This is a genomic window from Glycomyces paridis (assembly GCF_004912155.1).
In the GTDB taxonomy this organism is placed as follows: domain Bacteria; phylum Actinomycetota; class Actinomycetes; order Mycobacteriales; family Micromonosporaceae; genus Glycomyces; species Glycomyces paridis.
Map to the genome: position 1 here is coordinate 56,380 of NZ_STGX01000006.1, position 57,089 is coordinate 113,468.

Below are 57,089 nucleotides of genomic sequence, written 5' to 3' on the forward strand. Positions count from 1 at the left end.
CGGGATCCTCCTCGTCGCGCTCCTGGTCATGCTGTTCGTGCCCGCTTCAGCCGCCGCCGGACAAGGCGGGGGCGGCACCGCCGTCGGCATCGTCAAACTCGTCCTCGGCGCGCTGTTCCTGCTCATGGCGCTCGGCCAATGGCGCAAGCGCCCCAAGCCCGGTGAGACGCCCGAACTGCCGAAGTGGATGGCCGGCATCGACAGCATGGGCCCGCTCGCGGCGGTCGGGATCGGCGCCGGACTCTCGGCCCTGAACCCCAAGAACCTGCCCCTCGCCCTCGCCGCAGGCCTGTCCCTGACCGGACTCTCCGGGGGTGAGTCCGCCCTCGGCCTTGCCGTGTTCGTGCTCCTGGCCGGATCCAGCGTCCTGGCGCCCGTCGTCGTCTACCTGCTCTTCAGCGCCCGGATGCAGCGCCCGCTGTCGAGGCTCAAAGACTGGCTCACCGCCAACAACGCCACCGTCATGTTCATCGTCCTGCTCGTCCTCGGCACCACCCTGATCGGCAAAGGCCTCGCCAGTCTCTAACCGCATGGCGACCTGCTGGGATTCGAACCCACACGCCTCGCAGAGTCCGCTCAACACCAGAACGAAGACTTCCTCCTCCCCCACCCATCCTCGACAGTGCAGCGCTTTCGCAAGCCAGATGAGGACTCCGACGATGCGGTGGGCGTCGTTGCCCCGCGTCGTTCGCCGATCACTCTGATAGTGCGGTCACAACCTGTCATCGCCCGACGTAGCCCCGGTGTCCTTGCACGTGGCGAAAGTGCCGTGCCGATCCTCAGCCCGCCACCAGGCGGTAGAGGCTTCGGCGGCTGATCCCGTACTCGGCGGCCAGCGCTTTCTTGCAAGCTCCTGCGCGTACTGCGGCCAGTAGTCGCTGGTAGTCATCCGGGTCGAGGCGGTCGCGGATCGCGCGAGGTTCGCCGTTTCGGGAGGCAGCGGCGAGCCCAGAGACTTGCAAACCCGGCTGGTGCCGTTCCGGGAACCCGGCGGCCGAAATGACGTCCCGTACGCAGGCCAGTAGGCGTGTGACCTGCGGTGATGAGTTGTAGTAAGCGGTGCTAAGGTCCACATCATATTCATATTCATATACATGAATATGATTCAGATTCATTGCGTTGCAACACATCTCACCCGATGCCTGATCAGGCCACAAGGTCTTGGAGGCGTTGTGTCGAGTCGCCACGATTCAGCCGGAGCTCGGTCTCACCTCCGTGACCGGACGATCGACCGTTTCCGCTGCCACCGCGAGCGCCACCGCATAGGCCCAATCTGTTCGGTGCCGTGCATGATAGGCGTCCCACTCGGAGTTTCCACGGTTGGCGAGGACGAGGATCTGGTCGACGTGGTCGGTCGTGCCGCTAGGTATGTCGATCTTGGTCGCCATCTCCAGGAAGCGGCGCCAGCGGTTCCGGAGCTGGCCGCTCGGGTACGGCGGGATGACGAGGAGAGTGCGGGGCAGCGCTGAACGGTCGGCGATTTGCTCGAGCTCCCAGCTCAGGCCTTTGGTGACGGCGCCGGGTGCCGCCGCGACGACTATCATCGCGCTGCTGTCGAGGCGGGAGCCGACGGTAGCTTGCCACGCGTCGTGAGCTAGTGATTCGCGCGCTGCCCCAAGCGGTGCCTGCTTAGAATTCGGGTTGTTCACCGCGATGACCGGGCCGTAGGTGGACAGGTACCGGACAAGGATCTCCTCGAAGCGTTCGAACTGATGGCCCCCAAGTTTGTCCATTATCGACTTCCTGGTGAGCGGGCTCGTTCGTATGGTCACTTCGTCGTCAGAGAAGTTCCGAAGGAAAATGATCGGCGCACGGTTGTCTGCCTCGAGTTTCTGCGTAGTGTCCAGAAGGCTCTGACGTCGCGCATAGCGGTACAGAGCTCCGCTTATAGTGAGAAGCATCAGCGCCACCGCGAGCGTGTCGATGATTAGCAATGGAACCGGTATGAGCCGCCAAGCGAACGGTTCATCGGCGAGGACCACCGGATGCCAGCGTCCGTTCGCCGTAACCTCGTCGGTCGCGCTCAGCGCCAGCAGGATTGCCGGAACGAGCAGCGCTACGAGGCCCAGGACGAAGGTCACGCTCGAAAGGAACACTCCGATGCCGGCCCGGCCCTGGTTCCTATGGGTGCGCACCTGCGGCTCTGCATGCCGGCCCCAGATCTGGTTGGTGCCTGGCGCATGCCGCCGTCCGAGGGTGTAGACGACAGGAAGGAGTCCGAGGACCGCCGCCGAGACAGCGGTGGGGAGCGGAAGTGCTTGACTCAGCCCCACCAGTACCAGCATCGTCCAGAATCGCATTCGCGCGCGCCGGGCGAGACGGGTCGACCGTTCCGACACGTCCAACCACCGTACTCCGGGGATCCCGGCTGGGACGCCTGAAGCCGCCCGTACGCCGCGGCAGCGTTCACGTAGCCATCCGAGGAGGTTCAAGGTGGCATAGAGCGTGATGAAGATGAACGCGAGGTTCCAGCCCGTTCGCAACAGCAAGGTCGCTTGAACTGGTGGATGGATAGCGGGCCCCGGGGCGCCAACGAGATGCTCCCACTGCAGTTCGGCGACGGCCAGGGCAAGCGCGGTGTCCTCTGCGAGATGCGCTTGATCGGACATCATTGTCGACTGAAGAACGTAGTTGCCGCGTCGCGCGACCACCACTACTAGCGGCTGCGTCACTTCGTCCGACGGCCGACTGACGACGATCTGGGATCCGAACGGGATATCGTCCGTCGGGATGATCTCCGCGTCGAGTTGACGGGCGTCATCGAGGATGAGGGCCTGTTGATACGCCGCCCACTCGAAGGAGGCGCAGCGCCGGATCCGGAGCACGACTAGACGCTCATCGGCGGTTGTCCATCCTTGGAACACTTGCTCGCAGCTGTGATCGTCGCCCGGCACGCCCTCCACACTCGGCGGGAACTGCTGATCTGCCAGCTGCAGGTCCAGGTGCGGTTCCATTGTCGGAAGCAGCAGGGCGGCGGGTTCTGGACCGGTGGTCCGCTCGATCGGAGGAGCCGACCCTGCGGTCACCGCGGTGACGGCGGCGAGCGCTAGCACGGTCACTCCCAGTAGCGACAGGGCGATGCGACGAGGGGTCACTTGAAACCATCCGTAGAGGGTTTCAGGCATCATCATCCGCCTTCCTTGACATCAGGTAACGGAGCGGAGGCACTATGTACGACCAGTCGTAGCCGCGATACTGAGATGCTGGTAGCAGACATCGTCATTGCGTCTCCTGTCCGTCCGGAGCTTCGATCTCGCGGCCCAGGTATTGCTGCAGGGCGGATTCGATGACGGGAAGATACCGCCACACCTGTTCGCGGTCGCTTTCCTTCTCCTGCTCGGAAAGCTCGGCGAAGGGGGTCGACAGCTGAGTGGTCCAGCGGGCCGCGAGATCCGGTGGGATCGTCAGGGATCCGTCATCGCCTTTTTCGCATCTCGAGTGGAGATACCGCTGCCAATGTGACCAGCGCTCATGCTCGATCGCCGCAAGTGATTCCAACAGGGCGGCGGTTCTCAGCGCGGAAACGATCTCAGCACGCGATGCAGACATGCTAGATGAGTCCTTCCTTGACAAGGCTCCAGTAATGCTGCCCCAGGGAAGTGAGCTGACAGGACTGACTTTCCATGGCGGCGTGCCACATGTGGGGCGCATTCACGGGCCGGACCAGGTTTACCCTCACATACTTCTGCAGCCTCCTGAACACGACGGTATTCACAGGATCAGGAGGTAGCACGGCTGGATCCGCGGCGAACCCGGATGGTCGCTCGGGCTCGTAAGAGGGATCAAGGCGGAGGTCATGGTCGGGAGTCGGAAAGTGCGTCGTCAAGGCACGGAGGTCCTCGAGGGCGATGGGCGGATCAGTCTTCCGAAGCGACACGAACGTCTTCACGTTGGTCTTGAAGACCGGGCGCTGGGCCCAGGGTCCGAGGGACTGGTCAATATGGGCGTACACACTGCCGGGGGTGATCTCCCCGACCAGGTTCGATGCGGCTCCGTTGAGCGCATCGACGAGCAGGCTGGTGAAGACGCCTGCACCTCCACCGGGTGTTTCCATCGCATACTGATTCTCAGTGGAAGCAGTCAGAATGGTGACGCCGCTGGAAATCTCCGCGAGTCCTGTCACCAATGCACTGTTCCCCGCGACACCACCATGGCAGCTGTCGAGGATGATGACCTTGTTTCTCGCTGTCGACTTGTTTACCAACGACATGATGTCGGCGAGGGAAAGCCCGTCGTCTCCGGTCTCACACTCGCTCGTGCAGAGGAATCCGCCGGTGTCTTCAATGTAGCCGTGGCCTGCGAAGTAGAGCAATGCGATCTCGGCGTCATCAGAGAAGAGCTGCCTGACCGCCTCTTTCAAATCCTTCTTTAGTACGCGCCGAGCAGCGCTCGTGCCTGTGAGGAGTTGAGGGGCCTTGAAGTTGAGTGTGCCATCCGCGTGCCGTTCGAGCACTGCTTTCACTGCATGCGCGTCGTTGACGCAACCGCTCAGCGAGCGAATATGGTCATAATGGTCGATTCCGACGATGAGAGCTTTTCTCATGGGACTCAGATGGAATCGATGAAACTACTGATATTGACATCACTCCAGGCGTAAGTCGGAACGCCGTCGATCTGCGTCCGGTCCCCCTGGTAGGCCCAAATCCCCCGGATCGGCCTCGACTCCTCCTTCGCGCAGGCGATTTCCCATTTCTGACCGCTGGAACTCAGGGAGTTCTTGCTCACGAGAACGATGACTCCATGCGATCGCTTGATCCTGGTTCGGACATGCTGCTTCCAGTCACTGTCGTAGGGCTCCTTGACCGACATGTCAACGAATTCGAAGGGCGCGCGAGGATGAAGCGACTGACCTTTCAAGAAGTCCCGTTGGCGCTCGTCTTCAATGGAAAACGCTACAAAAACAACCTTTTTATCCGACATTTGGCCCTTCCCGAATTAGTCTGAATTTTCCCGTCTTCAGCTCTTGCGTCACGACCCCGAGCAGCACGGATTCACTCCCGTCTGCCGACGGTTACGGGCCGTAAATTCATCCTACTGCGCGGTTGCCGCCGTGGGTAGCCACCAATTGGGCGACTTTCCGACGTGCCCCTGCAAGCCAATGCAACTGGTGTTGCCAATGGCAATGAAGCGTATGATAAGGAGTGATTTGCCCGCCCTCGGTATTAGAAAATGCGAGGGCGCATGTATACGCAACCTTGACTGGATCGGGATTCGTAGGTAGCATCGATACCTCGCAATCATGTCGGAGCGGTAGTAGCAATGCGTCTATCCGGCGAAGGGAATCCTGAATCGTGTCCCAGTCCTCAACTGACATCACTTTCGCGCTCACTGACACCGCCGGAAAGCAATATGACACGATTATTCCGGGCGGGCTTGCGGAACTTGGTCCGAACGGACTGCTCCTTAGTTTCGTCGTGCTGAGCCCAGACAATCTTTTCGGGGAGACTTTCGTGCTCAGAGAGCGCTCCAGTAGACCTGAGGACGTCGCCCGGAAGATCGCAGCGATGGCCGGGCCTTCCTTGTTGACCTTGCTAGAATGCCAGGTGTACACTAAAGCGACCGATGAAAAGGTGCACCCGATAATGAGGCTCGCCCTCAACGATCTCAATGCCCCACTCGTGCGCTGGGCGGTTGAGAACCTGCCACGCCTGTCGAAGGACCAGCTCGGGTATTACGATGTCAAGGGTCGCCTCCGTTTCAAAGAACTCATTTACGTCTCATGACTGAACCGCGCGCACTTCGTATCTTTATCTCCTACACCGAATCCGATCTGGAGTGGGCGAAGTGGGTAGGTTCGAGGATACGAGACTCCGGTCATCAACCGATGATGCAGGATTGGGATTCGCCACCTGGGGCAAACTTCGTACTTTGGGTGAACGAGCAGTTGGAGCAAGCTGACATCATTATGCCGTTGTTCTCCAACAACTATTTCGAGTCCGAATGGTGCACGATCGAGTGGACCAACGCAATGAGCGCAGGCAAGTACATGATCCCGCTCAAGATCGGCCCTTGCGATCCTCCAGCCGTCTTGAGTAGCACCACGTACCTGGACGTGACAGGGCGATCGGAGAGGAGTATCAATCGTCTGCTCACCACAGGGCTCGGCTCGCCAGCGACGAAAAAGCGGCAACGGCTCGAGCAGGAGAGCCCGGAGCTGCGGTCGAAGCGGCTCGTCAAGTCCTGGAAACGCGCCGCCCTGGCCGCCACAGTACTCAGCGCGGTCGGAACCGGCGCGGGCTTCGATCCAGGCGACAGCGGTGGCAGCGACGCATTGGCCACCGATCTATTCTCCTGAACAACTGCCCGGATCGAAGTCTCCTTGTCGCGCGCAGCCTGATCGCTATGAGCTGGTGGTTGCTGGAGGATTCGGTAGTTGACTGCCGCAGGCGATGTCGTTCATCCCCCGGTATTCGGTTTGCGGCCAGTCCGAGCTTGGGGGAGGCTGTCGCGGCGATTGATGTTGAGACTTTGGCCGGCTGCCTACTGATCACCTGCACGCCCGAAGCGGACAAGACCACAGTGACGCAGCTGGTGGCCGAGCGGCTGCCGGGCGCGGACCGGCTGGACGCGGACGTGTTCGGCAGGATGCTCGTCAGCGGCTGGGCGAACATGCCCGACCAGGACGGCAAATCGATCACCTCGGCGACCTAAGACGTCACAGTGCTGTACGAGTCCAGGGGAACAAAGGATCACCGCTATTCTGTTGTCGAGTCGGAGAAATCGAGGAAGAAGGTCAGCGTTGACGGACCAAGAACGACGGAAATATCAGGTTGTCGCGAAAACCAACGACTTGGGTTGCCGCACAGCGGGTGGCGTGCGCGCGATGAGCAGTGGGGATGATGACGAGAAGCGGGGCTCCAAGCCGATACGGCCTGGTCTGCCGCGAAAGCCCCCACCAGCTCCAGAGACTCCAAAGCCTCAAATCCCAGGTCCCAAGAAGAAAGAGCTGGACAGGCGGTCGCCAGCCTCCTAACTCCTTCTCGAAGTACTGGACGTACATCTCAACAATAGCTCCTCGCCCGAACGATGCATACTCGCTGGGAAGCTCAACCCACTCCGCTTCCTCACTCGCGCGCCGTAGGATTGGTTGCCGGAGAATGATGTCACGATCTGGGATGTCATGGGAGTCGGGGTTGAAAGTGTCGACGTACCCCTGGACCTGCGTGCCGCTGTCGAGTACGAGGAGGACAAGGGTGAGCACTGAACGCCGGTCTTGGGACTTGAACCATGTCCAGAACTTCCACCACGAAATCGTGGTGCCGTTGTAATTCTTGAGGATCGCCTCCGGCGAGTGATGAAAGAGCCGCCACCAGACCGAGGTGATTGATGGGTGCACGTCCTCTCGATCCTCGATCCTGAACGCGGGCGGAGTAAGCCAATCAAGAATCCTGTTGAGGACGCGTCGGGCATGGGGAAGGCTCGCGAGATAGGCCAGGCAGCTTGCAAGGAAGAGCCCGATTAGGTAGAAACTCAACAGCCGGACAGGGTCTTCCTTCCAGTAGGAGGCGGTGTCAGTAAGTAGCTTCCGCTCGTTCAGCCGCGGAATCCAAAACCAAGAGAGCCCGATCAGGACTGTCAGCTCCGACATGACGCTCACGAAGACGACATTTGCGGCTTGCCGGAAGCCGTCCAACTTCCGCTCTGGCCCGTGCCGTTCCCGACCAACCATATAGAGGAAGCCAGGCACGAGTAGAGCTAGGTAGTAGACGACGCCAAGGAAATTGGTGGGCACCGCTTGCCTCCATGAAGGACCGGGGACGTTCAGACAACCATAAGTCCTGAGTCGTCCTCGAGGCGGATCGGCGCTCAGGGCCGCCTCGGAAGCGCAGTGTCGAGGGCGAGGAGGCGAGCGATCATCACGTCGGTCTGCTTTCCCGACTTGCCTCAGCTCGGCTTTACAGGTCGCAGCCGGTCCGGGTCGTCCCTCGGCGATCGCTTCGAGGGAGTCGGCGTGCCTGCGAACGATCAGGTTGTCGTCGTGGCGGAGGTCTCCCTGACAGAGCAAATAGTGAAGCGGCCCTTGAGCGTCTACGAAGGCTGGCCAAAGTGTCGTTTCCGACATAGAGTCGGATTCGCGGTCCCCTCCGAGATTCTCCCCGGAACGCCATGACTTGTCGCTGGCAGGGACACCGGTCAAAGGAAGGGCGAGCCTGCATGCGCTACCGCGACAACGCCATCGACGGCACCGGAGACCTGCTGAGCTCGTGGCTGCAGGAACTCCTGCCGTCGGCCACAACACTTGGCATCCGCACCGGGTTCCTGACGATGGAGGGCGTCGACTTCATCGCACTCGACGTGGAACGAATTCTCAACAGCGGCGGCAAGGTCGTCATCGTGGTGGGCGGCCATGATGAGCAGTCGGATCCTGAAGCGCTCGAAGTACTGCGTCAGATCGTCGCGAAGCACCCCAACATGGGGATGCTCCGGATTGTTTGCGAGCCGCACGACTTCTCCAACGCCAAGACCTACTATCTTGAGACTGCGGCCAGCCACGCATATGCTCTGGTCGGATCGCCCAACCTCACCCGCGGCGGCCTGGAGACGAATGTCGAAGCGGCCCTTACCCTCGACAGCGGGACCGATGACCCCGAAGCCCTCGCCGGGGTATGGGACGGCATTCAGGCGGCAGCCACCGAAGAGTTCTCGATACCGGTCACGGCACGCGTCATCGAACGCCTTGGCGGAACATGGCGGCGAAGCAAATCTCGTTCGCAAGCAAGGGAATCGAAGCAGGCCGCGGCACCGTCGACACCACTTTCGGATGGGTTTGAACCCGCATTCGACCGGATCGTGGAAATCGGAGCCAGCCCCATTCTCGCCGCGCTCCCTACCGGGTTCGGTGACCTTGACCGACTCCTGAGCGGGTTCCATGCAGGTCAGGTGATCGTGGTGGGCGCCCGGCTCGGCTGCGGAAAGTCCACGCTCGTGATGGATTTCGCACGTCACATGGCCCTCCACCACGGCATCCCCGTGGGCTTCTTCTCCCTCGAGCAGTCCCGAGATGAAGTCATGCTGCGTCTTCTCTCCGCCGAAACGCGGGTCCCGCTTCACGTCTTGCAGTCCGGCGACCTTTCCGATGACGACTGGACCCGCCTGGCGAAGCGCACAGGTGACATCAGCGCCGCACCGCTGCTGCTGAACCACACTCCGCGTCTCGACATCAAAGGACTTACCGATGCGATCGCTGAACTCGCCGATAAGTACGCTGCGCGGTTGATCGTGGTCGACTCGCTCTCCCTCCTGAATGGGAACCGCGATCGAGAGCGATACACCCAGGTCACCGAGATCATGCGCGAGCTCAAGCATGCTGCCCGTAGCTGTGGCGTCGCCATCGTGGTCACCGCACAGGTCAAGGCCCCTCAGGGCAGGTTTGATAAACGCCCGAGCATCGATGACCTCGCCGAATCTGAATCCATCGCGCAAGTCGCCGATGTCATTATCTTGCTGCACCGCGAGGACTACTACGACAAGGAGTCCCCGCGCGGGGGCGAGGCCGACCTCATCGTTGCCAAACACCGCAACGGCGCAACAGACACGATCACCGTTGCGGCCCAACTGCACCTGAGCCGTTTCGTTGACATGGCCGCGTAGCTCGAAGGCCAGGTACCGAGTGAGCGCCGGTGGTCCGCTCGGTCCGGGGCGCCTCCGTCATCTACGCGAGCGGTTGCATGTGCGGCCAAGGGGGCCAACAGGATTCCCGGACGAGTCCCGACCCGGATCCTTTCGAGGTTCTGCTGGGCCCTCAGAGGCAACTAGCGGCGCCGGGGTCCGGTGGTTTGGGTTGAGTCGTGCATGCGGTAGGTGGTGCGGTCGACAGTCATGACGATCGGGAAATGGTCCGGCCCCCAACGGTTCTTGCGGACCTGGACCTTCCTTCGAGTGTCGGTCGGCATGTCGGGCGGGTCGACTTCGAGAACAACGTCGGAGTCTTTCAGGAAGGCGTCGTATGCCTCGAGTCCTCCAGGGTCGGGGCTGGGTCCTTGGTAGTCCTGGCCGACCTGAAGGTCGCGGTGCGTCAAGGCGATGACCGTGGTCCCCCCGCTGCTGGCGAGCTGCTTCAGGCCTCGGGAGACTTCGGCAAGCTGGTCAGCCCGCCGCTCCTGCACACTCGGCCGGTCCACGTCACCGTAGTAGTACCGGTCCTCGTCCCCCTCATCCCACTCCTGCTCCTCAAAGTCGAGGAGCTGCACGGCGTCGAGCAGGACCAACTGCGGGCGCAGCTCAGACTCTCTGACGAGCAGGGGCACCTGGTCGTAATACAGTTGCTTCGGGGCATGCACGACCAAGGGCGCGGCCGTACGGCGCTGGCCGTAGATCTCGAGCGTGCGCCGTTGATCGGTGGAGAGGTCGCTAGGAGTCAGGTCCTGTGCGGGAATGCCGGTGCGGCAGGCGCGGAGCGTCGACTCGAATCTGGTGGCATCGCGTCCCCCTGGAAGCAGGACCATCGTCGGGACCTCGCGTTCGAAAACCGCGTGGCTGACGATGTTGATGGCCAGGGTCGAGGCGATGCCGCGGTCTTTGGAAGCGATCGTGATCAGGTTTTCGGCAGCGAAGTACCCGACGGCCCCGTCGATCCCATTCATGCCAGTCGTGAACTTCGCCGATGAGGTTGCAGTGCGGGGGAACTCCTCGGTATCACCGTCCATCGGCAAATACTACGCGGATCCAGAGACCCACGGGGGTACGGCGATCTCGCAGTTCTGGACGTTCAATCGAGTTGTGCCCCAATGATCTCCACCGGAACAGCCGATCCGATAGCTTCAGCTAGGCGCGCCCAACCATGCGGATCGAAGCCGACGCCCTCCCCCGCAACACATCAGCGCGGCAACTGAGCTCGTATTATTCTCGATACGACTTGGCCGCAGGAGAGCCGAAGGACGGTCGTGTATGTTGGTCGCGTCGGCACTCCTGCCGACCGCGTACCGCTCTGGCTATGCGAAACCGCATGTCGCCGTATCAACAGTGGCATGACGCTCGGTTGGCCTCCGCCTAATGAAGGCACCAGATGAAGACATCTGGCTGGACCAACAGATCTCCTGGAATCACAGAACGCCAGTCGGCATGGAACCACCACGGGCATACGAACCGTGGGGCGACATGACGACGCTCGCCTCCTCCACGCTCGACAGGATCGATGAGATCCTGTTGTCCTACGGACCGAGGAAGACAGCGGACATCCTGGTCTTCGACGAAGACGACGAAATGGAAATGTAAGGCTTGGTGGGGCCGGTCCGCTCGTTGAGCGGACCGGCCCCTTCGAGTTGTCAACTTCAGCCTGAACGACCTACGTGACCTTGCGGCCTTCTTCGACGCAGAACACCGCACCGATAAGTCCGCATCGGCAATCTGCCTGGAAACACGTCACTCCCCCCGCTCAGGCGGTGGCCATGAGCCGGTAGATGCTGCGGAGGCTGATCCCGTACTCGGCAGCCAGCGCCTTCTTGCAGGCATCGGCACGTGCCGCGGCCAGTAGTCGCTGATACTCCTCCGGGGCCAGCCGGTCGCGGATGGCGCGGGGTTGGCCGTTGCAAGAGGCAGCGGCGAGCCTTGAGAAGGCAGTCGAGGCCGCTCCACCGGCGACACGCTTCGACAGCCGCATTGATCGCCCCTCCGGACCCATGTTCCAGGGCGGGCGTATCGACATCGAGCACCTCCATTTTGATGGAAGTGCAGTCGCAAGCCCGCGCCCACAACGCCCCGCTTCGGAGCCGCTCCTCATCGGGTCGGTGCCGCGATTGGCGGCCGACCGGCAGTACCGCGCTGCCGACAAGCGGCTCGCCACGGCCGTTGACGAAGGCGGCACGGCCATCGTGCGCCAAGTCATCTCCGGAATGGGCGGGGTCGGCAAGACCCAGATCGCCGCTGCCTACGCCCAGTCACTCTGGGATCGACGCGAAGTCGACCTCCTCGTATGGGTCAACGCCGCCAGGCGCGATGCGATCATCACCGACTTCGCCCGAGCTAATTCCAAGGTCAACCACACTGAATCCGACGACCCGACCGAAGCTGCGAATACCTTCATCACGTGGCTCGCCCATCCCGACTCCCCACGCTGGCTCCTCGTCCTCGACGATCTCACCGACCCCGCTGACCTCGAAGGACTCTGGCCACCTACGACTCCGCGGGGACGCACGATCATCACTACCCGCCGTCGAGACGCGGCTCTGGACACATATGGGGGCATTCGCATCAACGTAGACCTCTTCACTCCCGAAGAAGCCCTCAACTATCTGCAGAACCGCCTCGCCGGCGACCGAAGCCTTCTTGTCGAGGCTGAAGCACTCGCCAGAGACCTTGGGAACCTACCGCTTGCGCTCGCCCAAGCAGCCGCCTACATACTCGACCAACCCGGGATGACCCGTGCCCGCTACCGCGAACTGCTCACCGACCGCACCGTCGCACTCGCCGAACTGAGTCCCGAAGTATTTCCCGATGGGTATCAACGCGCTGTGGCTGCCACCTGGTCGCTGTCCATTGAACTCGCCGACAGAGCGCACCCAGGGCAGACCTCGGAATCCGGTACGTCGGTCTATCCACGTGGTCTGGCCAGAGCGCTCCTCCAGATCGCCAGCTTGACGGATCCCGCGTCATCACCTGCAAACCTGTTCACAACACAACCAGTCCGTGATTTCGTATCGGTGTTCGGCCAGCGTCGGCAAGATCCCGAGACCACCAGGAGCAGTGTCTCCAAGCGAGAGGTCCTTGCCGCGATCGGACGGCTTCATCGGCTCCATCTTCTGGACTTCGATGGAAATGTGATCCGCATCCATGGCGCCGGAGCCGATCCCTCAGCAATCGATCGTTTCCTGACGACAAAAAGTCGCGAACCTGACGGAGTTTAGCGAGGAGAACGAGATTCGCCACTTATGCAAGATTCGCTGAATCTGCTAATGTCGCTCTCATGGTTAAAGATCCGCTGATTCGCGATCTCGTCGCGATCCTGCTGCCGCTGCCGGGCAAGCTGCTGCCCGAGGCCGACCTCGAGTACTTCGAGGAGTGCGAGCGCACACTCGAAGCGACCTACAACGCCCGCGAAGAGCTCGCCGAGCAGATGGCGGAGACCGCCGAGACCGCTGACACCGACCCGCTCCTGACGGCCATCACCGAGGCCAGCCGCATCATCGACGCCCAGGAGGAGCAGCGCCGCTTGCTGTTTGCCTACGCTCGCGAGCACGTGCGCGGTCGCCCATACTCGTTTGACGCGCTCGGCCGCGCAGCGGGCAAGCCCGCGTCCACCGTGCGCAGCTCCATCAAACAGGCCGACATCGACGCCGTCGCCGAACTGCTTGGTCGGGCCGCGCGCGAGAACGCCACGGTGAGCGCCGAAGAGGCGGCCTTCCAGAACATGCGCGGCCTGCTCGACCGCCTCGAGCACACGGGCCGCAAGGAACTGCTGGCCGATGGCGGCGCGCAGCTGCGGCCACTCCTGGCCGGACTCCACGAAGAGGCCGTCGAGCGGGTGATCGCCCGGCTCCGCGGCGACTACGCCGAGGTCCGCCCCCGCCCCGGCTCGAAACTCGCACGCATCCTGGAAGACAAGGTGCAGGAATGAAGCTGCCGCCGCACATGATGGGCCCATCGATCAGCACGTCGCGAGGATGAACGACCACCTCACCGAAGTACTGAGCACCATCCCACCAGGGCTCGGCCGTGAAAAGCGGGTCATGCTGGTCTTCGCCGGCCTGCTGGAGGCCGACCCGGTCAAGGTCGCCGGTGTGGCCGCGGCCGCGCTGTCGCGCCTACATGAAACCGCCGAGCGCTTCGGCGACCGCTGAGCTTTCCTCTCCTCTTCCGGCGGCGGCCGGGACCCCCGAGATTGGTCCCGGCCGCCGCTTCGCTCCATCACCAGCTCAGATCGCGCTCATCCGCATCCGCTTCTGGTTCGTCCACGACGATGGGCGCGAAAACTCGTAGTACAGGTCGGCCTTGCGCGGTCCGGGATCCCACCGGATCGATTCACGGTGGGGATAGGGCCAGTCCCAGTGCCGGCCGAAGCGAGCCGCAGGCGGATCGGCGGCCATGGCGTATACCTCCTGCACGGGCGGCCTCATCGGAGTCCGAGCGCATACTGGTTGGCATGCAACCTCAGCAAGAGCAGCGCCGATTGACCTGGGAGCAAGCCGACAGTGAGATCCGTTGGCTGATGGGCCATCTTGGGGCAGGATTCCAAGAGCGGGTCGATGAAGCGGATGCTGTCCTGTGGGGGCCATTGTCGGACTACGACCGACACTTGGCCCGTAGCAAGTTCGGCGAACTAACCTGCGCGCTCGCCAGCTACTTCCACCGTGACCGTGAACTCCCACAGCAGAACCTGTCGGCGGAGGAAGACCGAGTGCTGACCTTGGCAGTCCTCGCGCGAGCATGCGGCGAGCACTCGGTCCTCGGATGGCAAGAGCGTATCGCCCGGATAGCCAATGCCGATGACCGAACCTATCGATCGCTTCACTTCGAGATCGAGACGGCCGGCATCCTCGCCCGCTCAAGCGACCACACAGTCGAGTTCGTCCCAGAAGACGGCCCAGCCAAGAACTGCGATCTCCGCATCGGGGGGTTCATCGACGTCGAGTGCAAACGACTCGATGGGCGGCGTCGGCAGGACCAGAATTCCGCCGACTTCTGGCGGCGCCTCAGAGACATGCTTTGGCAGCGGGTCGCCTCTCTGGGCAACGAGTATGTGTTCATCGTCGAGGTCGCCGGCGCCCCCACCAACGATGATCTCGCCTGGCTTCTCCAAGAGGCGCGGCTCCAGCTCTCTGACGACAGCGAAGCCTCCGGCGCAACAGATGACGACCGTGTACGTTTCTGGTTCAAACGCTCCCCAGTCAGGATCGTCAACGGGCAACTCGAGGGGGCCGGCATGCCGGTCGAGGTGCTAGAGACATTCGACTTTGGGAGGTTCGAGGCTCGGGCAGAGCTTGATGAGGACCGGCGCAACCTCGTCGACGGCGTCGCCTGCACCTTCGCGTTCAAGTCTGGTGCGGAACTCGACCTCGTCAAAAGTGCCAAGCGAGTCATTCGCAAAGCGCGCCGCCAACTGCCGAAGGACCGTCCCTCGCTGGTTGTGGTCGACGCTTACGAGCCGATCCTGGAGCTTCCGCTGGAGGAACGCGCCGCCACACGGGAGCAGATCTATGCCGGACTCCAGGCCGACCTTGCAGACCACGGCCGACCTACCGGCGTCATCCTGGCCGCCCCTGACAACGATGTCGGCCTCGGAAAGCGCAGCATGGTGTACGCGGGGAACCCGCAGCCCTCGGCCCCATTCCCCGCCGGATTCGAGCTGTTTACCGGTTGGGCGCCAGCCTGAGCGCTTCCAGAGGGTCTACGGCCCTCGGAAGATCTCTTTCACCGAGCCGGTGGCCGGGTCGATCGGCTCCAGTTCGGGAGCGAATCTTTCAGATCGCTCCCGCTCTGCTTTGGCGAGCCGGATGAGGACTCCAGCGATACGGTGCGCGTCGATGGTCTCGCGCCGCTCACCGATCATTTTTTATCTTTCGGTCGTGTCCTGACATCGCCCGACCGTAATGCCGGAGTTCTCAAATTCCGCGGAAGCGACCGCGCCGTGTCGTCGTTCAGGCTGCCAGAAGCCGGTAGATGCTGCGTCGACTGATCCCGTACTCGACAGCCAGCGCCTTCTTGCAGTAACCAGCCCGGGCAACGGTCAGTAGTCGCTGATAGTCACCCGGGTCCAACCGGTCCCGAATCGCGCGGGGCTGACCGTTGCGCGAGGCAGCGGCCAGATCGGAGACTCCCGACCCCGACTGGTGCCGTTCCGGGGCCGCCGCGGCCGAAATGACATCCCGTACGCGTGCCAACATGGCCGTGACCTGCGGTGATGAGTTGTAGTCAGCGGTGCTAAGGTCCACAACACATTGATACTTGTGAATATCATTCACTTTTGTTGTGTAACAACACGTCTCGTGGGGTACCGGTTGATGTCATCCGATGTTGATGGCCGTTCATTCTACTGCGGCGACGAGTTTCGCAGCGATCAGCTGATTTAGCATCTTGCAGCGCGGTGGCGGTCCCCCTGCGACGCCGCCGCCTGGCGTCTCAGCAACCCGAGCTCAGCCGGTTGGCGGACTCCTTGAGTGATAGCCCACTTTTCAAGGCGCTCAGACTCTCCGGGCTACGGGATTCTGGCTCGCGCTCGCTGAGACACTAGCTGCATGCCCTCACTCGAAGCGGACCCGTACCTAGATGGCCCCCTGGGATGGTCCCACCAGGCTATGCAGCGGCTCCTGCGAGAACGGCACCTTGCCGACGAGAGCGAACCCGGGGCGAAAGGGCAGCGCGGTGGACGGCGTCGCGCCGTCCAGTTCCAACGTGACACCGTCAGCTCGATGCGCAGTGCCGGCCGGAGGGCGATGACTGGAGCGGTCGCACTCGATGTGGACTTCACCTGCTGCAAGCGCAATCCGCCAGGGATTCATCGCCTGGCGAAATATCTCCTCGACGTCCTCGGGCCGGCCCTCGAACCCAAGGATCTTGGACGCCGGAGCGTCTTGTATGGCGATGATCGCCAAGTCAAACTGCTCCACGTCAGCCTCAACCAGGCATGGGACCCCGACCCTAGCGCGCAGTCAACAACGGCAAGCACACGGGTGGTCGCACGCCCGATCCGCGACGTCGCCGAAGACCTCCGGGTCGCCGACGAGATACGTTCCCGCTTCGATCAGTGGCCGCGCGAAGCCGATGCCAGCCCCTTCTACATTCCCGTCGACGACTTCGACGATGTCCTCGTGCCGCCCCCATTTTCAGCTGAGCCTCTGCCGAAACTGGCCAAACCCCTGTCGCAGTTGGACCGCTTCGACCAACACTGGCGGTGGTACCGCGCCCAGGAAGCCTACCTAGCTGCCACCGATGCCTACCTGCTGTCATACCTGTGCACGTGCCCCAACGACATCGCCGGGACACGCGAGAGCGCCCCAGACTCGGCCGGAACGGTCACCGAGCACGCGGCATCGCTCAGCGATATGTACCGGCCCCTGCTCCTCACTCTGCCGTTCGGCCTACCCCTCCCCGGCTTTGCACTGGCCTCGGGCGAATGGAAACGCTATGGCGAGCAAGCGCGCACAGCGCTCGCGGCGTTTCTGGACCGGTGGCCCCTGCTTCGTCCGCTGCTGGTGCCCGTCAAGGTCACGTTGATGATCACCCCCTCGATCCGCGGCATGGATCTGGACAACATCGCCCTGACCTTGCTTCCAATGATCCACGACGTCCTTCAACCCCATATCGACCCGCTGACCATGCACCGACTCGGCATGCCCCTGCCCTCAGGCGGGCCCGAACACGAGAAACACGCCAAGGCTCTTCGCCGGCTCCGCTCACTCAACGAACACAGCGTCACCGCCTACCAGGTCATCGAGTTGAAACGAACTCCCCAGTCACCCCAAGAGGGGACAATCAACGTGCTCCTCGGCGACGGGACCGGACCCCGAAGCTCATGGGAGACCGCCCACGACTACCTCCACCAGAATCTCCCAACGCTCCTTGAGTCCGACCGCTATCGATAATTTGCAGCGGGGTGAAGCACTGACGCGGGCCTTATCGGGAGTGGTCGGTAGAGCAGGTCTGGGTTATATTCAGACCTTGAGCTGCACTATCGGGACTGCTGAGCCTTCTAGGATCCTTGCCACTTGCTCACGATGTTGCTGGTGTACAAAGACCATCAACAATTCCTTCGCCCTTGACCCCGCAACGTAGAGCACTCGACGGCTCTCCGAGTCATGACCGTGTTCCCAGTCGTCAAGGAGAGTGCGGCCGGATTCCTCGTTCGGCTTGAGCGACTTGGGAATCACGATTCCGACACCTTTGAACTCTCGGCCCTTCACCCCGTGCACCGTCGAGCATTGAACGGGCAAGCGGCCACAGTTCGAAATGCTGTTCCAGACTTCCTCGGTCGGCGCCTGGAGCAACTTCCCAAGTCCGTTGAGTTCAGGTTCGACGACGTTGAGTTCCGCCCACTGCACGCCCCGAAAATAGGCCCTCACCTCGTTCGCGAACTGACTGCGCGTCTTCCCCTGCGCCGCCAAGCTGACCGCCATGCGAACGGAGACTTCTCGGAGCCGACGCTCGTCGATTCCGAGCTCAGCACAAGCTCCCTCGATGCTCTTAAAGCGGAGATCTCCCCCATCGGCCAATACCGCGAGAATTGCCTTCTCGACCCTTCGAACGGCATCACGGCGGGCAACGGCGTCGGTCTCAGCAGATCGGAGTTTGAGACCAGCGTCGGCGACCGCGGCTACCCGATTGCTTCCTAGTTCTCCTGATGCGGCCATGCCAGCCGCGCGAAGTGCGTCCTTCCGCCTGTGAGCGAGAAGGACGAGCTCATCCGTATGCACTTCGTATTGCTTGGATATGGAGAGCGCCGAGGGAAGGATTTCATCGGGTTTGGCGTACGTGACGAGGTAGATAGGAGTTCCGAGCTCCGCGGTATCGCCGACAGGCCTCTCGATCATGGTCCGCGACCGTAGCGAGTTGTTGAAGGCGCAGATCGCAGGGCTGCTCCGCCAGTTCTCAATAAGCATTGGTTGCAAGGGCAGCGTGGTTCCAAACTCGAGTACTTTGGTCGGCGTTGCGCTTCGGAACTCGTATATGGCCTGGTCGAGATCGCCTACTGTCACCATCCGGATGCCCAGACCCCGAAGGAACTCCAGGATCAGCAATTCTTCGCGGCCGCAGTCCTGGACCTCATCGACGATGATCTCAGCAAACCGAGATCGAAGCAGTCCGCCGAGGATCGGGCGGTACTTGTCATTCGAGATCCATATCTCTGCGAGGAATCGCGCAGTGTCGCAGCTGACCGTTCCCGCCTGGAGCAGGCTCCGGAGGACCTGGGCAGCACGTTGCTCTGCCTCCAAGCGGAGTCCCCTCAACTTCTCCCTGGCTTCCACGTTGCCGAAGTTCCGATCGACCCTGCCCATGTCGAGTGTGGCCCGCAGTTGGTCGTCGAAGTCGAACCACTCAAGGTCGACATCTGCGGACTTGCCGGTAGCCATGCGGAACTTCGTGCCTTGAACCTCGCTCCACGACTGCACGTACCGTGGGTGCACCTTGAAGAAGGCGACATACAGCGGCGTGACGATGAAGCGGTGCAGGAAAGCGTCGAAGGTCCCTACGAAGTTGGGCGCGCTGAGTACGTCGCTTCGATCCCCGCACCTCGTGCGGACCTCGTCGATTGCCGTGTTGGTGAACGAAACGAGAGCGATACCTCGCCGGTCTTCCTCAGAGGCACGCTTGAGGAAGCGTGCCACCATGGCACGGGTCTTTCCTGCGCCGGGGCATGCTGCGACGAACAGGTCCGCGTCAGCGTTGACGAGGATCTTCTGGTCATCGGTGAGGCTCACGTCGCTCACTGGCGACCCTTGTGGTCGTTGACCGATACCGTGATGGCGGTGGTGAGATAGTCCGGGGTGGTGAACGGCTCATCGCTGGCGATCAATACGGCGATGTCCTGAGCGAATTCGCCCTTGCTGATGAACTTGTCGTCGAGCCGGAGCGCCTTGTACAGCCCGAACTCCGGCCCCAGGCGGTGGGAAAGCGTTGTGTCCCATTTCTCCTGGCTTCGAGGATGCTGCTTGAGGTACGCCTTCTCCAGGATCGGGCGATTGCCCTCGGGTTCAAGAAGATCGGCTTCCAGCGTGTGCGGGGCTTCGGCGACGATCAGCCGCCCAGCCGCTCCAATGCTGCTGGCGTGCGCTTCAAGATCGATCTTGCGGTTGTAGATCTTCTTACCGTCATCTCCCTCCGGATCAGTTGGTGTGGATCCTTGATCCGCTGTCGCAGATGCCGAATCAGGTTTCTTAGCGCCCTCGGACTCTTCCTGAGCACGGGATTTCTTAGGTTTCTCCTCTTCAGGAAGTTGGGGGTCGGCATCTGTGACCACGACGAGCTGATCGAGCAGCCGGCAGCCGTTCACCTCCGAGAGCAGCAAGGTGATGTAAGGCTTGAAATCGACGCTTCCGACGTTGCCAATGGTGACGCCCCGGAACGCGCGCTTCAGATCCTCAGCATCCTTGAACACGCTGTGGCGTGCCATCACGGGGAGCAGCACCGCCTCGGCGATCCCTTCCACAAGGATCACCCGCCGTGCAAAGAGCAGCCCTGCCCTGGTGGCATCGAGATACTGATCGATCTTGCGTCGCTCCGACTCCGTCAGATCGATACTCGCCAGGGCGAGCGCCTTGGTCTTCCGAAGCGCGACCTCCGTGGATGTCCCGTCCTCGGAGGAGATGGATTCTCGTTCAACCACGGTTCGCAGGGCCACGATGTTCTGGATACCGACGCTGCTGGCCAGGTTCGGTGAGTGCGTCGTGGCGATAACCTGGATACGTCCGGCCGGGCCGCGCGCATCGTCCTCCGGAGACGCCTCGACCTGCTCCCGGAGGTACTCAAGAAGGACGGCCTGGAGTTGGGGGTGAAGATGCGCCTCAGGCTCCTCCACCAGGAATAGAGTGAGCTCGGCGTCCCGCGCCTTCTGCAATTCGAGGATCACGGTCGCCATGTACAGCAGGTTGGCGTACCCTAGCCCGGATTCGATCAGGTCAGCCGGTTCAACGCCATGCTCGGCCATCTTGACGCGCATGCTCCGCGTCAGCCGGTTCAGCTCATGCTCGGTGAAGGTGACTTCGACATCCTGCGCGCGGACAGCATTCGTCAGTTTGCTCAGGTGTCCTTGGATAGCCTTGGTGGTCGTCTCGAGCACGCCATGCCGCTTGATGCCGTTGAACGCGTCGTTCGCGTCCTTCAGGAACTCCTCCTGCTGCTCCTCAGTTGTGAGGTGCTGGATGACCCGGGCGAGCCGATTGCCTTCGGCTGAGTCCAATTCCTTCTGCGCATCACGCAACGGAGCGAGGTAGACATGCGCAATCTGCTCGCGCTTCTCAGGCTCCGCTTCTGCACTGTTGGCAGGACCGGCCGTGAACCGGGACGCCACTCGGTACCGACGGGTCGAATCTGATCGGAATCTGCCGGTGTAGATCACCTGATCGGCCTTGACATCCAAGGCAGTGACGTAATGCGCACGTTGGAAATCCGTCAGACCTGCGAACTCGACGCGGACCTCGGCTTCCTGGCCTTCCCTCCCATGGGCCAGATCCGACACCGAGAACCAGCGCGTGGCCCGCCGACTCAGAGGGGTGGTCGCGAGCCGGAGAGCTTCGATGACATTTGACTTTCCCGAGTTGTTCTCTCCGACAACCAGAGTGATCCCGGGTTGAAGATCAATGGATACGTCATAGGCCGACCGGAAGTTCTTCAGTGCGATCCGTTGCAGGTACATCCCGCGTCTTGCAGTCTCGGTTCCCATCAAATCTCCTCATTCCGACCCAAATCTACCTATCCGCCCTGCGACGCAAAAGAACTACGGGGACTTACCAGGGCGACACGTTCTGCTCGCGGATTCGGTTGCATCACGCCTCGACTTCCGCTCGCGCAGGGAAGATTACGTATGCAGTACGGCAAATCCGAGGCAAGAAGCGCAAACACATGTGCAGGTTCTCGACCTCTGATACGGCATAGACCTACTCGTTGGCTAACGTTCGAGACTTACTCATGAAAGCGTCCGCTGAGACGATGCAAATCCACCTCCGGCGACTCGATCAAACAACCGATAAGGAGTATTCATGGCAAGGCGGACGCAGGTCGTCCTCATCGATGACCTCGATGGCGGCAAGGCCGACGAGGCGCTCAGGTTCGACCTCGACGGTCAAGCGTACGAGATCGACCTCTCGGATGTGCATGCCAAGGAACTCCGCGATGCGCTGGAGAGGTTCCAGGAGGCGGGCACGCGACTCGGTCGATACAGCCTCGGCGCCACGCGCGGGCCCGTCCCGCAGGTCGCGGTCCCTCGCCGCCAGTCTGCCAACCGGGACCAGAACAAAGCGATCCGGGAGTGGGGCCGAGCGGAACGGCAAGAAGGTGTCGCCGCCGCAAGCTGAAGCATGCAGGTCACCAGAGCGTCGCCTGCAACGGCTGTTCCTCCGGTGGAGAATCCGGGGCATGGGCGCTTCGGCATAGCGGGCATCCTGTGCCTCTACGAGTTCGTTTGTTCACGGCCGCTTCCCATTCATGTCCAGCCGTGCACCGCCACCACATGACCCGGTTCGAGAACGGGCGCAGCCGCTCCGGGGTCCAGTCACCGTTCAAGCCGGCCGCGAACTCTGCGGCAATCTCAGGGAACCGGTCAGCGAGACTGTGTCCTGGGGCCGCCGAGTTCGCTTCGTGACGGGCTTTGAGAATGCATGAACGACATCCGGTTCCCTCCGCTCGCGAACGTGCGACTGGGGACGCCTGCCACCGGTGTCCGCATGTCGGGCACCGCCACCACACCAAGGTCCGCGACTCCTTGCGGACCTCCTCGGGCCCTTCAGGGTTCGCTTCGCGGTCCCACTGATCGACGAGGTCGGGTCGGGCAGCGGCGAACGATGCGACGTGCGCCCGTTCAGCATGGTAGGTGGCCCACCGGTCGTGCCGTTCACATTCGGGGCAGGAGGCGCCCCCGGTCGTTCGGGACGACAGCAGCGACGAAGTCTCGTGCCCGCGCTCGCACAACCAGTGCACGGTGACGTTCGCTGCAGGGACAAGGTTCCATGGGTTGAGCTCGCCGTTCTTCGTTGGATGCCAGTTGGGCACAATTCTCGGGAACAGTTCGGCGGCCGATCCACCTGGCGGTGGAGTCCGATGCCCACGCTTGTCAGCGAACACGCATGTGCGGCAGCCTCCTCGCTGCTTGGTACGGCTGCGAACCGACGACTCCCATTCACGCCCGCAGTCCGGGCATTGCCACCACACGCGGTAGTCGCTCGTGATCTTGTAATCCCGGGGTGTGCGGCCTTCATTGCGCGTCGGGTGCCACGCGGCGGCGATTTCCGGATCTGCCGCGAGGGAGTCTTCGAACTCGTCCGGGCGGTACCGCAGGGGGGCGTCCATTTTCCGGCATTCCTTGCAGCCAGCGCCTTTGATGGTCCGGTCGGCCACTTTCTGGATCCATGCGTGTCCGCGCGCGCACCGCCACCAGATCTTCCACTGTGATGCGGGCATGAAGTCGGCGCCGGTGCGGCCCTCGTTCAGGTCCGCGGCCACTTCAGCGGCGATCACCGGATACTTGTCCGCGAGGCTCTGCCCCGGCGGCGGCGGTTTCGGCTGTTTCCGCTTCGCTTGCTTGCAGGTCGCGCAGCCAGGCCCGGACCCGTTCGCGCGGCCGGCGACCGCGGCCTTCCATTGGTGTCCGCAGGAGTGGCAGCGCCACCACACGCGCTCTTGCGAACCGGACCCGTACGCTTCGGGCCCAGTCCCGTTCGTGTTAGTGTCCCAGTCGCAAACGAGTTCGGGATGATCACTCGCCAGGGAACGCTGCACCCGTTCCTTGTAGGCCGCTGCAGCGGCCGCCGCGCCCATGCGTGAACCTGCCCTCACGTACGCATCGGCGTTCACGGGATAACCGAGATAGGCGAGATGCGCGAGCAGCAGTTGCGCGGCCTCGAGGACGGTTGCTGTTATCGGGATGCACAGGTCCCGGTCGGTGAGTGCTTCAAGGCCCTGACGGACACGAACGACCGTCCACCCGAGAGCAGTCAGATCCGCAGTCTTCTCACTGTCACGAGATTGACTCGTTCGATGATGGAGGTTCCCGTCAAACTCGATGGCAAGGTGCCATTCGGGGGCAGCAATGTCGACTTGACGCCACCGGGTTCCTTCAGGAAGGCGCAGGTCGTGAACAACGAGGCATCCCGCTGCACGGAGTTCATGGAACAGTTCGATTTCGAACCGTGACGTGCCTTGCGGGATGCATTTGGGGCAACGTGTGTTCTGACTGGTCCGCATGGACGGGGACGTCTGCCATTCGTGGCCGCGAGGGCACTGCCACCAGAGCGACCGTTTCGACGATCCGGGAAGGAGATCTGAAGGGGTGAGGTCACCGTTGCGGTTCGGGTGCCATTCAGCGGCGACATCAGGGCGGACTTCAGCAAGGCTTCCTCCCGGGGGAGGTTTGCGGAAGCCGAACCGGGACCGGCTCGCGCACTGTGGACATCCTCGCGGGTTGGCAGCCTTGTTTCGGTTGGAGACGTATGCTTCCCATTCGTGCGCGCACTCAGGGCAGGCCCACCATGCTTTCGAATTCCAGCAGGCGGGAATGTCGGCGGGCGTCAGGTCCCCGTTCTTGACCGGGTGCCATTGTGCTGCCAGAGCGGGGTTGTCCAATGCGAGGTTCGGTCGGCGGATTCGTGCTCGGTCTGCCATGGCGTCACCGTAGGGTATCGGTCCGACATTGAACGCTTCCGTGTGATTTGGCGCTGGTTCAGCCGCAGCGACTCCGGCCCGCGGCCGCGGACGGCACCTGTCCATCCCGGTTGGCGTCACCATCGGCCGCGGCTACACCCCCCAGCTCTACTGCCCCGAATCCGAAACCCATCCCAACCGCGCCGTCATGTCCTGGACGCTACATGGTCCACTGGAATCTCCCCTGGAACCGCCCGCCTCAGTTCCACACTACGAACGTCGACGACGGCTTGGAGACGAGCCCTCGGAACTGCTTGATGCGAGGTCAGGGGCTCAGGAATCCCTGGTGATCTCTTGGACCGAGCCCATGGCCGGGTCCACCGGTTCGAGCTCGAGACCGAGACCTTGCGCCCGCAACCGCTCCGCTTTCCCAAGCCGGATGAGGACTCCGGCGATGCGGTGAGCGTCGATGGTCTCGCGCCGCTCGCCATACACGCTGATCCGGCGCTCATATCCTGACATCGCCCGACCATAACGCCGGAGCCCTCACCTTCCTTGGAAGCGATCGTGCCGTGTCGCGACTCAGCCGACCAGGAGCCGGTGGATGCTGCGCCGACTGATTCCAAACTCAGCCGCCAGCGCCTTCCTGCAAGCCCCCGCACGAGCCGCGGTCAGCAAACGCTCGAACTCCTCAGGCGCGAGCCGGTCCCGGATCGCCCGAGGTTGACCATTGCGGGAGGCAGCCGCCAGCGCAGAGACTTCCGGTGCCGACTGGTGCCGTTCCAGGGACCCGGCGGCCGAAATGACGTCCCGTACGCGTGCCAACAGGCGCGTGACCTGCGGTGATGAGTTGTAGTAAGCGGTGCTAAGGTCCACCATTACGAAGCCCCGGCCTTTGAGCCGGGGCTTTCGCATTCAGAGCCGATCGGCCTCTCACTCCGGCTCTTTCAAGGTCTCGCCGAACGCCCCTTCGAGCAGTTCCCCGAGCCCTGCTCACTTGCCCGCATCCGCAGGCACTCCTGTATGGTGGTGCGCGGTGTGCCGGGAAGTCTGGTCGGCGACATGCCGTCGACCCGATCGGAGCCCCGACCAGTGCCCTCCTCCCCTGAACCCTGGAAGTCCCCGGTCTGGCGGTCCGCGCCGTCATTCCTCTACTCGCGCAAGCCTCTCGCCCGGTACGTGGGTCGACCGGCCGCGGAGTTCCTCAAGATCGAGCCGGCGGCTGGGGTGGTCCTCGTCGCCTGCGCGGCGCTGGCGATGCTGTGGGCGAACTCGCCTTGGTCGGCCTCCTATGAGGCGGTGTGGGGCATGGACATCTCGATCCACGTCGGATCCTTCGAACTCCACCACAGCTTGCGGGAGTGGATCAACGACGCCTTGATGGCGATCTTCTTCTTCGTGGTCGGCATGGAGATCAAATCGGAGATCGTCTCGGGCGAGCTGCGCAGCGTCCGCAACGCGGTCGCTCCGGTGGCCGGGGCGATCGGCGGCATGGCCGTTCCGGCGCTCGTCTACGCGGCGTTCAACGCCGGCGGCGCGGGCTCCGGCGGCTGGGGTGTGCCGATGGCGACCGACATCGCCTTCGCCGTGGGCGTGCTCGCCCTGTTCGGGTCGCGCATCCCCTCTGCCGCCAAGGTGTTCCTGCTGACCCTCGCGATCGTGGACGACCTCGGCGCGATCGCCGTCATCGCGATCTTCTACACCGACGAGCTCTCCATGCCCTGGCTCGCGGCCGCGGGCGCGATCCTCGCCCTCGCGATCGGCTTGCGGGTGCTGAACGTGTGGTCCGGTCCGGTGTACCTCATGGTCGGTATCGCCCTCTGGCTGGCCGTCCTCGAATCCGGCATCCACGCCACCATCGCCGGCGTCGCCATGGGCCTGGTCATCTCCGCCAAGCCGCTCCTGGACCCCGCCGCGGCCCACGCCAAGGCACAGGAACTCGCGAAGCAGGGGCTCACGGTCGAGGAGACCGAGCAGCTCGCACGGCTCACACGCGACGCCCAGCCGCCGACCCACCGCCTCCAGCACGAGCACCACCCGTTCTCCTCGTTCATCGTGCTGCCGCTGTTCGCGCTCGCCAACGCCGGTGTGGCGCTCTCAGGCGATCTGCTCGCGACCGCCGCGACCTCGGCGGTGACGCTCGGGATCGTGGTCGGCCTGGTCGCCGGGAAGACCTTGGGGATCACCGCCGCGGTGTGGATCGCCGTCAAGTCCGGAGCCGGACGGCTCCCCGAGGGCACGACCTGGCCGCTGTTGACCGGGATCGCGGCCGTCGCCGGTATCGGGTTCACCGTCGCCCTGTTCATCACCGAGCTCGCCTTCCACAGCGGCGAGGCCGCGCTGCTGTCCGACGAGGCGAAGATCGGGGTCCTGGCCGGGTCGGTGGCCGCCGCCCTCATCGGCGCTGCGATCGTGGGCCTGACCGCCCCCGAACGACCGACCGACACAACCGCCTGACCGCGCAGGTTGCGCAACAGAATGTTATTGCCTAACATTTTGACCGTGACAGGCGCATCGAAACGTGAGCGAACGCGGGCGCGGCTGGCCGAGCACGCGATCGCCCTGTTCGAGGATCAGGGGTTCGAGGCGACGAGCGTCGCCCAGATCGCGGACGCCGCCGGAGTCAGCGAGATGACCTTCTTTCGGCATTTCGGCAGCAAAGAACAGGCGGTGCTGACCGATCCCTTCGACCCGGTCGTCGCCGCGGCCGTCGGCGCCCGGCCCCTCGGCGAGGCCCCCCTGGAGCGAGCCGCGCGCGGACTGCACTCGGCCCTGGCCGCATTGTCCGAAGCGGACTTGGCGACCGCGCGGCGCAGAACCGCGATCGTCGCCCGCACACCCGTGCTCCGCGCCGCGGCCGCCACGCAGAACGAGGTCACGGTCACCGCCATCGCCGAGCGACTCGCCGGAGACGGCGCCGATCCGTTCGCCGCAACCGTCGCGGCCCAAGCCGTCATCGCCGCCGTGACCACGGCGCTGTACGCCTGGGCGGAGCGCCCCGAACGTTCACTGGCCGCCACCGTCGGCGCCGCGCTCGAGGTCTTGGACCCCGATCATGACTGACCGGCTCGCGATCGAGGACGCCGTACGCGCCTACGGGCCGCACGCCGGTGTCCTGGGCCTGTCGCTCACGGTCGCACCGGGTTCGGTACAGGCGCTCGTGGGGCTCAACGGCGCGGGGAAGACGACCCTCATGCGCGCCGTCCTCGGGATGGTGCGACTCGATGCCGGATCGGTCCTGATCGACGGCATACCGGTCGGGGCGATGCCCGCCGCCGCCTGGGCGCGGGTCGGTCACCTGCTCGACCGGCCGTTCGCCTACCCCGAACTCGACGTTCGCGCGAACCTCGAAGTGGCCGCGCGGCTCCGGGGCCTGCCCGCCCAGGCCGTCCCCGCAGCCGTCGCCGCCTCGCTCGGTCGCATGGGCATCGGCCGGTACGAGCGGGTCCGGGCCTCGCGGTTGTCGAAGGGCAACCGGCAACGCCTGGGCCTGTCGGCCGCTTTGATCGCCGACCCGGATCTGGTCGTCCTGGACGAGCCCACCGACGGCCTCGATCCTGCGGGAGTGATCGCTCTGCGCGAGGCGCTGCGCGAGCGGGCCGACAGCGGCGCGGGCGTCCTGGTCTCCAGCCACCACCTCGACGAGGTCGCGCGCGTCGCCGACCGCATCTCGGTGATGAACCGCGGCAGGATCATCGGCGCGCTGGAGCCCGCTGAAGCCGAGCTCGAGCGCGCGTTCTTCGAACTGGTGCTCGCCGACGACCGTCGGCATGAAGGGGACTCGGTGTGAGCGGTCTTCGAGCGGCCCTGTGGGTCGAGGCGCGCAAGGCCCGGGCCGCGCGTGTGCTGCACGTCGCGGCGGTCCTGCTCGTCATCGGAGCCGCGGTCCTCAGCGCGTCCCTGACCGCGGCGGTCGAGGCGGGGAACGAGCAGATCGTCGCCAAGCTCGGGCAGGCGGCCGGATCCGAAGGGTGGCCGCTGCTCACGGCCACGGTGACGCAGATCGTCGCGGCCGGTGCCGTGCTGACGTTCGGCCTCACGTTGAGCTGGCAGTTCGGTCGCGAGTTCACCGACGGTACGGCGTACGGGCTGTGCGCGCTGCCGGTCTCCCGCACCGCGCAGGTGGTCGCGAAGTTCGTCGTCCACACTGTCTGGACGCTCGCAGTGGCCGCCGTCCTGGTCGGTTTCGTGGTCCTCACCGGTCTCGCCGTCGGCCTGGGTCGGCCCGACCACGGTGATCCGGCGGCTCTGGGCCGCCTCCTGGTCCTGTGCGTCCTGGGTGGTCTCGTCGCGGCTCCGGCCGCTGTGGCCGCGACGCTCGGCCGTGGGCCGATGCCCGGCATCGCGGCCACGGTAGGCGTCATCGTGCTCGCCCAGGTGTCGGTGGCGGCCGCACCCGCATCGAGTGCCTGGATCCCGTTGGCCGCTCCGGCACTGTGGGCGATGCGACCCGACCAGGTCTCGCTCGCACAGTTGGGGCTGACGGCCGTGACCGCCGTCGTGTTCGCGGCCCTGACCGCTCGGGCCTGGAGCCGCCTCGAACTCGACCGCTGAGTCGACTGCACCGGTCAGAACCGGAAGCGGAGGATCCAGACGCCTCGGCGGGCCCGGCCACGCCGGGCCGCGAACACCCGTGCCATGACCCGACAGGCGGCGTCGAAGTGCTCGGTGAGACGCGACACCACCTGGTGCCGCATACGAGTTCGACGGCGACCGAAGCGTCGGGCCGGCGCGAACTCAGCGGAGGCGTCGGGCGAGCGGGTCGGGTTCGTCGCCGACGCGGGCGAGCCTGAGCTTGACGTCGACGGCCTGGACGCCGTAGCGGGCGGGCATGACCGGGTTGAGGTCGAGCTCGGCGATCTCGGGGACGTCCTCGGCGAGGCGGCCGAGCCGCAGCAGCATGTCGGTCAGGGCGGCGGTGTCGACCGGGCGGGAACCGCGGTAGCCCTCGATGAGCGGCCTGGACTTCAGCGAGCGCCACATCGACTCGGCATCCGTCTCGGTGATCGGAAGGAGTCGGAACTGCTTGTCGTCCAGTACGTCGGTGGCGGTGCCGCCGGCGCCGAGCATGACCAGCGAGCCGAACTGCGGGTCGTGGACGATGCCCGCGGCGAGTTCGACATCGGCGTCCATCATGTGCTGGACGATCACCCCGGCGTCTTCGTCGCCGTCGATGAGCGCTGACACGGCGGTGAAGGCCGCACGGACCTCGTGGGCGTCGTTCAGGCCCAGTCGGACGGTCCCGGTCCCGGTCTTGTGGATCAAGTGCGGGTCGTCGGCTTTGACCGCGACGGGGTACCCGACGGATCGAGCGGCGGCGACGGCCTCGCCCTTCGAGGACACTCGGACGGCCGGGGCCAGTTGGACGTCGTAGCAGGCCAGGAGCGCGGCGGCGTCTCGCGCGGTCTGCCACCCCTCCCCCGATTCCAGGAGCCGGTCGACGATCGCACGCGCGCCCGCCCGGTCGATGCAGGCCAGGTCGGGGCGGGCGCCGAGGGACTTGGCGCGCCATGCGGCGTAGGCGGCGGCTCGGCCGAGCGCGGCGACGGCGGGCTCGGGGAAGGCGAACACCGGGGTCCTGCGGGCGCCCAGCGTGGTCGGCGGTTCGGGCAGGCCCATGACCACGGCGACGGCCGGGAGGTCGGGGAGCGTGTCGAGCGCGTCGGCGATGGCGGCGAGGTTCCCTTCGATGTCGCTGGTGCCGGTGGCGGCGAACACCGCGGCGAGGAGGTCAACCTCCCCTGAGGTGCCGAGGATGGTGATCGCCTCGGCGAAGGAGTCGGGCTCGGCGGCGGCGCTGAGATCGACCGGATTGTCGGCGGCGGCCGCGGCGGGCACCGCGGCGGTGAGCCGCTCGCGCGCGTCGCCGCTGAGACCGGGGACGTCGAGTCCAGCGGTTGCGGCGGTGTCGGCGGCGAGGACGCCGACCCCGCCGGCGTTGCCGACCACGCCGAGTCGCGCCCCGCGCGGGAGCGGCTGATCGACCAGGACGCGTGCGGTGTCCAGGAGCTGCTCCAACGTGTCGCAGCGGATCACGCCCGCCTGCTTGAACAAGGTGTCGACGGCGAGGTCGGACGTGGCCGCGGCGGCGGTGTGCGAGAGTCCTGCCCGCCGCCCGGGCTCGGAGCGGCCGCCCTTGACGGCGAGCACGGGCTTGCGTCGGGCGACGGCGCGGGCGACGCGCCCGAACTTGCGCGGGTTCCCGAAGGACTCCAGGTAGAGTGCGACGGCCTTGCAGGCGGGGTCGTCGTACCAGTAGGCGAGCAGGTCGTTGCCGGACACGTCGGCCTTGTTGCCCAGGGAGACGAACGAGTGGACACCCATACCGGTGCGGGTGGCGTGCGCGAGCGCGGCGATGCCGACCGCTCCGGACTGCGAGGCGAGCGCCAGGCCGCCGGCAGCGGGCGGCTCGGCGGCGAAGCTCGCCTGGAGGCGGATCGAGCCGTCGGTGTTGACGATGCCGAGGCAGTTGGGGCCGACCAGGCGCATGTCATGGGCGCGGGCGATGCGCACCAGTTCGGCCTGCGCCGGGGCGTCGCCGGTCTCGGCGAATCCGGCCGAGACGATGACGGCGGCCCGGGCGCCCGCGGCGCCCGCGTCCCGCAGCACTGCGGCGACGTCCGGAGCGGGGACCGCGACGACGACCAGGTCGACAGGGTCGGGCAGTTCGGTCAAGGACCGCACGGCGGGCAGCCCCGCGAGTTCGGCGGCGTCAGGGTGGACCGGGACGACGGGGCCGTTGAAGCCGCCCTTGACGATCGAGCGCAGGATCTCCGCCCCCACCCCGGTTCCCGTGCGGCTCGCGCCGGCGACCGCGACGGAGGCCGGGTCGAGCAGGGGCCGCAGGGAGCGGCGTTCGGCGGCCCGTTCGCGCTCGGCGATGTCCCGGCCGAAGGCGCCGTCGAGTTCTGCGGTGAGCACGACGTCGACCACGCCGTCCGCGTACGGCATAGCCGCACCAGGTGCGAGTCGGCGGGCCAGCCGCAGCATCTTGTGGTTCCCGCCCAGCACCTGCCCCTTCAGCTGCTTGACACCGCCGGCGGAGGCGGCCAGCGCCAGATGCTCCAGCAGGAGGGTGCCGAGGCCGCGATGCCGGTGGGCCGCGGCGACGAGCACGCCGAACTCGGCATGGCCGGGCTCGCCGGGATCGCATTCGAAGGAGGCGACGGCGAGCAGTTCGGCATCGTCTTCGACGACGAGGGCCATGCCGCGGCCGGTGGCGTTGAGTCCGACCAGGCGGCGTGCCTCGATGGCGAGAAGGCCCCGTCCGGTGCCGAAGAACCGGTAGCGCAGGTCGGCGGTCGGGCAGGCTTCGTGCATGGCGATGAGTGAGGCGAGGTCGGCGGGTGCGACCGGGCGGATGCGGACGATGCGGCCGTCGGCGTCGAGCGCGTCGACGGGCATCGGCGAACGGAGGTTCATGCCTGGCTCCTAGCGGTTCGAGAGCGGCCGTTCCGCCCCCGCTTCGAGCATCAGGCGCCGGCCGCCCCCTCTCCCAGAGCCGAACGGGCGGTACCGCGGGGACCTTGGTCCTCGATGCGCCGAAGGGCCCTTGGTCCCTTGCGGTGTGGACTTCGGAGGGATGGCCTGCGGCTGCGGATCGCCGATACTTGGGGAATGAACCCAGAACCGATCAGAGTGTTCCTGCTCGACGACCACGAGGTGGTCCGGCGGGGCTTGTGCGAACTGCTGGAGCGCGACGGCGACATCGAGGTGGTCGGCGAGGCGGCGGACGTGGCGGAGGCCGTCCGGCGGTTCCCCGCGGCCCGCCCGGACGTGGCAGTGCTGGACGCGCAGCTCCCGGACGGCAGCGGTGTCGAGGTGTGCCGCAGGATCAAGGAGACCGATCCGGGGATCGCCGTGGTCATTCTGACCTCCTATGAGGACGATGAGACGCTGTTCGCCGCGATCGAGGCGGGCGCAGCCGGGTTCCTGCTGAAACAGGTGCGCGGCAACGACCTCGTGGACGGTGTGCGCACCCTCGCCGCCGGTGGGTCGCTGCTGGACGCCCGGATGACGGGCGCCGTGCTGGAGCGCCTGCGGACGGGCCCGCCCACGGCGCCGGAGTTGGACCTGCTGTCCGAGCAGGAGCAGCGCATCCTCGAACTCATCGGCGAGGGGATGACCAATCGGCAGATCGCCGAACGGATGCACTTGGCAGAGAAGACCGTGAAGAACTACGTGACCCGTGTGCTCGGCAAGCTCGGTCTCGAGCGGCGGACGCAGGCCGCGGTCCTGGCGTCACGCCTGTTCAGCTGACCGGCGGCGATGATCCCGTCACGTCGGCCGGTCGAGCGGGATCGACCAGCGCAGCTCGGTGCCGGAGTGCTCGCCCGGATGAAGGGTGAACTCGCCGCCGAGCGACTCGGTCCGGGAGGCGAGGTTCGCCAGCCCTCGGCGGGGCGCCTGCGCCGGGATGCCGATCCCGTCGTCGATCACCCGCATGCGAAGCGACCCCTCCTCCACCGCCATCGCGACGGTCACGTGCCGCGCCTTGGCGTGGCGGGCGGCGTTGGACAGGGCCTCGCGCAGCATCGCGAGCACCTCGATCCGCACCAGTTCGGGCACGTCGTCGTCGACCGGCCCCGCGAACTCCAGCTGCGGGGCGAATCCCAGATGGTGGCGGACCACCCCGACCAGGCCCCGGACGGTCTGCGAGAACGCCTGGTCGGTGTCGGTGTGGAGACTGAAGATCGCCGCCCGCAGGTCGGAGATGGCGCCGTCGATCTCGTCGACCGCCGCGTGCACCCGCTCAGCCGCCACCGGCTCACCGACCAGGTGCACGATGGACTGCAGCTGGAGCCCGGTCGCGAAGAGCCGCTGGATGACCAGGTCGTGGAGGTCGCGGCCGATGCGGTCGCGGTCGCGGAAGACGACGAGGCGCTCGCGCTCGGCCTGCGAGTGGGCGAGCTGCCCGTACAGCCGGGCGTTGTCGATCGCGACGCCCGCGGCGGCCGCGAGGGCCTTGATGATGTCCTCGTCGTCGTCGGTGAACATGCCGCCGCCGCGCTTGTCGGTGAGGTACAGGTTCCCCCAGGCCTTCTCCCCCACCATCACCGGAACGCCGAGGAAGGTCCGCATCGGAGGGTGGCCGGGCGGGAAGCCGACCGAAGCAGGGTGCTTCGAGAGGTCCTTGAGCCGCAGCGGCTCGGGAACCTCGATGATGTGACCGAGGATGCCCCGACCGGTCGGCGGTTCCCCGAGCGCGACGATCTCGGCCTCGGTGAGTCCGTGGGTGCGGAAGTCGGCCAGGCCGCCTGAGTCGTTCAGGACGCCGAGCGCCCCGTAGCGGGCGTCCACCAGCGTGCAGGCCGCGGCCACGATCCGGTCCAGGATCGCCGCGAGCTCGAGGTCGGACCCGATGCCGATGACCGCGTCGAGCAGCGCGCGCAGCCGCTCGCGGCCCAGCACGATCTCGCCGATCCGCGACGACAGCTCGCCCAGCAGGTCGTCTATCGGCAACTGGCGCAGGCGCGGTTCGCCGTGGGGGTCCGGCGGCGTGGGGTCCATGCCCCGATCGTATCGACTTCTGGTCGGAACACAAGGGACGCCCGTCTTTGGGCCCGCACAGTGGGGACTTCCGTCCCTGCCGGGCCGCACCGGACTCCACGAGGCTGGAAGCGCGACGTTGAACGACTACCCGACGGAGTCAGCCATGGACACCACCCACCCCGCGGCCTTGACAGAAGCGCGCCTGCGCCAGATCGACGCCTACTGGCGGGCCGCGAACTACCTCACGGCCGGTCAGATCTACCTGCTGGACAACCCGCTCCTGCGCGAGCCGCTCCGCCCCGAGCACATCAAGCCGCGCCTGCTCGGCCACTGGGGCACCAGCCCGGCGCTCAACCTGGTCTACGCGCATCTCAACCGGTGCATCACCGAGCGCGGCGCCGACATGATCTACGTGACCGGCCCCGGCCACGGCGGTCCCGCGCTCATGGCCAACACCTGGCTGGAGGGCACCTACTCCGAGCTGCACCCCTCGGTCGGACGCGACGAGGCCGGCATGGCCCGGCTGTTCCGCCGGTTCTCCTTCCCCGGCGGCGTCCCCAGCCACGTCGCTCCCGAAGTACCCGGCTCCATCCACGAAGGCGGCGAACTGGGCTACGCACTCATGCACGCCTACGGCGCCGCATTCGACAACCCCGACCTCACGGTCGCCTGCGTCATCGGCGACGGCGAGGCCGAGACCGGCCCGCTGGCCGCCTCATGGCTCTCGAACGTGTTCCTCAACCCCGCCCGCGACGGCGCGGTCCTGCCGATCCTCAACCTCAACGGGTACAAGATCGCCAATCCCACCGTCCTGGACCGCATCCCGCGCGAGGACCTCCTGTCGATGATGCGCGGCTTCGGCTACGAACCGCACCTGGTGGAGGGCGACGACCCCGCGACGATCCACCGGGCCCTGGCGGCGACGCTCGACACCGCCCTCGACCGCATCGACGCGATCCAGCACGAGGCCCGCTCCGGCGGCAGTGTGGAACGGCCGCGCTGGCCGATGATCGTGCTGCGCACCCCGAAGGGCTGGACGGGCCCGCGTGAACTCGACGGCAAGCCCGTCGAGGGCACCTGGCGCTCGCACCAGGTCCCGCTGGGCGCGGTCCGGAAGGACCCGGCACAGCTCAAGGCCCTTGAGGCCTGGTTGCGGTCCTACCACCCCGAGGAGCTGTTCGACGCCACCGGCGCCCCGGCGGCCGAGCTGCGCGTCCAGGCACCGCGCGGTGAGAGGCGCATGAGCGCCAACCCGCTCGGCGAATGGGTCCGCGACGTCATCGCCGCCAACCCCGACCGCTTCCGGCTCTTCGGGCCCGACGAGGTCGCCTCCAACCGGCTCGGCGCCGCCTTCGAGGTCACCGACCGGGCCTGGAACGCGCGGATCGAGCCCGGCGACGACCACCTCGCCCCCGACGGCCGGGTCATGGAGGTGCTCTCGGAGCACCTGTGCCAGGGCTGGCTCGAGGGCTACCTCCTCACCGGGCGGCACGGCCTGTTCACCAGCTACGAGGCGTTCATCCACCTGGTCGACTCCATGTTCAACCAGCACGCGAAATGGCTCAAGACCTCGGGCGCGATCCCCTGGCGGCGGCCGATCGCCTCGCTCAACTACCTCCTGTCCAGCCACGTGTGGCGCCAGGACCACAACGGCTTCTCCCACCAGGACCCGGGCTTCATCGACCACGTGGTCAACAAGAAGGCCGAGGTCGTCCGGGTGTACCTGCCGCCGGACGCCAACACGCTGCTTTCCACCATGGACCACTGCCTGCGCAGCCGCCAGTACGTGAACGTCGTGGTGGCCGGGAAGCAACCGGCCCCGAACTGGCTCACCATGGACGAGGCCGTGCGTCACTGCACGAGGGGCCTGGGCATCTGGGACTGGGCCTCCAGCGGCGGGGAGGGCGAGCCCGACGTGGTGCTCGCATGCGCCGGCGACGTGCCGACCCTGGAGACCGTGGCAGCGGCCGACCTGCTGCGCCGCCACCTGCCGCACTTGAAGGTCCGCGTCGTCAACGTCGTCGACCTCATGCGGCTGGAGCCCGACACCGAGCACCCGCACGGCCTGCCCGACCGGCAGTACGACGCGCTGTTCACCACCGACAAGCCGGTGATCTTCGCCTTCCACGGCTACCCGTGGCTGATCCACCGCCTCACCTACCGCCGCGCCGGGCACGCGAACCTCCACGTGCGCGGCTACAAGGAGGAGGGCACCACGACCACGCCGTTCGACATGGTCATGCTCAACGACCTCGACCGGTTCACCCTCGTCACCGACGTCATCGACCGGGTGCCCGGCCTCGGCCAGGCCGCCGCCGGGCTGCGCCAGGAAATGGTCGACGCCCGCCTGGCCGCACGGGAGTACACCCGCGTCCACGGCGTCGACCACCCCGCCGTCGCCGACTGGCGCCCCGGCAGGCCGCTGACCTTGTAGTGCGGAGTGAGAGGGGGCGGACCGATCGGGTCCGCCCCCTTCGCGCTGCGGCCGAACAGGTCCGCGAACAGCGGGTGGGGGCCGTCACCGCCGACCGGCGGTGACGGCCCCACGGTGCCGCTTCCACGATCTCCGTCCGGTCCGTCGTCAGCCCGGGACGATGAGGACCGGGCAGCGGGCGTGGACGACGCAATGCCGGCCCACCGATCCGATGAGCGCGCCCACGAGCGCGCCGTGCCCGCGACTCCCAAGGATGAGCATGTGGGCACCCTCGGACTGCCTGACCAGCACGCGCGCAGGGTGGCCCTCGACCACCCGGGGCCGTACACGCACCGCGGGGTGCTCGGAACCGGCCTTCTCCACGACGCCGTCGAGGAGGCGCTGCGCGTCGGTGGCCATTTGGGTCGCGGCGGCGAACGTCGTTTCAGGACCGTAGACGTACGGGTACTGCCACGCATGGACCGCGGTGACCTCAAGGCCCAGTTCCTCGGCGTACGCGAGCGCCCATTCCAGCGCCTTCTGCGACGACGCCGACCCGTCGACACCTATGACGACGCGGCCGGCGGAACGATGGGAGTCGGTCATGTCATCTCCTTTCCCCGATGTGCCGCTTCCATGCAAGTCTGCTCAGCCCGACGACGCCGGTTCAGAGCTGAACGTCCCGATGGAGGGCACCAGTGGTCCCTCCTCGCCGGGGCGGCGAACAGCGGCCGTCGACGGGGCGCCTCGGTTCCTCAACCGCGTCGGTCGAGAGCCCGGCGCTGCTACGGTCGAATCGGGGGCACGAGCCTCCTGTCGTGAAATCGAGCCGCCGGCGGCGGCGGTGGACAACTCGGAGGCTGATGTGGACGACGAGCGGAAGCCGGTCGACCTCGACCCGAAGGTCGCGATGGGGTACCTGATCCACGCCGAATACGGACGCGTCGCGTTCATCGTCGACGACCTGCCGGTCATCAGGCCTCTGAACCACGTGGTGGTCGACGGCGACATCTACGTCTACACCCACCGCGCCTCCGCCTTCGCCAGAGCCGTGCGCGCACGGCCGGGCCTGCCGGTGAACTACCAGTCCGACGAGATCGGGTCCCACAGCCACATAGGCTGGAGCGTCCTGGTGAAGGGCACCGCAACCGACGTCTCCGACCACCCCCGGGCAGTGCAGCTGGGCAGGCAGGTCCAGTCGTGGATCGACCGACCGCACGACACGGTCATCGCCATCCGTCCCAGCGAGGTCACCGGACTGCGCCTGACCATCGCACGCTGAGCCCGCCCCTGCATCGCGTGACCACCTGCCTCCCGACGAGGGACCTTCGACTCTGATCCGGCGCCGACGCCGCGGCGAGACTGGAGACCGAGAGGAAGGAGCGGTCCATGTCGAACCGCATTCAGAACCGGGGCATCGTCGTCGGCGTCGACGGATCGGCCTCATCGAAGCAGGCCCTCGCATGGGCGCTGCGCTACGCCGAAACCACAGGTCTGCCGGTCACCGCCGTCCTGGCCTGGGAGATCCCGGCGAACTACGGCACCGCGGCGATGGTCCTGCCCGCGGCGGAGTTCGCCGACGAGGCCCGGAGCTCGCACAAGCAGGTGGTGGACGAGGTCGCGGCGGCATTCCCACAGGTGCATGTGGAGTCGCGGATCGTGGAGGGCCACCCGGCGAGGATCCTGCTGAAGGAGGCCGAACACGCGCAGCTGCTCGTGGTCGGCTCGCGCGGGCACGGCGGGTTCGTCGGGGCGGTCCTCGGCTCGGTGAGCCAGTACTGCGTCACCCACGCCGAGTGCCCCGTCCTGGTGCTCCGCGGCGTCGAATGAGACCGGTGCGGCAGCGGCGGCGTGTGGTCGCCCCCGCTGCCGCACCCGCACGAAGGGAGGATCGCCGTGAGGGTGGCGGTGTTCAGCGCCAAACTGTACGACAAGACGTCCTTGCACGACGCCGATCGGGACGGCGCCCACGAACTGTCGTTTCTGGAGCCGCGGTTGAACCGCGACACCGCCGCGCTCGCGGAAGGCTGCGAAGCGGTGTGCGCGTTCGTCAACGACGAACTCGACGCCGAGACCCTCGCGGTCCTGGCCGAGCACGGGGTACGGTTCGTCGCGCTGCGGTCGGCCGGGTTCAACCACGTCGACCTGCGGGCCGCCGCCGAGACCGGGATCGCCGTCGCGCGGGTCCCGGACTACTCGCCCTACGCGGTCGCCGAGCACTGCGCGGCACTGGTCCTGGCCCTCAACCGCAAGACGCATCGGGCCTACAACCGGATCCGCGAGCACAACTTCGCGCTCACGGGGCTGCTCGGCTTCGACCTCCACGGGCGCACCGTCGGCGTCATCGGGACCGGGAAGATCGGGCTGTGCTTCGCGCGGATCATGACCGGATTCGGATGCCGCGTCCTCGCCTACGACCCGTACCCGAGCGACGCGGCCCGCGAGGCCGGCGTCGAGTATGTGAGCCTTGACGAACTGCTCGCGGCGTCGGACATCGTCTCCCTGCACTGCCCGCTGACGCCCGAGACGTTCCATCTGATCGGCCGCGAACGGATCGCGCTCATGCGCCCCGGAACGATGCTCGTGAACACCAGCCGTGGCGCCCTGGTGGACACGGCAGCAGTGGTCGAGGGCCTCAAGAGCGGCCGGATCGGGCATCTCGGCCTGGACGTCTACGAGGAGGAGGCCGGGCTGTTCTTCGAGGACCTGTCCGACCAGGTGATCGGCGACGACGCCTTCGACCGGCTCAACGCCTTCCCGAACGTGCTCATCACCGGCCACCAAGCGTTCTTCACCGCCGAAGCCATCGAGGCGATCGCGGCGACGACGATCGCGAACCTCACCGCGTTCGAAGTCGACGGCATCGGCCTCCACCCGGTGTCGATCGGCGAAAGCCCGGAGCTCGAACCCAGCAGCACGGTGCCGTCGACGTCCGTTCAGAAGGGACCGAGGTCCTTCCGTCCGAGGCCGTTCGACAGCTGCGGCGGCACCGCCCGAACTGGTGACATGGAGGGGTGAACACGCAACTTCGGGAGGATGCCTTGGACACCAAGCCTCGAGTGGTCGTCGTCGGCGGCGGCCTGGCCGGTATGGAGACGCTCTTCGCCCTGCGCCTGCGACTGGGCGACCGGGTCGACCTCACCCTGGTCGCGGACCGCGACGACTTCGAGTTCCGGCCCGGCACGGTCTACGTGCCCTTCGGCGGCGCCGAGGACGACCTGCGGATCCCGGTCACGGCACCGGCCGAGCGGCACGGCATCGCCGTGGTGCGCGGCGAGGTGGCGTGGGTCGAGACCGAGCCGAAACGGCTCGCGCTCGCCGACGGGCACCTCCTCGACTACGACTACCTGGTCCTGGCCACCGGCGCCGCGACGCGACCCGAGAGGATCCCGGGCCTCGCCGAGCACGCCCGCCTTGTCGGCTCGCTGGAGCAGATGCGCGAGCTCGGCCGGACCCTGCGACGCGTGCGCGACGCGGCCGTGGACGGATCGCCGCAGCACGTGCTGTTCCTGGTGCCCCCGGGCAACGGCTGGCCCGGGCCGGTGTACGAGCTGGCGTTCATGCTGGAGACCTGGCTGCGCCGCTCCCGCGTGCGCGACCTGGTGTGCCTGACGTTCGCCACGTTCGAAGACCGCTACCTGGAGGCGTTCGGCCCCGGCCTGCACCCGGTGATCGGCGAGGAGTTCGCTTCCCGCGGGATCATCGGCCACACCGGGTCGGCGACCGTGGGGGTCGAGCCGCACCGAGTCCGCTTCGCCGACGGCACCGCGCACACCTTCGACGTGCTCGTCGCCACCGCGCCCCACGACGCCGCCGTCGACTACGAGGGCCTGCCGAAGGACCGGAACGGGTTCCTTCTGACCGAGCCGGAGACGCGCCGGGTCCGGTGCACCGAGTCCGTCTACGCCCCAGGCGATGCCGGGGACTTCCCGATCAAGCTCGGCTACCTCTCGCTGCTCCAGGCCGACGCGGTCGTCGACGACATCGCCGCGCGCATCGACCCTGCCGCGGTTGCGACGCCGCGGCGATTCGACCCGGTCGGCCTGTTCGTGCTCGACATGCTCGATGAGGCGGTCTTCGCGCGGACGCCCCTGGCCCAGACCGGCGAGCCCGCCCGCGGCGGGCACCGTGTCGGCGTCTCCCCGATCTGGCACTTGGGCAAGAAGACCCTCGGCACCTACCTGCCACAGCGGTTCCGGGCCGGGCAGCCGTTCCATGGTGGACTTCACCAGCAGGCCGTCAGCCTGGGGTTGCGGGGCTTGACGAAGGCTTTGTCGGACACGGTGAAGGAGTGACCTTCGGGCCGTCGCGCCGATCACTCCGGGCGGTCGCCCCTCTCTGGGGCGGCCGCCTTTCCGCCGCCCGCCTCCGGTGCGCCGCAGGACCTTCGTCCCTTCAAGACCCGCCTTCAGACCTCTCCAGAATCGCCCTGAACTGCGGTTTCCTTGAACTGTCACCGGATACGGTGCCCGAATCGAAAGGAACTCCGATGTCCACCGTCGACGCCACTGAGCGAACCGCCACCACGACCACTCCCGCCGCCTACGTCTGGGCCGGCCTGCGCATCGCGCTGGGCTGGGTCTTCCTGTGGGCCTTCCTGGACAAGACCTTCGGCCTCGGGTTCGCCACCGAGAGGGAGGCCGCCTGGCTCGAGGGCGGGAGCCCCACCGAGGGGTTCCTGGCCTTCGGAACCAAGGGCCCGTTCGCGGACTTCTATCAGGGCATGGCCGGCGCCGCCTTCGCCGACTGGCTGTTCATGATCGGCCTGCTCGGCATCGGCCTCGCGCTGATCCTCGGCATCGGCATGCGCATCGCCGCCGTCACCGGCGCCCTCCTGCTGGTTCTCATGTGGACCGCGGCCCTGTGGCCCGAGAACAACCCGTTCATGGACGACCACCTCGTCTACGCCGGCCTCCTCGTCGGCCTCGCCCTCGCCCACGCCGAGGACACGCTCGGATTCGGCAGGACCTGGGGCGGCCTCCCCATCGTCAAGAAGAACCCCTGGCTCAAGTAGCGCAAGGAGTGAGTGGCGAAGCGGGCCATACCGAACAGGCAAGGACACCCGAGCCCCCGACGGGGCTCGGGTTCTCCCGCTCGGTCGCCGCAGCGGCGGGGACGCACGCCCCTGGTCACGCGGACGCCGGTTCCGCGGGCTCAAGCCCTCGGACCGGCGAGCGTGTCCACGAGGAGGCGGGCCGACTCCTTGGCCACCGCGGGGGCGTCGGGGAGCGCGTCGACCGTGCCGCTGGCGAGTCCGCCGTCCAGCAGGAGGGTGAGCGCCCGGGCGAGCGCGTCGGGGTCCGCCGCTCCCGCTCGTTCGGCGAGTTCGCGCACCCAGGCCCGGACCGCGTTCTTGTGCTCGAGGGTGCGGTCGTGGACGATCGTTCCGGCCTCGTACTCGGCCGCGGCGTTGATGAAGGCGCAGCCTCGGTAGCCGTCCTGGCCGCACGCCGCGGCGAGCGCGTCGAACATGCCCACCATCTGCTCTCGGGGCTCGTCGCCGGCCGCGGCGGCGGCCCGGCGGAGCTGGTCGGTCCAGGTGCGGTCGACGCGGTCGAGGTAGGCGACGACGAGGCGGTCCTTCGCGGGGAAGTGCTTGTAGAAGGTCGCCTTGGCGACCTGCGATTCGGCGATGATCCGGTCGATGCCGACGGCGCGGACGCCGTGGGCGTAGAACAGGTGGAAGGCGGTCTCGAGGATCCGCTCGGCGGCGCCGCAGGGCGGAGTCTCGTGTCGCATCGGCCCAGAGTACCGCCGGGGTCAGACAGATCGGTCTGCTATGGTCGCACACGGGTAGACGAACCTGTCTGTCTACCGTTGTTCGAACGAAGGAATTCCCCATGAACTTCGCAGTCCTCGGCACCGGTACCGTCGGGCGCACCGTCGCCGCGCGCCTCCACGAGCTGGGCCACCACGTCGTCATCGGCACCCGCGACCCCGAGGCCACCAGGGCCCGCTCCGGCGACGGCTCGTTCGCCTCGTGGGCCGACGAGCACCCCGGCATCGGGCTCGCGCCCTTCGCCGAGGCCGCCGCCTCGGCCGCGATCGTCGTCAACGCCTCGAGCGGGGGCGCCTCGCTGGAGGTCCTCGGCGAGGCGGGCGCGGCGAACCTCGACGGCAAGGTGCTCATCGACATCGCCAACCCGCTCGACTTCTCCGACGGCATGCCGCCGACCCTGCTCTACTGCAACACCGACTCGCTCGGCGAGCGCATCCAGCACGCCTTCCCCGGCACGCGGGTGGTGAAGACGCTCAACACACTCACCGCCGAGCTCATGGTCCGCCCCGGTTCACTGCCGGAGGGCACCAGCGTGTTCGTCTCCGGTGACGACCCCGAGGCCAAGGCGACGGCGGCCGCCCTGCTCAAGGAGTTCGGCCACACCGACGTGATCGACCTCGGCGACATCTCCACTGCGCGGGGCACCGAGATGCTCCTGCCGGTCTGGCTGCGCCTGTGGGGAGCCCTGGGCTCCCCCATGTTCAACCTCAAGGTCGTCCGCTGAACCGCGAGCGCGGCGACTGCGACGGCATCCGAGCTGTCGTGGTGCCCCGGGTTCATTGTGCGACGGTGTCGTGGGCGTCGAGTTTGGTGCGGACGGTGTCGGCGTCGGGGTGGTCGAGGGCGGCGAGGATGTCGAGGGCTGCCTGCCAGGCGTTGCGGGCGGGGTCGGGATTGCCGGTGGCGTGGTGGGTGTCGCCGAGGCGGATGAGGGTGGCGGCTTCTTCGAGTCGGTTGCCGACGATTCGGTAGTTGTCGAGGGCGTGTTCGTAGCTGTCGACGGCTTGGGCGTGGTCGCCGAGGTGGTGGTGGATGTAGCCGAGGCTGTCCCAGGTCGCGGCCAGTCCACTGTGGTCGTCGCTTCGGGTGCGGTCGAGTGACTGTCGGCAGTAGTCGAGGGCCTCGGTGTGGTCGCCGAGGAGCGCGTGGAGGAAGCCGACCGCGTTGAAGGCCGTGGACAGTCCGATCGGGTGGTCGGCCCGTTGGTACAGGTCGAGGGCCTGTGTGGCGTGGTCGAGGGCGTCGGTGTGGCGTGCTTGGCCGGCGAGCATCGTCGCGAAGGTGTGGTGCGCATGGGCTTCCCCGGCCAGGTCGCCCGATTGACGGTGGAGTCTGAGCGCGTGGCGGAGGTGGGTCTGGGCGTCGTCGAATCGCCCGGCGCGCATGAGGCCGTGGGCGAGGAAGCGGTGGGCGCGGGCCTCCGCGTCGAGGTCGGTCAGGCGGTGGGCGGCGGCCACGGCGGCTCGGTCGGTGGCGATCTGGTCGTGCCAGTGGCCTCGCAGGTTGAAGAAATCGGCGCAGCACCAGGCCAACTGCCAGGTGTGGGCGTCGAACTCGGCAGACGCGGAGTAGTCGACGACTGCGAGCAGCACGGCGTGTTCCGCGGTGAACCAGGCCATCGCCTGGTCTGAGTCGGTGAGCGGTTCCGGGTGGCAGTCGTCCAGCGAGGGGACGAGCTCGATCGGTTCGCGGGTGGGTCGCAGGAGACGGTTCGCGGTGTGCGCGGTGCGCAGGTAGTGGTCGAGCATCCGGTGCGCGGCGAGGTGGCGTTCGTCGGCGGAGTCGGTGTCGCGGGCCAGTTCTGCGGCGTAGGCGCGCAGGAGGTCGTGACTGGTGTACCGGCCGGGTCGGTGCTCGATGATCAGGTGGGCGCGTGTCAGCTCGGCCAGCAGGGGTCGTGCTTGCAAGGGCGGGACTCCGGCGAGGCTCGCGGCCGCGGCCGTGGAGATGTCGGGGCCGGGATGCAGGCCCAGCAGTCGAAACAGGCGGGCCGCTTCGGGGGCGAGTTGGGTGTACGACCATGAGAACACCGCTCGCACGTCGGTGTTGCGGTCCTGGTCGGCGAAGGTGTCGAGGCCGCGGTGGGAGTCGCGGAGCTCCTCGGCCAGCGCCTGGAACGAGAACCGGCGGTGCATGGCGGCGCGGGTGGCGACGATCGCCAGGGCCAGGGGAAGCCGGGCGCAGGAGTCGATGATGCCGTCCACCGCATCGGGTTCGGCGGCCACCCGGTCTCGGCCGAGCCGGCGCTCCAGGTAGTGCCGTGCCTCGGTCCGTGTGAGGACGTCGAGTGTCAACGGGTGGGCGCCGGCGAGGGTGATCAGCCCGGTCAGCTGGTTGCGGCTGGTGACCACCACGAGGTTGCCTCGACCGCCGGGGAGCAGCGGGCGCACCTGGTCGACGTCGCGGGCGTTGTCCAGCACCACGAGCATTCGCTTGTCTGCCAGCAGGGTGCGGTACAGGCCGGTCCGGGCGTCGGGGTCTGTCGGGATGCGTTCAGGGGCCACGTGGAGGGCGTCCAGGAATCCCCGCATGGCCTCGGCGGTCTGCATCGGCTGGCCGCGGTCGAAGCCGCGCAGGTTCACGTACAGCTGCCCGTCCTCGAACCGGTCGGCGATCCGGTGGGCCCAGTGCACCGCCAGCGTCGTCTTGCCGACCCCGGCGGTACCGGCGATCGCGGTGATCACCACGGCGCCCGGGCCGTCGGTTCCGCTGTCGAGCAGGAGGTGGTCGAGTTCGGCGAGGTCGTCGGCGCGGCCGGTGAAGTCGCCGGTCGTCGCGGGCAGCTGCCGCGGGATTCGCGCCTCGTCGGGTCTGCCGCCTGCAGCCGAGAGGGCTCCCAGCGTCGGGTCGCCTTCCAGGATCCGTTGCTGGAGTTCCTGTACGGGCGGGGCGGGTTGGATGCCCAGCTCGTCGCCGAGGACGCGGTACAGGCGCTGGTAGGCGGCGAGCGCCTCGGCTTGGCGGCCGCACCGGTAGAGGGCGAGCAGAAGCAGTTCCCAGAGCCGTTCCCGCAACGGATGCGCTTCGACCAGCGACTCCAGTTCGACGACGGCGGTGTCGTGGCGCCCGGCGCCCAGTTCGGCGGACAGGCACTGCTCGGTGGCGTCCAGGCGCCGCTCGTCCAGCCCACGGGCCTGCTCGCGGACGGCGTGCAGGTCGATGTCGGCGAACGCCGCGCCGCGCCAGAGTCCCAGACCCGCGCGGAACGCGACCACCGCGTCCTCGAATCGCCCGGCGTCGCGCGCCTGCCGGCCTTCGGCCAGCAGGTGTTCGAACCGGTCGGCGTCAAGTGTCCCGGCCGGGACGTCGAGCAGGTAGCCGCCCGGTCGGCCGTGCAGTGCCACAGCGGATTCCGGCCCGTCGAACAGTTTCCGCAGCCGGTACACGTAGGCCTGGAGGGTCGCCTTCGCGGCGGCCGGGGGGTCGCCTTCCCACAACTGGTCGATCAGCCAGTCCTGCTCCACCGTCCGGTTCGGGTGCAGCAGCAGCAACGCCAGCAGCCCGCGTTGCTTGGCCGCGGCCACCGCGACCGGTCGACCGTCCGCGACCAACTCGACCGGACCCAACACCCGAAACTCCACCACTGCCCCCAGAGACTCGCGCTTCCACCGCAAACCGGAACAAGCCCTATCATCGCGCAACCGCACCGTTCTCGCTGTCCACGTCACCCCACTCCAGTTCGACGCCAACGCTGCGCGACTACGGGTACGTCTGCATGTGGGAGGACCCGTACAGGGGTGGAAGATGCGGCAGGGGTGATTGGGGTAGGGTCGGGTTTGGAATTGAACGGGTTCAAGTTTGGGTTGGGCGGGGATGGTCGTGGGCGGGTTCGGGGTGTTGCGGGTGGTGGCCGGGGTTTCGGGTGCGGTGTTGTTGCTGGGAGCGTGCTCGGCGGACTATGCGGAGGCGGACTTCGTGGGGACGTTCGCGGACGGGGAGGGCGGGGTGATCACGTTGGAGGCGGACGGGACGGGGGTGCTGGTCGGACTGGAGGGGGAAGGGTCGGAGCGGGTGGGGACGTGGCGGTTCGTGGAGTCGGAGTATTCGACGGACTTCATCGACTTCGGTTACGACGAGCCCGATCCCGAGATGGGCTCGGCGGCGAACCAGCAGATCTGGGTCGGGTCCGACGACGAGCTGTACCTCCTGCCGGAGGGGCCCGACGGTTCGGAGCGGCAGGAGTTCGAGCGCGCCGGGGTGTGATCCGGTCGAGAGCGCGAGCGCACCGGGCCGAGGCGTCAGGCGAGGGTCGAGGGCCTGCGGGGGAGTCGGTGGGCGCCTTCGGGGCGGGGCCCGTCGGCGGGATGCGGGAGGTCGCCGACGCCGCCGTGCGCGGTGAACTCGCCGCGACCATCGGCCGCCGGTACTCGTTGGAGGAGGGTCCGCAGGCCATCGTGGACTTCGCGCGGAAGCACACCACGGGGAAGCTGGTGGTGACCGTCGAGCCGTGAACGGTGCTATGGTGCCGGATCGTGGAGCGGGGTTCCGAGGCCTGAGGAGGTCGGTGCGATGATCGAGGTCGGGGCGGACAGCCGGGCGGGCGGGACGGCGCCCAATGAGGACGGCTGGTGGTTCGGCGGCACGTGGGCGCTCGTGCTCGACGGGATCACGCGCTATCCCGACGACGGATGCGTGCACGATGTTCCTTGGTACGTAGAGCGATTGGGCGAGGCCGTCGCGGACGACATCACCGATCCGGGTCAGGGGCTCGTGGAGGTCCTCGGCGCGGCGATCCGGGAGGTCGGGTCGCTGCACGGCGGGACCTGCGACCTCGCGAATCCGGTCTCGCCGGGAGCGACCGTGGGGATGGTGCGGGAGGCGGGCGACGCTGTCGAGTGGCTGGCACTCGGGGACTGCTCGATCGCGTTCCGCGGCAAGGACGGCGCGGTGTCGGTGGAGTCGGACGAGAGGTTGGCGCGGCTGGCCGATCCGCCTCGGGCCGTCGACGTCGGGGGCGTTCGGCGGTATCCGGTCGAGTACATCGAGCGGGTCCGGAACAGGGAGGGCGGGTTCTGGGTCGCCTCCACCGATCCCGGTGCGGCCGAGCAGGCCCGGCACGGGTCCCGGAGGCTCGACGGGCTCACCGACCTCATGCTCTGCACGGACGGCCTCGCCAGGCTGGTCGAGCGCTACGGGTACTCGTGGAGCGAGGTGTTCAGACTCGCCGACACCGCGGGCGCCGAAGGGCTCGTCGATCTGGTGCGCCTCCACGGAGACGGCGACACCCGCTTCGGGCCGGGCGCGAAGCGGCACGACGACGCCACGCTGGTCGTCCTCGCCCCAGGCCGGTTAGACGGGTCGCCCCGGCGGCCACGTGCGTTGCCAGCCAGGAGCGGCCGTCGCCTCGGGCGGTCGGCCGAGGTGCGTATCGAAGGAGACGGTACTGGCGAGTGACCGCTCTCGGCGGTGAGCCGAGTTGCCGTTGCGGCGTCGCGCGGTCGCGCGAGCGACTGTGCGCGGCGTGCTTTCGGGTCGACTAACCAAGGGCCGCATGGAGAACGGCCTCGTTGCCGTTCAGCTCCACGAGGTGGACGACGATGCCGCCGGGCTCCGGTGCGGGCGGTTCCGCGTTCCCGCAGGCGTTGCCGCCGCCCCCGTCCGCGCGGAACGTCAGGGTGCAGCCCGCTTCGGCGAGCAGGCCGCCGCCACCGCCGAGACCCTCGGGGTTGGTCAGGTCCACGTCGACGCCGTCGTCGCCGACGACAGCGATGACCATCCACTGTGCCTCACTGTCGCCGAGCGGGTATTCGGCGGACCCGGTGAAGGCCACGTCGCATTCGCCGTCGCCGCAGGACTCGGCGTCGATCGCCTGCGGCGACTCGGTCTCCTCCGTGGTCGGCTCCTCGGGAGTCGGGGAGGCGGCCTCGGAGGAGGTCGGGACGGGGCTCACGCTCTCGATCGGTTCCGCGTCGGCGGCGCAGCCGGTCGTGGCGGCGAGCACGACCGCGCCGATCACGATGTGCCACTTTGGAAAAGGTCGAGTGATTCGCATGGGGCCGGAGTCTATGCGGTCGGGCGGCGCACCCGAGGCGAGGGTGTTCCCATATCGGACACCCGGCGGTAGGGTGGCACGGAACCCCCTTGAGAGGATGCACCCCCATGCGCCGCGTCTCCGCCCTCGCCTCCGTCCTGAACGTCGCCATGACACCGGCGCTCAACTCCCGCAAGGACCCCGACAGGTCCTGGGCCAAGATCGTCGCCGCCGCTGAGCAGGAGCAGGGCCGCACCTTCGACGACGACCGGCAGTGGCTCGACGACCTCCGCTTCGCGTTCGGCTGCTACGCCGAGGTCGAGGGCATGGCGCCGATGGGCTGGGTCGGCGTCAAGGCCGAGTTCGCGATGCGCCTGACCAACCGCCTGCGGGTGCGCCGCCTCCACGCCGAGCACCCCGAGATCGCGGACGAGCCGATCGAGAACCCGGTGTTCATCCTCGGCCTGCCGCGCACCGCGACCACCCTCACGCACAAGATCCTCGCCGGGTCCCCCGGCCACCGCGGCCCGCTCACCTGGGAGATGTACAACATCGACCTGGAACTGCCCGAGAAGGAGCGGAACGCGCGGATCGGGAAGGTGGCCCGGGACCTCTCCATGCTCGAAAAGCTCATGCCGGTCTTCCCGATCCAGCACCCGATGGTGGCGACCGGCCCGGAGGAGTCCTTCCTCATCGTCCCCCACACCCACTACCACCTCACGCGCGCACCGATTCCGCACTACGCCGAATGGCTGGAGACCCACGACAGGGTCACCGACTACGCCTACCTCAAGGAGTCGCTCCAGGTCCTCCAGTACGGGCGCGAGCGCAAGCGCTGGATCATGAAGTCCCCCATGGACACCTTCAACCTCCGCGAGATCCAGACGGTCTTCCCCGACGCGACCTTCGTGTGGAACCACCGCGACCCGGTCACGGTGATCGCCTCGACCTGCTCGCTCAACGAGACCGCGATGGGCCTCATGCTGCGCAGGGTCGACCGCCACGCCCTGGGCCGGCGGTTCCTGGACCTGCTCGCCGACGGCATCGCCCGCGCCCGCGAGGCCCGCCCGTTCCTGCGGCCCGGCTCGGTGATCGACGTGCCCTACCACCGGCTCAACGCCGACCCGTACACGTACGTCCCCGAGCTGTACGCCCAGATCGGGGCGCAGTGGGGGCCGAAGGACGAGGCGAACCTCCAACGGGCCCTTGAGCGGCCCGTGGCCGACCGCAGGCACGAGTACGCGCTGGCCGACTACGGGCTCACCCACGCCGACGTGGACGAGGCGTTCGGCGACTACATCAAGCTCGTGGCGCTGCTGAACTGACTACGCGGGCACCGGGCGCGGCGTCCGTCCCGTGTAGGCGCTCAGGGGTCGGATGAGCGAGTTGGCGCCGCGCTGCTCGATGACGTGCGCGGTCCAGCCGGTGATGCGGGACATGACGAACAGCGGCGTGAACATGGGGATGTCGAAGCCCATGAGGTGGTAGGCCGGTCCGGCGGGGAAGTCGAGGTTCGGGTGGATGCCCTTGGCGTCCAGCATGGCCCGTTCGAGTTCGTCGTACATGCGCAGCCACTTCCCGCCGCCGGTCAGCGCGGCCATGTCGGTGAGCGCGGCCTTCATCGTGGGGACGCGGGAGTCCTCGTCCTTGTAGACGCGATGCCCGAAGCCCATGACCTTCTCCTTGGCGGCCAGGCGTTCACGCAGCCACTCGGCGGCGCGTTCGGGCTCGCCGATCTCCAGCATCATGCGCATGACTGCCTCGTTGGCGCCGCCGTGGAGCGGGCCCTTGAGCGCGCCGATCGCGGCGGTGACGGCGGAGTAGAGGTCCGAGAGGGTCGAGGCGACGACGCGGGCGGTGAAGGTGGAGGCGTTGAAGGAGTGCTCGGCGTAGAGGATCATCGAGACCTCGAAGCAGCGCAGCACCTCCGGGGCCGGGACCTCGCCGAAGCACATGTGGAAGAAGTTCGCCGCCCACGGCAGGTCCGGGTCGGGCGCGATGCGGGCCTGGCCGAGGCGCCTGCGGTGGGCGTGGGCGATCACCGTGGGGAGCCGCGCGAAGAGCGCTTCGGCCTTGTCCTGCAAGCGGTCGGCGTCGTCCTCGCTCGGGTCCTCGGCGCCGAGGCAGGAGACGGCGGTGCGGAGCACGTCCATCGGGTGGCAGTCCTCGGGGACGCGGTCGATCGCGGCGACGGTGGAGCGGGTGAGTTCGCGCCGGGCGCGTTCGCGCTCGGTGAAGGCCGCGAGCTGCGCGGGGTCGGGCAGTTCGCCGTACCAGATGAGGTGGGCGACCTCCTCGAAGCTGCGGGACGCGGCCAGCTCCTGCACGGGGTAGCCGCGGTACGTCAGCGAGCGGGTCTCGGGCACGACCTCGGAGATCGCGGTGGTGTCGGCGACGACCCCGGCGAGGCCTCGGTGGATCTCGGCGGTCATGTCGCGCTCCCGGGGATCTCGAAGTTGAACAGGTCGCGGTCGAACGCGCTGTAGGAGGCGTAGTCGACCAGGTCGTACAGGCGCGCGCGGGTCTGCATCCGGTCCACGAGGGACGCCTGGGTGCCCTCGGTCCGCAAGGCGGCGAACAGCTCGTCGACCGCGCCCATCGCGGCGCGGAGGCTCGACACGGGCCAGATGACGAGGTTGTAGCCGAGGGCTTCGAGGCGGCGGGCCGACAGGAGCGGCGAGGCGCCGAATTCGGTCATGTTGGCGAGCAGCGGCACGTCGACCGCCGCGCGGAAGGCGGCGAACTCGGCCTCGTCCTTCAGCGCCTCGGGAAAGACCATGTCGGCCCCGGCGTCCACATAGGCCTTCGCTCGGTCGATCGCGGCGTCCAGGCCCTCGACGGAGCGGGCGTCGGTGCGGGCGCAGACGACGAAGTCGGGGTCGGTGCGGGCCTTGACGGCGGCGGCGACGCGGCGGACCATGTCGGCGGCCGGGACGAGGGTCTTGCCGTCGAGGTGCCCGCAGCGCTTGGGGTTGACCTGGTCCTCCAGGTGGCAGCCGGCGAGCCCGGCGTCCTCCAGGGCCTCGATCGTCCTGGCCGCGTTGGCGACCTCGCCGAAGCCGGTGTCGGCGTCGATCAGGGTCGGCAGGTCGGTGGCGCGGGCGATCTGGCCGCCGCGCCCGGCGACCTCGGTGAGCGTGGTGAGCCCGATGTCGGGCAGGCCGAGGTCGGCGGCGAGGGCCGCCCCGGAGACGTAGACGCCGTCGAACCCGTGGTCGGCGACGGCGCGCGCGGCGAGCGGAGAGAACGCGCCGGGCAGTCGCTGGAGCGTGCCGGAGGCGAGCCCTTCGCGCAGGCGGCGGCGCTTCTGCGCTGGTGTGGCTCGGGTCGTCATCAGAAGAGCCCCTTCGTGGTCGGTTCGGCGAGTCGGATCGCGGCGAGGTTGAGGGCGCGGACCTCGGAGGCGGAGAGCGCCTCGATCCGGTGGGCGAGGTCGAGGAACCGGTCCTGCTCGGCCTCGGCGATCACCCCGTCGGCGAGCGCGCGGAACTTCGCGGTGTACTGCTCGCGCGCGAAAGGCCTTGCGCCGCTGGGGTGGGCGTCGGCCACGGCGAGCTCGTCGGCGATCACCTCGCCGTCGTCCATCGTGACCTCGACGCGCCCGCCGAAGGCGCGCTCGGCGGGGTCGGGGTCGTGATAGCGCTTGGTCCACTCCGGATCTTCGACGGTCCGGACCTTCCGCCACAGCGCCACCGTGGAGGGGCGGTGGGCACGTTCGGACGTGTAGGACCGCTCGTGGTGCCACGCGCGGTCTTCGAGGGCCACGGCGACGATGTACATGATGGAGTGGTCGAGGGTCTCGCGGCTCGCGTCGGGGTCGGTCTTCTGCGGGTCGTTCGCGCCGGTGCCGATCACGTTGTGGGTGTGGTGGCTCGTGCGGACGAGGACCTCGCGCACGCGCGAGAGGTCGCCGATCCGCGGCGACATGCGCCGCGCGAGGTCGATGAGCGCCTGGCTCTGGTACTCCGCGGAGTGCTCCTTGGTGTAGGTGTCGAGGATCGCCCGCTTCGCTTCTCCCCGTTCGGGAAGCGGCACCTCGTAGACCGCGTCGGGGCCGCCGAGCAGCCGCGCGACGACGCCGTCCTCGCCTTCGTAGATCGGCGAGGGCGCGCCCTCGCCGCGCATGGCCCGGTCCACGGCCTCGACGGCGGCCTTGCCCGCGAACGCCGGCGCGTACGCCTTCCACGAGGAGATCGCGCCCTTGCGGGACTGCCGGGTCGCGGTCGTGGTGTGGAGCGCCTGGCCGATCGCCTGGTGGATCACCTCGGGCGCGAGCCCTAGGAGCGCGCCGATGCCCGCGGCGGCGGCGGGCCCGAGGTGGGCGACGTGGTCGATGCGGTGCTCGTGCAGGCAGATCCCGCGCACGAGGTCCACCTGCACCTCGTACCCGGCGGCGATGCCGCGCACGAGCGCGCGCCCGTCGAGGCCCCGGTGCTGGGCGACGGCCAGGATCGGCGGGATGTTGTCGCCGGGGTGGGAGTAGTCGGCGGCCAGGAACGTGTCGTGGAAGTCGAGTTCGCGCACTGCGACGCCGTTCGCCCACGCCGCCCACTCGGGCGAGACCCGCGTGTCCGGCCCGGCGCCGAAGACCGCCGCGCCGGGCGCGTACCGGTGCGCCAGCGCCTGGGCGCGGGCGTTGGCGACGGGCCCGCGGGCGAGCGAGGCCGCGGCGACGGCGGCGTTGTCGACCGCCCGGTTCCCGATCATCTCGGCGACCTCGCGCCCGACCGGGACGGGGTCGGCCGCGACCGCGGCGAGCTTCCAGGCGAGCTGCTCCTCGCGCGGCAGGTCCGCGCCGGGGGCGTGCGTGCGGACTTCGTGTGCGATCACTCGGTCTCTCCTTGCGGTGCATGGGTGTCGGATTGGAGGGAGGCGGGAACGGGGGCGCCGGGGCGGGTTCCGGCGGCGGGGGACGGTTCTTCGACCGTGGCGGGTGCCGCTGTGTCGGGGCGTCGCGCGCCGGAACGGACTCCGGCGGCGGGAGCCGGTTCCCCGCCTGCGGCGGGGCCCGGGCCGGGTGCCGTCGTTTCGAGGGGTTCGGCGGCGACCATGTGGAAGGTGCCGCGTACGGCTTCGCGGCGTTCGCCGGTGCGCAGGGCCTCGGCGACCACGACGACCGAGACGGTCATGGAGCGGCGGCCGCGGCGTTCGACCGCGGCGGTGGCCTCGACGAGGTCGCCGGGGGCGATCGGGTGGGTGAACACGATGGCGTCGGCGCCCGCGCAGACGACGTCGGTGCGCGCTTCGCGGCTCGCGGCGACGAACGCGGCGCGGTCCATGAGGGCGATGGCGGCGCCGCCGAAGAGCGTGCCGCGGTGGTTGAGCTGGTCGGGGAAGACCACGTCGGCGATCGTCGGTCCGGCCTGCGCCATGTCGCCCCCTTTTCGAGTCGGTGTGGTTTCACAGTATGTACACTTCGAAGCCCTGTTGAAACTGCTGTAAGAGTGGTTTCTTGTGGAATTCTCCGAGTGCTTTTGTGAATCTTGTGAAAGGTCGAGGCCGTGGCGTTGCGGAAGGCGAAGGTGGGGCTGCGGCTGCGGCGGTTCAGGGAGGAGCGGGGCCTGACGCAGGCGGCGTTCGCGGCGGCGCTGGGGATCTCCACGAGTTATGTGAACCAGATGGAGTCGAACCAGCGGCCGATCACGGGGCCGGTGCTGCTGCGCCTCGCGGAGGTGTACGACGTCGACATGCAGCGCTTCGCGGCGTCGGAGGGCGACCGGCTCACGGCGCAGTTGCGGGACGCGCTGGCCGACACCGCGCACGCCGACCGCTCCTCGGTGGCGGAGGCGCGGGAGTTCGCCGAGTCGATGCCGGAGCTGGCGCAGTACATGGTGGACCTGCACCGGCGTTACCGGCACGCGGTGGAGCGGAACGCGGCGATGAGCGCGGAGTTGGACGCGGGGGCGGCGCCGACGGCGCATGAGGAGGTGCGCGACCTGTTCTACGCCAAGCGGAACCATGTGGCCGAGCTCGACGCGGCCGCGGAGCGGATCGTCGCGGAGGCGGCGATCGATCCGGGTGACGTGGCGGGCGGGCTGTCGCGGCTCCTTCGGGAGCGGTACGGGGTGACGGTGGCGGATCTGGCGGCGGGGGACGCGGAGCGGGCGAAGCGCCGCTACGACGCCGAGACGCGGGTGCTGCGGCTGTCGCCGCTGCTGGCGCCGGGTCAGCGGGCGTTCCAGCTCGCGACGCATCTGGCGCTGGTGGCGTGCGGGGACCTCATCCGCGCGGAGGCGGAGGCGGCGGACCTGTCGGGCGAGGAGGCGCGGGGGCTGGCGCGGATCGGCCTGGCGAACTACTTCGCGGGGGCGCTGATCCTGCCGTACGGGGCGTTCCTGCGGGCGGCCGAGGAGCTGCGGTACGACATCGATCTGCTGGCGCGGCGGTTCGGGGTGGGGTACGAGACGGTGGCGCACCGGCTCTCGACGCTCCAGCGGCCGGGCGCGCGGGGCGTGCCGTTCTTCTTCGTGCGGGTGGACCGGGCGGGGAACATCTCGAAGCGGCAGTCGGCCACGGACTTCCATTTCTCACGGGTGGGCGGCTCGTGTCCTCTGTGGAACGTGTATGAGGCGTTCGCCCATCCCGGGGAGATCCGCACGCAGTTGGCGCAGATGCCGGACGGCCGCTCGTACCTGTGGATCGCGCGCACGGTCTCGCGGCGCTTCGGGGGGTTCGGGGCGCCGGTGCAGACGTTCGCGATCGGGCTGGGCTGCGACCTCCACCATGCGCACCGGCTGGTCTACGCGGACGGGCTCGACCTGGCGAATCCGGCGGCGCGCACGCCGATCGGCCCCGGCTGCAAGGTCTGCGACCGGTCGGGCTGCCCTCAGCGGGCGTTCCCGGCGATCGGGGCGCCGCTGGAGGTCTCGGACCGCGAGAGCCGGTTCAACCCGTACCCGCAGGTCTGAGTAGGCGACGGGCCCGGGCGCGGTGTTCAGGCGCGTCCGGGCCCGTCTCGGAATCACCCCAACCTCGCGGCGCGGGCGTCGCGGGGCGCTGTCGTGCGCCCTGGTCCGCCTCCCGCGATCACGGCGAGGGTTGCTATCGCCAGAATCTTACTCTTGCAAATTACTTGCATCAGTGGAGTGGCGGTCGTTCTGCGTCAACATTCCGGTGACTTCCGGAAATTCCGGACGCCAATGGGGCGGCCGTGGCGCGTGTGGCGCGCGGGCAAGCCGGACGAGGGCGCCCGATGGGTCGGAATCGCCTGTTCAAGGCCGAACAGCGCAAGTTCGGCATCCTCCGAGGTCCTGCGTCCGTTACCAAAGAGATTTATTGACATCACTGGCGTCGGAAACTAAGCTCTGAAAATTACCGAGAATAATCCCGAAAGTTTCGAGCGGTGTGCGATGTAAACGCGTACAGGTCTCGGCAGACGGGCGCAATAAGGACATCTCAAAGAGGAGCGACATGTCAGATGTATTCGGGCGCACGCCCATGAGGGCGACCCGTCGCGGGCTGATCGGTTTCACCGTCGCCGGCGGCGGCGCACTGGCACTGGGGGCCTGTAGCGACGACGGCGACGGCGAAGTGAACGTCGACGAGCAGGCCAAGGGCGCGATGGACGACTTCAAGGCGGACACCCAGTTCACCGCCACCGAGCCGTTCACGCTGTCGCTGCTGTGGACCGAGTGGCCGGACCTCCCGATCACCGACTCGTGGCAGTTCTTCACCGAGATCGAGAAGCGCACGAACGTCAAGTTCGAGGTCACCACGATCCCGTTCAGCGACGCGGTCGAGAAGCGCAGTCTGCTCATCAGCGCCGGCGACGCCCCCTCGGTGATCCCGCTGGTCTACACCGGCGAGGAGAACTCGTTCGTCTCCTCCGGCGCGGTGCTGCCGATGAGCGACTACGTCGAGCACATGCCGAACTTCCAGAAGTACGTCGAGGAGTGGGACCTCGGCGGCATGATCGACAACCTCAAGCAGGCCGACGGCAAGTACTACATGCTGCCGGGCCTCCAGGAGGTCTCCGTCCCCGTCTTCACGCTGGTCATCCGCAAGGACGTCTTCGAGACCGTCGCCGGCGGCATCCCCGAGACCTGGGACGAGCTGCGCGAGGCCCTGGTCAAGATCAAGGCCGAGTACCCGAACTCCAAGCCGCTCGCCGACGGCTTCGAGGGCCAGTCGATGCTCAACTACGCCGCCCACGCCTTCGGCGCGCAGGCCGGCTGGGGCTTCGGCACCGGCATGATGGACGACGGCTCGGGCACCCTCCAGTACACGGCCGCCTCGGCCGGGTACAAGGAGATGGTCGAGTACTTCCGCGGCCTCGTCGCCGACGGCCTGGTCGACACCGACTCGTTCACCGCCGCCAACGACGGTGAGGGCACCGTCGGCGAGAAGTTCGCGCAGGAGCTGGTCTTCGCGGCCTCCGGTTCGAGCGGCACCGCGATCGACTTCGCCGTGGGCCTGGACGCCACCGTCGGCGCCGGCAACTACGAGGTCCTCCAGATCGCCCCGCCGGGCGGGCCGGCCGGCCAGATCTGCGAGCCGCGCAACTTCTGGAACGGCTTCATGCTCAACTCCGAGCTCGCCGACTCCGAGTACTTCCTCGCCACCCTCCAGTTCCTCGACTGGCTCTACTACAGCCCCGACGCGCGCGAGCTCGTCCGCTGGGGCGTGCTCGACGAGACCTACACCAAGGACGCGGACGGCAAGATCACCCTCAACCCCGACTTCCGCCTCGACGCCTACAAGCTCAACCCCGAGGGCACCACCGACATCCAGAAGGACCTCGGCTGGTCGAACTCCGTGTTCGCCGACTCCACCGAGTCGCGCGCGCTCAAGGAGTCCTACAACACCCCGACCTTCGTGGAGTACATCGACTCGGTGCTCGCCAACCGGACCCCGCGCGACCCGAACCCGCCGGCGCCGCTCGAAGAGGCCGAGCTGGAGCAGGCCTCGCTGCTGGCGACGCCCATCAAGGACACCGTCGACACGAACACGCTGAAGTTCATCCTCGGCGAACGCGACATCGCCGAATGGGACGACTACGTGGCCGAGTTGGAGGGCCAGGGCCTCCAGCAGTACGTCGACCTCATCAACGGCGCGCGCGAGCGCTTCAAGGAGAACTCCTGATCGACGCGACGGGGCCTCGGCCCCGTCGCGCCCAGGAGGGAACACGTATGCCTCTCACAGAGAACGAACTGCCGCCGCAGGCGGCGCCCGCGGTGTCCGTCGCGGGCGCCGCCGCGCCGGCTCCATCCGGC

Annotated in this window: 52 protein-coding genes and 1 pseudogene (2 of these 53 only partly in view); 30 read left to right on the forward strand and 23 right to left on the reverse strand. The window is 67.3% G+C overall.

Annotated features, from left to right (window positions below; all coding sequences use genetic code 11):
- Positions 1–526: the 3' portion of a GAP family protein gene (locus E9998_RS09525; RefSeq protein ID WP_136529477.1), read on the forward strand. Its footprint begins 143 nt before the window's first position; the window shows 526 of its 669 coding nt (coding positions 144–669); its start codon lies off the left edge, out of view; its stop codon occupies positions 524–526.
- A gap of 253 nt (positions 527–779) precedes the next feature.
- Here E9998_RS09525 and E9998_RS09530 read toward each other — a convergent pair whose 3' ends face one another.
- The 5 genes from E9998_RS09530 to E9998_RS09550 all read right to left on the reverse strand — a co-directional run bounded on the left by E9998_RS09530 (position 780) and on the right by E9998_RS09550 (position 4,920).
- Complete coding sequence (locus E9998_RS09530; protein WP_136529478.1) at positions 780–1,115, reverse strand: helix-turn-helix domain-containing protein; 336 nt, start codon at positions 1,113–1,115, stop codon at positions 780–782.
- Between the two features lie 75 nt (positions 1,116–1,190).
- Positions 1,191–3,131, reverse strand: coding sequence for a hypothetical protein (locus tag E9998_RS09535; RefSeq protein WP_136529479.1), 1,941 nt, complete (start codon positions 3,129–3,131; stop codon positions 1,191–1,193).
- An 88-nt stretch (positions 3,132–3,219) separates the two neighbouring features.
- A complete protein-coding gene (locus E9998_RS09540; RefSeq protein WP_136529480.1) occupies positions 3,220–3,549 on the reverse strand; it encodes a hypothetical protein in 330 nt (109 codons plus the stop codon).
- A 1-nt stretch (position 3,550) separates the two neighbouring features.
- A complete protein-coding gene (locus E9998_RS09545; RefSeq protein WP_136529481.1) occupies positions 3,551–4,543 on the reverse strand; it encodes a caspase family protein in 993 nt (330 codons plus the stop codon).
- 5 nt (positions 4,544–4,548) lie between these two features.
- Entirely contained in the window at positions 4,549–4,920 is a 372-nt protein-coding gene (locus tag E9998_RS09550) for a TIR domain-containing protein (protein ID WP_136529482.1), read from the reverse strand.
- Positions 4,921–5,291: 371 nt separating this feature from the next.
- On the opposite strand from E9998_RS09550, the gene E9998_RS09555 reads away from it, so the two are divergent.
- From E9998_RS09555 to E9998_RS09565, 3 genes are all read left to right on the forward strand, one after another.
- Positions 5,292–5,723, forward strand: a complete 432-nt coding sequence (locus E9998_RS09555) for a hypothetical protein (protein ID WP_136529483.1) — start codon at positions 5,292–5,294, stop codon at positions 5,721–5,723.
- A complete protein-coding gene (locus E9998_RS09560; protein WP_136529484.1) occupies positions 5,720–6,295 on the forward strand; it encodes a toll/interleukin-1 receptor domain-containing protein in 576 nt (191 codons plus the stop codon). Before E9998_RS09555 ends, E9998_RS09560 begins: the two co-directional genes overlap by 4 nt.
- Before the next feature lie 173 nt (positions 6,296–6,468).
- Positions 6,469–6,651 (forward strand): hypothetical protein, encoded by a 183-nt coding sequence (locus E9998_RS09565; protein ID WP_136529485.1) that lies wholly within the window; start codon positions 6,469–6,471, stop codon positions 6,649–6,651.
- Between the two features lie 82 nt (positions 6,652–6,733).
- Here the strand turns inward: E9998_RS09565 and E9998_RS09570 are convergent, their stop codons facing one another.
- On the reverse strand, positions 6,734–7,732 hold the full coding sequence (locus E9998_RS09570; protein WP_136529486.1) for a DUF6338 family protein: 999 nt from the start codon (positions 7,730–7,732) through the stop codon (positions 6,734–6,736).
- 422 nt (positions 7,733–8,154) lie between these two features.
- Here E9998_RS09570 and E9998_RS09575 point away from each other — a divergent pair, with 422 nt between their 5' ends.
- Positions 8,155–9,591: a DnaB-like helicase C-terminal domain-containing protein gene (locus E9998_RS09575; protein ID WP_158299757.1), complete on the forward strand. Its 1,437-nt coding sequence runs from the start codon at positions 8,155–8,157 to the stop codon at positions 9,589–9,591.
- A gap of 161 nt (positions 9,592–9,752) precedes the next feature.
- Here the strand turns inward: E9998_RS09575 and E9998_RS09580 are convergent, their stop codons facing one another.
- A complete protein-coding gene (locus tag E9998_RS09580) occupies positions 9,753–10,646 on the reverse strand; it encodes a DnaB-like helicase C-terminal domain-containing protein (protein ID WP_136529488.1) in 894 nt (297 codons plus the stop codon).
- Between the two features lie 879 nt (positions 10,647–11,525).
- On the opposite strand from E9998_RS09580, the gene E9998_RS09585 reads away from it, so the two are divergent.
- From E9998_RS09585 to E9998_RS25265, 3 genes are read left to right on the forward strand one after another with little or no spacing between them, the layout of a single operon-like run.
- On the forward strand, positions 11,526–12,842 hold the full coding sequence (locus tag E9998_RS09585) for an NB-ARC domain-containing protein (RefSeq protein WP_158299759.1): 1,317 nt from the start codon (positions 11,526–11,528) through the stop codon (positions 12,840–12,842).
- 59 nt (positions 12,843–12,901) lie between these two features.
- Positions 12,902–13,552 carry a hypothetical protein gene (locus tag E9998_RS09590; protein WP_136529490.1) on the forward strand — a complete coding sequence of 217 codons (651 nt, stop codon included), beginning with the start codon at positions 12,902–12,904 and terminating at the stop codon, positions 13,550–13,552.
- 46 nt (positions 13,553–13,598) lie between these two features.
- Positions 13,599–13,775 (forward strand): hypothetical protein, encoded by a 177-nt coding sequence (locus tag E9998_RS25265; RefSeq protein WP_158299760.1) that lies wholly within the window; start codon positions 13,599–13,601, stop codon positions 13,773–13,775.
- A 75-nt stretch (positions 13,776–13,850) separates the two neighbouring features.
- Here the strand turns inward: E9998_RS25265 and E9998_RS25270 are convergent, their stop codons facing one another.
- Positions 13,851–14,021 (reverse strand): hypothetical protein, encoded by a 171-nt coding sequence (locus E9998_RS25270; protein WP_158299761.1) that lies wholly within the window; start codon positions 14,019–14,021, stop codon positions 13,851–13,853.
- 56 nt (positions 14,022–14,077) lie between these two features.
- On the opposite strand from E9998_RS25270, the gene E9998_RS09595 reads away from it, so the two are divergent.
- Complete coding sequence (locus tag E9998_RS09595; protein ID WP_136529491.1) at positions 14,078–15,307, forward strand: hypothetical protein; 1,230 nt, start codon at positions 14,078–14,080, stop codon at positions 15,305–15,307.
- A gap of 15 nt (positions 15,308–15,322) precedes the next feature.
- Here the strand turns inward: E9998_RS09595 and E9998_RS25275 are convergent, their stop codons facing one another.
- The gene (locus E9998_RS25275; RefSeq protein WP_158299762.1) at positions 15,323–15,484 is read right to left on the reverse strand and encodes a hypothetical protein; all 162 of its coding nucleotides are present in this window, start codon (positions 15,482–15,484) and stop codon (positions 15,323–15,325) included.
- 685 nt (positions 15,485–16,169) lie between these two features.
- Here E9998_RS25275 and E9998_RS09605 point away from each other — a divergent pair.
- A complete protein-coding gene (locus tag E9998_RS09605) occupies positions 16,170–17,516 on the forward strand; it encodes a hypothetical protein (protein WP_136529493.1) in 1,347 nt (448 codons plus the stop codon).
- 69 nt (positions 17,517–17,585) lie between these two features.
- On the opposite strand, the gene E9998_RS09610 is transcribed toward E9998_RS09605, so the two are convergent.
- Positions 17,586–19,358 carry an ATP-dependent helicase gene (locus E9998_RS09610; protein WP_136529494.1) on the reverse strand — a complete coding sequence of 591 codons (1,773 nt, stop codon included), beginning with the start codon at positions 19,356–19,358 and terminating at the stop codon, positions 17,586–17,588.
- Entirely contained in the window at positions 19,355–21,310 is a 1,956-nt protein-coding gene (locus E9998_RS09615) for an ATP-dependent nuclease (protein WP_136529495.1), read from the reverse strand. The genes E9998_RS09610 and E9998_RS09615 overlap by 4 nt, the downstream gene beginning before the upstream one ends.
- Before the next feature lie 316 nt (positions 21,311–21,626).
- Here E9998_RS09615 and E9998_RS09620 point away from each other — a divergent pair, with 316 nt between their 5' ends.
- The gene (locus tag E9998_RS09620) at positions 21,627–21,941 is read left to right on the forward strand and encodes a histone-like nucleoid-structuring protein Lsr2 (RefSeq protein WP_204745349.1); all 315 of its coding nucleotides are present in this window, start codon (positions 21,627–21,629) and stop codon (positions 21,939–21,941) included.
- A gap of 10 nt (positions 21,942–21,951) precedes the next feature.
- Here E9998_RS09620 and E9998_RS09625 read toward each other — a convergent pair whose 3' ends face one another.
- Complete coding sequence (locus E9998_RS09625) at positions 21,952–24,366, reverse strand: zinc-ribbon domain-containing protein (RefSeq protein WP_136529496.1); 2,415 nt, start codon at positions 24,364–24,366, stop codon at positions 21,952–21,954.
- 189 nt (positions 24,367–24,555) lie between these two features.
- On the reverse strand, positions 24,556–24,744 hold the full coding sequence (locus tag E9998_RS09630) for a hypothetical protein (RefSeq protein WP_136529497.1): 189 nt from the start codon (positions 24,742–24,744) through the stop codon (positions 24,556–24,558).
- Between the two features lie 657 nt (positions 24,745–25,401).
- Between E9998_RS09630 and nhaA the strand changes: the two genes are divergently transcribed.
- From nhaA to E9998_RS09650, 4 genes are read left to right on the forward strand one after another with little or no spacing between them, the layout of a single operon-like run.
- Entirely contained in the window at positions 25,402–26,679 is a 1,278-nt protein-coding gene (gene nhaA / locus E9998_RS09635; protein WP_204745350.1) for a Na+/H+ antiporter NhaA, read from the forward strand.
- A gap of 9 nt (positions 26,680–26,688) precedes the next feature.
- Positions 26,689–27,285, forward strand: coding sequence for a TetR/AcrR family transcriptional regulator (locus E9998_RS09640; RefSeq protein ID WP_204745351.1), 597 nt, complete (start codon positions 26,689–26,691; stop codon positions 27,283–27,285).
- A complete protein-coding gene (locus tag E9998_RS09645; protein ID WP_136529499.1) occupies positions 27,278–28,012 on the forward strand; it encodes an ABC transporter ATP-binding protein in 735 nt (244 codons plus the stop codon). The genes E9998_RS09640 and E9998_RS09645 overlap by 8 nt, the downstream gene beginning before the upstream one ends.
- A complete protein-coding gene (locus tag E9998_RS09650) occupies positions 28,009–28,776 on the forward strand; it encodes an ABC transporter permease (protein WP_136529500.1) in 768 nt (255 codons plus the stop codon). Before E9998_RS09645 ends, E9998_RS09650 begins: the two co-directional genes overlap by 4 nt.
- A gap of 183 nt (positions 28,777–28,959) precedes the next feature.
- On the opposite strand, the gene E9998_RS09655 is transcribed toward E9998_RS09650, so the two are convergent.
- The gene (locus tag E9998_RS09655) at positions 28,960–31,644 is read right to left on the reverse strand and encodes a bifunctional acetate--CoA ligase family protein/GNAT family N-acetyltransferase (RefSeq protein ID WP_204745352.1); all 2,685 of its coding nucleotides are present in this window, start codon (positions 31,642–31,644) and stop codon (positions 28,960–28,962) included.
- 195 nt (positions 31,645–31,839) lie between these two features.
- Between E9998_RS09655 and E9998_RS09660 the strand changes: the two genes are divergently transcribed.
- Positions 31,840–32,481 carry a response regulator gene (locus tag E9998_RS09660; RefSeq protein WP_136529501.1) on the forward strand — a complete coding sequence of 214 codons (642 nt, stop codon included), beginning with the start codon at positions 31,840–31,842 and terminating at the stop codon, positions 32,479–32,481.
- A gap of 18 nt (positions 32,482–32,499) precedes the next feature.
- Here the strand turns inward: E9998_RS09660 and E9998_RS09665 are convergent, their stop codons facing one another.
- The gene (locus tag E9998_RS09665) at positions 32,500–33,732 is read right to left on the reverse strand and encodes a GAF domain-containing sensor histidine kinase (RefSeq protein WP_136529502.1); all 1,233 of its coding nucleotides are present in this window, start codon (positions 33,730–33,732) and stop codon (positions 32,500–32,502) included.
- 145 nt (positions 33,733–33,877) lie between these two features.
- On the opposite strand from E9998_RS09665, the gene E9998_RS09670 reads away from it, so the two are divergent.
- Complete coding sequence (locus E9998_RS09670; RefSeq protein WP_136529503.1) at positions 33,878–36,148, forward strand: phosphoketolase family protein; 2,271 nt, start codon at positions 33,878–33,880, stop codon at positions 36,146–36,148.
- 147 nt (positions 36,149–36,295) lie between these two features.
- Here E9998_RS09670 and E9998_RS09675 read toward each other — a convergent pair whose 3' ends face one another.
- Positions 36,296–36,733: a universal stress protein gene (locus tag E9998_RS09675; protein ID WP_136529504.1), complete on the reverse strand. Its 438-nt coding sequence runs from the start codon at positions 36,731–36,733 to the stop codon at positions 36,296–36,298.
- Positions 36,734–36,992: 259 nt separating this feature from the next.
- Here E9998_RS09675 and E9998_RS25280 point away from each other — a divergent pair, with 259 nt between their 5' ends.
- The 5 genes and pseudogenes from E9998_RS25280 (at position 36,993) to E9998_RS09700 (ending at position 41,141) form a co-directional block, all read left to right on the forward strand.
- Positions 36,993–37,409 carry a pyridoxamine 5'-phosphate oxidase family protein gene (locus E9998_RS25280; protein WP_158299764.1) on the forward strand — a complete coding sequence of 139 codons (417 nt, stop codon included), beginning with the start codon at positions 36,993–36,995 and terminating at the stop codon, positions 37,407–37,409.
- A 107-nt stretch (positions 37,410–37,516) separates the two neighbouring features.
- The gene (locus tag E9998_RS09685) at positions 37,517–37,957 is read left to right on the forward strand and encodes a universal stress protein (protein WP_136529506.1); all 441 of its coding nucleotides are present in this window, start codon (positions 37,517–37,519) and stop codon (positions 37,955–37,957) included.
- A gap of 66 nt (positions 37,958–38,023) precedes the next feature.
- Positions 38,024–38,989, forward strand: a pseudogene (locus E9998_RS09690) (2-hydroxyacid dehydrogenase); the annotation flags it as partial.
- A gap of 179 nt (positions 38,990–39,168) precedes the next feature.
- Positions 39,169–40,422 carry an NAD(P)/FAD-dependent oxidoreductase gene (locus E9998_RS09695; RefSeq protein ID WP_136529508.1) on the forward strand — a complete coding sequence of 418 codons (1,254 nt, stop codon included), beginning with the start codon at positions 39,169–39,171 and terminating at the stop codon, positions 40,420–40,422.
- A gap of 194 nt (positions 40,423–40,616) precedes the next feature.
- Complete coding sequence (locus tag E9998_RS09700) at positions 40,617–41,141, forward strand: DoxX family membrane protein (RefSeq protein ID WP_136529509.1); 525 nt, start codon at positions 40,617–40,619, stop codon at positions 41,139–41,141.
- Positions 41,142–41,281: 140 nt separating this feature from the next.
- Here E9998_RS09700 and E9998_RS09705 read toward each other — a convergent pair whose 3' ends face one another.
- Positions 41,282–41,866, reverse strand: a complete 585-nt coding sequence (locus tag E9998_RS09705) for a TetR/AcrR family transcriptional regulator (RefSeq protein ID WP_136529510.1) — start codon at positions 41,864–41,866, stop codon at positions 41,282–41,284.
- 101 nt (positions 41,867–41,967) lie between these two features.
- Here E9998_RS09705 and E9998_RS09710 point away from each other — a divergent pair, with 101 nt between their 5' ends.
- Positions 41,968–42,630: an NADPH-dependent F420 reductase gene (locus E9998_RS09710; protein ID WP_136529511.1), complete on the forward strand. Its 663-nt coding sequence runs from the start codon at positions 41,968–41,970 to the stop codon at positions 42,628–42,630.
- A 52-nt stretch (positions 42,631–42,682) separates the two neighbouring features.
- On the opposite strand, the gene E9998_RS09715 is transcribed toward E9998_RS09710, so the two are convergent.
- Positions 42,683–45,475 carry an AfsR/SARP family transcriptional regulator gene (locus E9998_RS09715; RefSeq protein ID WP_204745353.1) on the reverse strand — a complete coding sequence of 931 codons (2,793 nt, stop codon included), beginning with the start codon at positions 45,473–45,475 and terminating at the stop codon, positions 42,683–42,685.
- Between the two features lie 250 nt (positions 45,476–45,725).
- On the opposite strand from E9998_RS09715, the gene E9998_RS09720 reads away from it, so the two are divergent.
- The 3 genes from E9998_RS09720 (at position 45,726) to E9998_RS09730 (ending at position 47,300) form a co-directional block, all read left to right on the forward strand.
- Positions 45,726–46,109: a hypothetical protein gene (locus E9998_RS09720; RefSeq protein WP_136529513.1), complete on the forward strand. Its 384-nt coding sequence runs from the start codon at positions 45,726–45,728 to the stop codon at positions 46,107–46,109.
- 68 nt (positions 46,110–46,177) lie between these two features.
- The gene (locus E9998_RS09725; protein WP_204745354.1) at positions 46,178–46,357 is read left to right on the forward strand and encodes a zinc-binding dehydrogenase; all 180 of its coding nucleotides are present in this window, start codon (positions 46,178–46,180) and stop codon (positions 46,355–46,357) included.
- A gap of 58 nt (positions 46,358–46,415) precedes the next feature.
- Entirely contained in the window at positions 46,416–47,300 is an 885-nt protein-coding gene (locus E9998_RS09730) for a PP2C family serine/threonine-protein phosphatase (protein WP_136529514.1), read from the forward strand.
- 82 nt (positions 47,301–47,382) lie between these two features.
- On the opposite strand, the gene E9998_RS09735 is transcribed toward E9998_RS09730, so the two are convergent.
- A complete protein-coding gene (locus E9998_RS09735) occupies positions 47,383–47,898 on the reverse strand; it encodes a hypothetical protein (RefSeq protein WP_136529515.1) in 516 nt (171 codons plus the stop codon).
- Between the two features lie 107 nt (positions 47,899–48,005).
- Between E9998_RS09735 and E9998_RS09740 the strand changes: the two genes are divergently transcribed.
- Positions 48,006–49,202, forward strand: coding sequence for a sulfotransferase family protein (locus tag E9998_RS09740; protein WP_136529516.1), 1,197 nt, complete (start codon positions 48,006–48,008; stop codon positions 49,200–49,202).
- Here the strand turns inward: E9998_RS09740 and E9998_RS09745 are convergent, their stop codons facing one another.
- Genes E9998_RS09745 through E9998_RS09760 form a run of 4 tightly spaced genes read right to left on the reverse strand, consistent with a single transcriptional unit; the run spans position 49,203 to position 53,249 of the window.
- Positions 49,203–50,309 (reverse strand): bifunctional 2-methylcitrate synthase/citrate synthase, encoded by a 1,107-nt coding sequence (locus tag E9998_RS09745; protein ID WP_136529517.1) that lies wholly within the window; start codon positions 50,307–50,309, stop codon positions 49,203–49,205. It lies immediately after the preceding gene.
- Complete coding sequence (gene prpB, locus E9998_RS09750; protein ID WP_136529518.1) at positions 50,306–51,211, reverse strand: methylisocitrate lyase; 906 nt, start codon at positions 51,209–51,211, stop codon at positions 50,306–50,308. Before prpB ends, E9998_RS09745 begins: the two co-directional genes overlap by 4 nt.
- Positions 51,211–52,707 (reverse strand): MmgE/PrpD family protein, encoded by a 1,497-nt coding sequence (locus E9998_RS09755; protein WP_136529519.1) that lies wholly within the window; start codon positions 52,705–52,707, stop codon positions 51,211–51,213. Before E9998_RS09755 ends, prpB begins: the two co-directional genes overlap by 1 nt.
- Entirely contained in the window at positions 52,704–53,249 is a 546-nt protein-coding gene (locus tag E9998_RS09760) for an acyl-CoA thioesterase (protein ID WP_136529520.1), read from the reverse strand. The genes E9998_RS09755 and E9998_RS09760 overlap by 4 nt, the downstream gene beginning before the upstream one ends.
- 135 nt (positions 53,250–53,384) lie before the next feature.
- Here E9998_RS09760 and E9998_RS09765 point away from each other — a divergent pair, with 135 nt between their 5' ends.
- The 3 genes from E9998_RS09765 to E9998_RS09775 form a co-directional block, all read left to right on the forward strand.
- Positions 53,385–54,785, forward strand: coding sequence for a short-chain fatty acyl-CoA regulator family protein (locus E9998_RS09765; protein ID WP_136529661.1), 1,401 nt, complete (start codon positions 53,385–53,387; stop codon positions 54,783–54,785).
- Positions 54,786–55,287: 502 nt separating this feature from the next.
- Entirely contained in the window at positions 55,288–56,958 is a 1,671-nt protein-coding gene (locus E9998_RS09770) for an ABC transporter substrate-binding protein (RefSeq protein ID WP_204745355.1), read from the forward strand.
- A 92-nt stretch (positions 56,959–57,050) separates the two neighbouring features.
- A protein-coding gene (locus E9998_RS09775) for an ABC transporter permease (RefSeq protein ID WP_420842426.1) crosses the window boundary here: on the forward strand, positions 57,051–57,089 show its beginning. 939 nt of this gene lie beyond the right edge of the window; 39 of the gene's 978 nt are visible here — the first part of the coding sequence; it begins with the start codon at positions 57,051–57,053; its stop codon lies off the right edge, out of view.

Bases quoted from the DNA above. Each gene is read 5' to 3' on its own strand.
- prpB (WP_136529518.1), bottom strand. From the start codon at position 51,211: ATGACGACCCGAGCCACACCAGCGCAGAAGCGCCGCCGCCTGCGCGAA.
- E9998_RS09620 (WP_204745349.1), top strand. From the start codon at position 21,627: ATGGCAAGGCGGACGCAGGTCGTCCTCATCGATGACCTCGATGGCGGC.
- E9998_RS09735 (WP_136529515.1), bottom strand. From the start codon at position 47,898: ATGCGAATCACTCGACCTTTTCCAAAGTGGCACATCGTGATCGGCGCG.
- E9998_RS09745 (WP_136529517.1), bottom strand. From the start codon at position 50,309: ATGACCGCCGAGATCCACCGAGGCCTCGCCGGGGTCGTCGCCGACACC.
- E9998_RS09535 (WP_136529479.1), bottom strand. From the start codon at position 3,131: ATGATGATGCCTGAAACCCTCTACGGATGGTTTCAAGTGACCCCTCGT.
- E9998_RS09550 (WP_136529482.1), bottom strand. From the start codon at position 4,920: ATGTCGGATAAAAAGGTTGTTTTTGTAGCGTTTTCCATTGAAGACGAG.
- E9998_RS25275 (WP_158299762.1), bottom strand. From the start codon at position 15,484: ATGATCGGTGAGCGGCGCGAGACCATCGACGCGCACCGTATCGCTGGA.
- E9998_RS09665 (WP_136529502.1), bottom strand. From the start codon at position 33,732: ATGGACCCCACGCCGCCGGACCCCCACGGCGAACCGCGCCTGCGCCAG.
- E9998_RS09540 (WP_136529480.1), bottom strand. From the start codon at position 3,549: ATGTCTGCATCGCGTGCTGAGATCGTTTCCGCGCTGAGAACCGCCGCC.
- E9998_RS25265 (WP_158299760.1), top strand. From the start codon at position 13,599: ATGAACGACCACCTCACCGAAGTACTGAGCACCATCCCACCAGGGCTC.
- E9998_RS09770 (WP_204745355.1), top strand. From the start codon at position 55,288: ATGTCAGATGTATTCGGGCGCACGCCCATGAGGGCGACCCGTCGCGGG.
- E9998_RS09530 (WP_136529478.1), bottom strand. From the start codon at position 1,115: ATGAATCTGAATCATATTCATGTATATGAATATGAATATGATGTGGAC.
- E9998_RS09575 (WP_158299757.1), top strand. From the start codon at position 8,155: ATGCGCTACCGCGACAACGCCATCGACGGCACCGGAGACCTGCTGAGC.
- E9998_RS09660 (WP_136529501.1), top strand. From the start codon at position 31,840: ATGAACCCAGAACCGATCAGAGTGTTCCTGCTCGACGACCACGAGGTG.
- E9998_RS09740 (WP_136529516.1), top strand. From the start codon at position 48,006: ATGCGCCGCGTCTCCGCCCTCGCCTCCGTCCTGAACGTCGCCATGACA.
- E9998_RS09615 (WP_136529495.1), bottom strand. From the start codon at position 21,310: ATGGGAACCGAGACTGCAAGACGCGGGATGTACCTGCAACGGATCGCA.
- E9998_RS09760 (WP_136529520.1), bottom strand. From the start codon at position 53,249: ATGGCGCAGGCCGGACCGACGATCGCCGACGTGGTCTTCCCCGACCAG.
- E9998_RS09645 (WP_136529499.1), top strand. From the start codon at position 27,278: ATGACTGACCGGCTCGCGATCGAGGACGCCGTACGCGCCTACGGGCCG.
- E9998_RS09730 (WP_136529514.1), top strand. From the start codon at position 46,416: ATGATCGAGGTCGGGGCGGACAGCCGGGCGGGCGGGACGGCGCCCAAT.
- E9998_RS09700 (WP_136529509.1), top strand. From the start codon at position 40,617: ATGTCCACCGTCGACGCCACTGAGCGAACCGCCACCACGACCACTCCC.
- E9998_RS09675 (WP_136529504.1), bottom strand. From the start codon at position 36,733: ATGACCGACTCCCATCGTTCCGCCGGCCGCGTCGTCATAGGTGTCGAC.
- E9998_RS09705 (WP_136529510.1), bottom strand. From the start codon at position 41,866: ATGCGACACGAGACTCCGCCCTGCGGCGCCGCCGAGCGGATCCTCGAG.
- E9998_RS09545 (WP_136529481.1), bottom strand. From the start codon at position 4,543: ATGAGAAAAGCTCTCATCGTCGGAATCGACCATTATGACCATATTCGC.
- E9998_RS09580 (WP_136529488.1), bottom strand. From the start codon at position 10,646: ATGGACGGTGATACCGAGGAGTTCCCCCGCACTGCAACCTCATCGGCG.
- E9998_RS09560 (WP_136529484.1), top strand. From the start codon at position 5,720: ATGACTGAACCGCGCGCACTTCGTATCTTTATCTCCTACACCGAATCC.
- E9998_RS09595 (WP_136529491.1), top strand. From the start codon at position 14,078: ATGCAACCTCAGCAAGAGCAGCGCCGATTGACCTGGGAGCAAGCCGAC.
- E9998_RS09605 (WP_136529493.1), top strand. From the start codon at position 16,170: ATGCCCTCACTCGAAGCGGACCCGTACCTAGATGGCCCCCTGGGATGG.
- E9998_RS09590 (WP_136529490.1), top strand. From the start codon at position 12,902: ATGGTTAAAGATCCGCTGATTCGCGATCTCGTCGCGATCCTGCTGCCG.
- E9998_RS09630 (WP_136529497.1), bottom strand. From the start codon at position 24,744: ATGTCAGGATATGAGCGCCGGATCAGCGTGTATGGCGAGCGGCGCGAG.
- E9998_RS09710 (WP_136529511.1), top strand. From the start codon at position 41,968: ATGAACTTCGCAGTCCTCGGCACCGGTACCGTCGGGCGCACCGTCGCC.
- E9998_RS09655 (WP_204745352.1), bottom strand. From the start codon at position 31,644: ATGAACCTCCGTTCGCCGATGCCCGTCGACGCGCTCGACGCCGACGGC.
- E9998_RS09625 (WP_136529496.1), bottom strand. From the start codon at position 24,366: ATGGTGACGCCAACCGGGATGGACAGGTGCCGTCCGCGGCCGCGGGCC.
- E9998_RS09670 (WP_136529503.1), top strand. From the start codon at position 33,878: ATGGACACCACCCACCCCGCGGCCTTGACAGAAGCGCGCCTGCGCCAG.
- E9998_RS25270 (WP_158299761.1), bottom strand. From the start codon at position 14,021: ATGGCCGCCGATCCGCCTGCGGCTCGCTTCGGCCGGCACTGGGACTGG.
- E9998_RS09685 (WP_136529506.1), top strand. From the start codon at position 37,517: ATGTCGAACCGCATTCAGAACCGGGGCATCGTCGTCGGCGTCGACGGA.